This window comes from Agrobacterium sp. ST15.13.015, from assembly GCF_027871645.1.
GTDB lineage: Bacteria > Pseudomonadota > Alphaproteobacteria > Rhizobiales > Rhizobiaceae > Agrobacterium > Agrobacterium leguminum.
The window spans coordinates 55,889-111,359 of sequence record NZ_JAQAHF010000002.1; the positions used below are offsets into that span (position 1 = coordinate 55,889).

Here is a 55,471-nt window from a genome sequence, read left to right on the forward strand (position 1 = left end):
GCAACGCCGCCTGCGATGCGACGATGATATCCGTTGCCTGTTGTTCCATGAATTATCCTGTGATTTTCATTGCTCTTCAGGGTTGGTAACGACTGGACGCCGTGAGGGTTCCGCCAAAACCACCTCAGTTGCCAAGCGGCAGCACGAAGGGCACGTTACCATCCGTATCCGCGCCCCTGCCGATTTTTTTGATCGCCGCCACCAGCCGGCCATCGCGCCCGAGCAGACGGTCGCCGATGGCGATGATGCGGGCATTGGGCGTGGCATAGGGCGAGACGGCGCGCAGGCGCAGCGCAAGTTCGATCTCATCCTGGTCCGGATAAAGGCTGAGCGCGGCGATGACGGCGGCGGCGGGTGAGCGGGAAACACCCATCCAGCAATGGATGAGCAGTGGTGCTGACTGGTCCCATTGCCGGGCGAAATCGATCAGCTTCAGCACATGTGCATCGTCAGGCGCGATGAGATCGGCGGTGCCCTTGAATGCGATGTCGTTCATGGCAAGCGTCAGATGCCGGTCTGCGGCAATGACGGCGGGGCGGTGAAAGGACTGCTCTTTGGCGATCAGCGTCACCATTTCGCGGGCCTTGTGTTTGACGGCCATCTCCGCGATCCGCGACAGCGGCGATACGACAATGGCGGTCATGTCGCACTCCCCGTCTTGACGGCACGCATCGCCTCGATGGCCTCGAAACGTTCGATGAACAGCTTTTGCGCTTCGGTTGAGGGCAGGGGCGTGATGTCGAACATGTCGCGGGTAATGCCGCGCGGCAGGCCGAAGAATTTCTGCGCCTCGGCGGTGGAAAAACCGGCAAGCTCCGTCGCCTCGAAAAAGGCGGCGACCGTATCGGCCTTCTTGATGCGGTCCTTCAAATCGCGCGATGCATGCGGCGGCAGGCCGAAACGCAGATGCACGGCGGCTTCAAGCCGTTTTTCCACGGTCTTGTAACCGCCGCCGACCACGGATTTGAACGGCGAGATCATGTCGCCGATGACATATTCCGGCGCATCGTGCAGAAGCGCCATCTGCATGTCATCAGGCGTCGCACCTGTGCACATGCGGCGGAAGATGGTCTCGACGATGAGGCAATGCTGGGCGACGGAAAAGGCGTAGTCACCGCGCGTCTGGCCGTTCCAGCGGGCAACGCGGGCAAGGCCATGGGCGATATCGGCGATTTCCACATCGAGCGGCGACGGGTCGAGCAGATCGAGCCGCCGGCCGGACAGCATGCGCTGCCAGGCGCGCGGGCTTTTTGCAGGCGCCACTCTCAGTCCTCCGCCCGCGCTGCCGGATCGGCGGCCGGGAAGGAAAGGCCGCTCCAGGCGGGCAGGGCCACGGTCACGGGAACAGTCTCCGCCAGAAGCGGCGTGCCGGATGCGAGCGCATCGGCAATGCGGTCGATCCGAACGATGGCAAGCGCCCTGTTGCCGCAAATGGTTCCGAGCGTGCCGACCGGTTTTCCATCGGCGGTCATCTCCGTCCCACTGGTGGGAAGCGCGCCTTCGGCCGAAACGGTGACGACGCGGCGTCTTGCCGTGCCGCGATGTTTCATGCGCGAGACGACTTCCTGACCGACAAAGCAGCCCTTCCTGAAGGAAACGCCGTCATTCACATCCATCAGCACATCATGGGGAAAGGCATCCTGCAACGCATAGTCCCGGCCGGATTGGGCAATCCCATGCTCGACACGGAGCGCATCATAGGCGGCGATGTCGCCGGATGCGGATGCGCCCGGTATACGGTAAAGATCGATGCCAGCCTTGCCGAAACGACCATCCCGAATGCCTGCCGTCGGCGCAGTCTCGTTCCAGAAGACACTCACGCCTTCGACAGTCTCGGCTTTGAGATCGACCGGTGCACGCAGCTTGTACATGGTCAGGCGGCGCAGCAGCGCGTCTTGTTCGGCGACGCCCGTCTCGATCAGATAATCGCCGCCATCGCGCCAGATCATGAAATCGAACAGGATCTTGCCCTGCGGCGTAAGAAGGGCTGCGGCCCGTGCTTCGCCTTCCGGCAGGTTTTCAACGTCTGCGGTGATGAGGTTGTTCAGAAATTCCTCGGCGCCGGTGCCGGAAACCCGGATCAGGCGGCGGTTGGCAAGAAGGGCGGAAGGCATGGCGTCACCGTTCGGTTCGTCGAGACTCTGTGAACTCCGGCAAAAGCCGATGCGCTTTGCCGGAATGCTCATTCCGCACAGTTAGGATTTTTGCCAGAGAACGGCAAGCACCGCGATGCGATCAATCGCCGGCGGTGAAGAACTTCCACTTGCCATCGGGCGAAATGCCGACCCGGTAGAAGCTGTAATTGCCATATTCCTGCATGTCCGCCAGATCGCCCGCGGTGATGATGCGCAGAAGCTCCACCTTTTCCGGCGCAGTCAGCGTATTCAGCGGCTTTCCGGCGAAATAGGGGAAAACATAGGCTTCGTCAGGCGTGCCGGCATCGATATGGGCATATCCGGTCGACAGCAGGTCGATGATGATCGCCAGCACTTCCAGCCCGTCAGGATCGCCGGAATAGCTTTTCAGCGCCGCAATCGGGTCTTCGCCGTCATTGCCGTCGATGCGGAATTCTTTCTGGCCGGCGGCGATGAAGGGCCGCAGCTTTTCGATATCGCCCGAGGCGGCAGCTTCGATGATCTGCTGGCGCAGCTTGCGCACGGGTTCCGGCGCCTTGGAAATGTCGTGCTCGATCACAACGGACATTTCCGGCGTGTTGTCGGGCTTGGAGGATTGCTGGTTCGACTGGTTGGCGGAACGGTCCACCAGAGGGTCGGGCAGGGGAATGCCTTCCGAATCGCCTTCGATCTCGTCCGGCTCTGCGGGCTGGGCCTGCTGCGGCTCACCGCCATTCTCAGCCTTAGGCTCGCTTTCGGTGTTCTGCGCCGGCTTCAGCTCGGAAAGGGCAAAGGCGCGGCCTGGCATGCCAATCGGCCCGGCGGTCAGGGCAAGCAGGATGGACAGCAGGGCGGAAGAGCGCAAAAGCCCCTTGCTCAGGCAAGACATGATAGACCCCGGCTTTACTGTATTACCCGCTGCGGCGAAAATTCGCCCTGAAGCATGCGCTGGCGCAGCGATTCCAGCATTGCTTCAGCGCCGGCCTCGCCATGGATACGGATGGTTTCGCGCATGGCCAGAGCGATGGCGGCATCGGCGATGATCTCCGGCTCGATGCCGTCGGCCATGCCGTCAGCCCATGCCTCGTTCTGGTGTTCCAGAGCGACCTGCATCTTTTCATGCACGATCATATCGTCGATTTCGTTACGGCTTGTCTGCATCTTTCATCCTCGACAGGGCGGGCAAGTCCTTACCACCCTGTTAACAACACTAGCAGCCTTTTATCAAAACGGCACGGCCTGCGGCGAAAAGAGGTTAATAATCCTCTAATTTCCGAACCGGGACGCGATTTCCTGCGCGAGTGTTGCCCCTTCGTTACGGTAGTTCTCTTCTGCCATGATGGCGGCGCGTGTGCAACTGGTGTGGATGGCCGCAAAGGAGCGGTATCCACGGTTGAATGCAGCCGTCATGCGCTGACGTCGTTCAGGTTCGTTGGCCGTGTCTGCAGCCAGAAGATCGCTCATCGATCTGCGCCAGTCCTCCGGTCCGGAAGAAGGGCACAGGGTTCTGAGATATTGCACCGCGCCCAGTATCTCCGACAGCCGTGCGAGCTTGTCGTCATAAGGAGCGGGCTTGGGCGGCGCGGCTTCCGCCGGACGCACCTCGGAACCGGGTTTTGAAGGCTGCGCATAAGCGATGCCCTGCTGCCCGGCGGTGGCAAGCATTGTCAGAAAAAGAGACAGGAAGATGGTTGGCCGTATCAAAATTCTATTCTGCCCCACACATACTCGTGAACTATTGGCTCGTGAACTGTTGGCTCGCGACCATCCGGCGGGCGGATCGGCCCTAGATAATAGCGATTCTGGCTGGCTGGCAATCATGCAAGCAGGCGCTCGGCGCATTCGACGACGCTTTCCGGCGCCGGCAGAAGGCGGATTTCCGCCAATGTGTACCAGCCCGCATCCGCCGCATCGTCACCGACAGTCACGAGCGGATCGGCATCGGTTTCCACGGTAAAGACCGACAGGAAATAATGGCTCGTCAGCACCCCTTCGGCGTCGCGGGAGGGAAGATCGTATGTCGCGAAAAGCTGCGGCTTGCGCGCCACGATGCCGGTTTCCTCGTGCAATTCGCGCAGCGCCGTCTCGGCCGGCGTTTCGCCGTCTTCGCCGCGACCGCCCGGAAAGGCGAACATGTCCTTCGAAGGCGGGTTGATGCGGCGCACGAGAAGCAGCCGGTCGCCGTTCCTGACGATGGCGGAGGAGGCGGGGCGGGGCTTGATACGGAGGGTCATGAATGGTTTCGCTTGTTTCGGCCGTTGCCGGCCTGTCTATAGTGGTACATGGCTCGGAAAAATCGATTCCGGTTTCCGTGCCGATGCTTATAGTCCGGAACTGGCGCGATTGTGCATGTTAAAGACGGTGGAATGAAGGTCTATCTTATCTATGTCCTGGCGGCTCTTGCCGAAATTGCCGGCTGCTTTTCCTTCTGGGCCTGGCTGAAACTCGGCAAGACCGGGTGGATATTGCTGCCCGGCATGGTGGCGCTGGCGGCTTTCGCGTGGCTTCTGACGTTGGTTCCGACAGAGGCGGCGGGCAGGGCCTATGCCGCCTATGGCGGGATTTACATTGCCGCTTCGCTCTTCTGGCTCTGGGGCGTGGAAGGGCACGCGCCGGACCGGTGGGATATTGCCGGCGGCGTCGTCTGCCTTGCCGGCACCGCCATCATCCTGTTCGGGCCAAGGGGTTGAGGAGAAAAGCATGTGCGGACGTTTCGTGCTGAAGGCGACGCCCGAGGAGATCGCCGACTATCTCGATCTGATCGGCCTTGAGGATTTTCCCGCCCGTTTCAACATCGCGCCGACGCAGCCCATTCTGGTCGTGATGGAGGGCGAGCGACCGGAGCGCGGCAGCAACCTGCCCAATCGCCGGGCCGTGCTGGTCCGCTGGGGTTTTCTGCCGGGCTGGGTGAAGGATCCGAAGGATTTTCCGCTGCTCATCAATGCGCGGTCGGAAACCGCCATCGGCAAGGCCTCCTTCCGCGCCGCCATGCGCCATCGCCGCGTCCTCGTTCCCGCCACCGGCTTTTACGAATGGCGACGCCCGCCGAAGGAGGAGGGCGCCAAACCACAGCCCTATTTCATCCGCCCGAAAAGCGGCGGCATCGTCGCCTTCGCCGGTCTTATGGAAACCTGGTCTTCCGCCGATGGCTCGGAGGTCGATACCGGCGCGATCCTCACCACCGCCGCCAATGCCGCGATCGGCCGTATTCACGATCGCATGCCTGTTGTCATCGCGCCCGAGGATTTCAGCCGCTGGCTGGATTGCAAGGCCCAGGAGCCGCGCGAGGTCGCCGATCTGATGCGGCCGGTTCAGGATGATTTTTTCGAGATGATCCCGGTATCGGACAAGGTCAACAAGGTCGCCAATGTCGGTGCGGATCTGATCGAGCCGGTGCCGGAAAGCGCACCGCTGGCGAAGATCAAGCCGGCAAAGGACGAAGGGCAGATGTCATTGTTTTGACGGCACCCGAGAGAATCAGCCGTTCCGCCCGATCTTCTGCAGGCCTTCCTGGATCATGATGTCGGAATAAACGCGGTTACGGCCATTCGCCTTGGCGAGATAGAGCAGCTGGTCCGCTGCATTCAGCTGGTTGTCGAAGGGTTCGCCCTTTTCGATCTCCACGACGCCGAGCGAAATCGTCAGGGCGAGGCTGCTACCGCTCAGCTGCCGGCCGTTCTTTTCCACCTGTCCGCGCAGCTCCTCGCAGAACTGATAGGCGGCGTGCGCATCCAGCCCGCGCAGGAACACGGCAAACTCCTCGCCGCCCAGGCGGGCGGGAATGTGGCGTTGCTCGTCACACATGTCATGCAGCAGTTCGGCCAGCTTTTTCAGCGCCCTGTCGCCGGCATCGTGGCCCAGCGTGTCGTTGATCTTCTTGAAATGGTCGATGTCGAGAATGGCAATGGCGCCGCTCTCGTCATTGCCGTTGATGACATCCATCAGCGCCCGCGTGCGCTCGAAGAAGGAGCGGCGGTTCGGCAGGCCGGTAAGGTGGTCGCGTTCGGCCAGTTCGCGCAGGCGTTTGAGCTGCTTCAACGTCTCGATATTGTTATCGATGCGGCACTGCAATTCTTCCGGCACGAAGGGGCGGTAGACGAAATCCGAGGCGCCAGCCTTCAGGAAGCTTGCCGAAAGCAACCGGTCTGTGGAGGACGATATGCCGATCACCCGCAAATCTTCGGATGAGCGGCTGTCGCAGATGCGGCGCGTCAACTCATAACCGTCCATGTCAGGCATATGATAATCGGTGATGACGAGCTGGATCGTCGGGTTCTGCGACAGGATTTCCAGCGCCTGCTTGCCGGAGTGGGCCTCGCTGACCCTGAAATTTTGCCGCTCCAGAATTTCCACGAGGCCGGACCGTGCCGCGCGCACATCATCGACCACAAGAACGGAGAATAGCTTGTTGTTCAAAATCCGCTGGACGGTTCTGACGACTGCATCGACGGTGCGATGACCGTCCTTGACGATGTAATCGATGATCTTCTTTTCGGCGTAGCGCTTGCGCGCCTCCTCATCCACCGTGGCGGTGAAAACGATGGCCGGCACCTTGCGCTCGGATAGAAGTGCGAGAATCTCGCCCTTCGGCGCATCGGGTAGGTTGAGACCCGTCAGCGCCAGCGTGAAACTATGGGCCTGCATGAGGGTATCGGCTGCGGCCATGCTGTCGCAATGGACGACCTCGGCTTCCGTTTCTTCCGAAAGCCGCGTCTTCAGCAGCATGGAAAGAGCAACGGAATCTTCAATCAGAAGGATTTTATCCTGCATGGCCGTCCCAAGCCCCCCTGGCCTGTCTTCACAATCTTTCCTCAACGCCGAATATTCGTCATCCGCGTGTCTGCGGATTCGAAAGCCGGCTTATGCATTGTTGTGGAAAAAAATGCGGAATAGAAAAGTTCTTTTGTATTCACTAATCTATACGTCGGTGTTCGTATAGCCTTCTTGTGGAAGGCGAGATTTTTACTACACTTTCGTTGCAGCTTCGTTACAGAAGGCTGCCGATTTTATGAATGACTGACGCGCTGCAATTTAGCGGCAGTGCTTGAAACAAAAACGGCGCCCGGAAAGGCGCCGCGTGATTGTCGATTTTCCGGTGGGAACGTTCCGTTTTCCGGACAGTCCGCAAAATTCGAAAAATCAAAAAACCAAATATTTTCAGGCGGTTTTGGCGGCAGGTTTGCGCTTCAGCATCAGGGCTGCGGCCGCAACGGCCTTCAGTCCGAGCGGGCGGTAGTGGCTGTTGAGGTCGGGCTTCGCCTGCGGCTGCGCCTTCGTCTCGTTCGTCATTTCTCTCTCTCCACAATTCACGCCAATCGCCGTTGCGATGCGTGTGAGCCACTTCTTTCGCGGCTAATCTTGACGGATTCGAGGCGAAGAAAAACGAAGCCGGCTTTTCAGGCTGCGACATTTTGCGTCACATCCTGCGCCGGCTTGTGCGAGAAAAAATAAACCTGCGGTTTTAAATACCGCGATCGAGGCCGTTGCCGCCATTGGCGTCGTCATGCCCGTCTTCCTCGATGGTCAGCGTGCCGTAGCGGCGATGCCAGAGGCGGGCGCTGATGGGAATGAAGACGAGATAGGCGGCAACCGTCAGAACCAGAACCTCCCAGGTGAAGCTCATCAGCATCGCTACATAAAGCACGACGACGAGGATCATTGGCAGCACCAGATCGCGGCGAATGCGGCTGGTGCCCGATTTTCCCGACCAGACCGGCAGGCGGCTGATGAGGAGGTAACCGATCAGCACGGTATAGGCGGCGGCGACATAGGCGAAGGGCTTGTCCGGCTCGACGCCGAGGAAGCCGAGATAAACCGGCAGCAGCACCAGCATGGCGCCCATCGGGGCGGGAACGCCCACGAAGAACTCATTCTGCCAGGGCGCCTTCACCGGCCGCTCGATCATGACGTTGAAACGCGCCAGACGCAGGCCGGCGGCGATGACGTAAATGAGGGCGGCGATCCAGCCGATGGAGCGTGCCTGATCGAGAAGGTAGGCATAGACCACCAGCGCAGGGGCGACACCGAAATTGACGATATCGGCCAGAGAATCCATCTGCTCGCCGAATTTGGACGTCGCTTTCATCATGCGGGCGATGCGCCCGTCTATGCCGTCGAGGAAGGCGGCCAGCAGCACCATGCCGACGGCCAGCTCGAACCGCCCCTCGATGGCGAGACGCACGCCGCTCAGCCCCGCACAGATGGCCAGAACGGTGATGAGATTGGGAACGACGAGGCGAAAGGGAATTTCCCTCAGCCGCGGTCCACGGCCGCTGTCGCTGCGGCCCTCTGGTTTGCCGTTCTGTTGCGGCTCGGCGATCGGCGTTTCCATGCGCATGCCCTTCCTGTTTCCGTCAGCCGCGGCGGCTGACGACCGGACCCTTGGCGGAGCCGAATTCGGCGAGCACGGTTTCACCGGCAATCGCCGTCTGGCCGACCGATACACGCGGCTCGAAACCTGCGGGAAGGAAGATATCGAGGCGCGAACCGAAACGGATAAGACCGAAACGCTCACCGGCATCGACTGGTTCATTCGGCTTTACCCAGCAGACGATGCGGCGTGCAACCATGCCGGCGATCTGCACCACGCCGACCTTGCCGTGCGATGTCTCGATGACGAGGCCGTTGCGCTCATTGTCTTCGGAAGCCTTGTCGACTTCGGCATTGAGGAAGAGGCCGGGACGGTAGGCGACATTGACGATACGGCCGCGCACCGGCGAACGGTTCACATGGCAGTTGAACACGTTCATGAACACCGAGATGCGCACCAGCGGCTCCTTGCCGAGTTCCAGCTCCAGCGGCGGAACGACGCTCTGCACGGCGGAAACCTTCCCATCAGCCGGGCTGATGATGAGGTCGTCATCCTGCGGCGTGACGCGCTCGGGATCGCGGAAGAAATAGGCGCACCAGGCCGTCAGCACCAGACCGACCCAGAACAGCGGTTCGGCGATCCAGCCGAGCACCAGCGATGCGACGAAGAAGGCCGCCACAAAGACATAACCTTCCTTGTGGATCGGTACGATGGTGTTGCGAATGGTGTCGAACAGATTCATGAGATTCCTTGCTCCGGTTTCCGTCTGTCGCGTCTATATGGTCGCGATACGACACGATCCAAACGGCAATGCGACAAATTTTGCCTAGCTGGTTACAGCCAAAAAGGCCGCCCGGCAATGGTGGGGTGCGCCCGTTGGCCCTGTTACCCCGGCGTACAGCCATCAATGGGCGGGTTCCCCGCGGTCGATGACACCCAGATCGTCGGTTTCGCGGACATGGCGCAGCATTTCCTCGGCGCGGATCGCCTCGCGCTGGCGGCTCCACATCGAGGCGTAGAGGCCGTTCTGCCCCATCAGCGAGCTGTGCGTGCCGCGTTCGGCGATCTGCCCGTCCTTCAATACGATGATCTCATCCGCGCCGATGACGGTGGAAAGGCGGTGGGCGATAACCAGCGTCGTGCGGTTCTTCGAGACGATGTCGAGCGCGCTCTGGATTTCCTGTTCCGTATGCGTATCGAGCGCCGAGGTGGCTTCGTCGAGAATGAGGATCGGCGGCGCCTTGAGGATGGTGCGGGCAATCGCCACGCGCTGTTTCTCCCCGCCGGAAAGCTTCAGGCCGCGTTCGCCGACCATGGTGGCGTAACCCTCCGGCAGCTTGCCGATGAAGGCGCTGATCTGCGCCGCATCCGCAGCCGCCCTCAGTTCCTCGTCGGTGGCCGAGGGACGGCCATAACGGATGTTGTAGGCGAGCGTGTCGTTGAAAAGCACGGTATCCTGCGGCACCATGCCGATCACCGAGCGCAGGCTCTTCTGCGTCACATCGCGAATATCCTGCCCGTCGACGGTGACGGAGCCTTCCTGAATATCGTAGAAGCGATAAAGCAGCCGCGAGATCGTCGATTTTCCCGCACCCGAAGGGCCGACGATGGCCACCGTCTTGCCCGCCGGCACGTCGAAGGAAACGCCCTTCAGGATCGGCCTTTCGGGGTCATAGGCGAAATGCACGTCGCGGAAGGAAATCGCGCCGGGTCCGGCTGCGAGCGGTTTTGCATCCGGCCTGTCGGTGACTTCCGCCTCCACCTCCAGAAGATCGAACATCTGTTCGATGTCGGTCAGGCCCTGGCGGATTTCGCGATAGACGAAACCGATGAAATTGAGCGGCACCGAAAGCTGCAGCAGCAGCGCATTGACGAAGACGAAATCGCCGATGGTCTGTTCGCCGCGCTGCACGGCAAGCGCCGACATCACCATCATGACGGTGGAGCCGATGCCGAAGATCACGCCCTGACCGAAGTTCAGCCAGCCGAGCGAGGTCCAGATCGAGATCGCCGATTTTTCGTAACGCTCCATGGCGACGTCGAAACGCCGCGCCTCCATCTCCTCATTGCCGAAATATTTGACGGTCTCGAAATTTAAGAGCGAGTCGATCGCCTTGGTATTGGCGTCGGTGTCGCTGTCGTTCATGGCGCGGCGGATGCCGATACGCCAGTTGCTGGCCCGCACGGTGAACCAGATATAGGCCCAGACCGTGATGACCGTGACGAGCACATAGGAAAAACCGTAGGAGGCCCAGAAAATGATCGCCGTCAGCAGGAATTCGATAAAGGTCGGCGCGGTGTTGAGAATGGTGAAGCGGACAATGGTTTCAATGCCCTTGGTGCCGCGCTCGATGACCCGCGACAGTCCGCCGGTCTTGCGCTCCAGATGGAACCGCAAAGAAAGCCGATGCATGTGCACGAAGGTCCTGTAGGCGAGCTGGCGTACCGCATGCTGGCCGACGCTGGCGAAAAGCGAGTCGCGAAGCTGGTTGAGTCCGACCTGGATCAGCCGCGTCAGATTATAGGCGATAACCAGCGCGACGGCGCCGAGCAGGAAGGCGGGAACAAGCCCGGCCATATCCAGCCGGCCGTTCAGCGCATCGGTCGCCCATTTGAAGAAATAGGGAACGGAGATCAGCACCAGCTTGGCGACGACCAGGTACACGGTGGCCCAGATCACCCGCATCTTCAGGTCCCACCGCCCTTCCGGCCACATATAGGGCCAGAGATTGATCAGCGTCTGGGTGGGATTGCTGGAATCCGCCAAAATGGTTTTTTTCTTCGTGGCCATCATTCGCTCCGGTCACTGCCGGAAGCCGACAGCAGGGCAGCGGCTTTGGTCAAGCCGCCGCGCGTGTCACAGATAGGGTCGTTGCGGGTTCACCGCAACGCTCCAAATGCTCAGGAGCCGCTCTTCAGCCGCTTGCGGTGAAGTTCTTCCGCATTCGGCAGCGCCTCTTTCGGCACGCCGAAAATCTGGCCGGGCTCGATCAGATCGGGGTTTTTGATCTGATCTTCGTTGGCAAGGTAGATCGTGGTGTAACGCACGCCCTGACCATAAACGCGACGGGAAATCTGCCACAGCGTATCGCCACGGCGGATGATGACGCTGTTCTGGCTCTCGGCCAGCGGCGCCTGCTCGAAGGTCTGCGTGCCGGCGGGCGCCTGTGGCGCGGGCGCGGCGGGTGCCGTGATGTGGAGTTCGGCAAGGCGGCTTGCCAGCGACGCAATACCCTTGCCGATTGCCGCCACATCGTTCGGCCATGCTTCAACCGATGTCAGCAACTGACGCGCTTTGGCGGTGATATCGCCCGCAAAAGCGGTGAAGGCGGGTTCGGTCGCGGCTGCGGTGCGGAATTCCGAAAGCGACTTGAGACCAATGACGACGGCGGAGCGGCCGGCAATGGCCTGATCGAGCGCAGGCGTGGCCTGATCCTTGTAGAGGTTGGAAAGAATGCCGAAGGCCTTGGCGACATCGGCGCGCAGCTTTTCGAAAGCGGCGCGGTCGCTTGCCGTGCTCAGGTTTTCGGCCGGCGCCGCGGTCGTGGTCGCTGACGACGAAGCGGACGGCGTCTGCATGGCGACGGTTGCCTGGTCGGTCTGCGGCCGCTCGAAGGGAACGCGCACACGCACCTTCGCGGTGCCGTCGGCATTCAGTTCCTCGACGGTGATGATGTGGCTGCCGACGCTAAGATCGACATCGCCTTCGACGACGAAATGGCCGGAGGCTTCCGTGGTGCTCTTGCCGATTTCCCTGTCATCGACCAGCGCACGCACCGTCGAACCGGCAGGTGCGGAGCCCGCAACGAAAATCTTCGATCCCTCGAACTCGACGGCAGTGACCTGGACGCTCGACGTCAGCGGGGCCGCGGCGGACGGAGCCGCAGTACCGGCGAGCGGTGCGGAAGCGGTGTTGGCGCTGGGCTCAGGTGTTGCCGCGGGCTGTTGCGACGGCGCGGCTTGCGGCTGAAGCGCCGGCGGAGCCGCCTCCGGCATGGCCAGCACGCGGCTTGCCTTGCCGGGCTTGGAAACCATGGCCAGAAGCTCGCCCGTCTTGCCGTCAGGCACGGAAACCGTGGCCACTTCTTCGGATTGCGTTGCCTTGCCGCTGGCATCGGTTGAACGCAGCACCAGCTCGTGATCGCCCGGCGGAAGCGGATTGTCGAAAACGGCGGCGAAATCGCCGGTGCCGTCGATGGTCGTCTGGGCGACCACCTTGCCGTTGCTCAAGATTTCGAGCTTTGCGCCGGGCTGTGCCTTGCCGGCAATCACGGCCGAACCGTCCGGCTCGACGCGCAGCACGTCGAAAGTCGGCGTGGCGGCAGACGATTGTGCCGTATCGGCCGGTGCTGCGGCCGGTTTTGCCGGTTCGGGCGCGCCATCGTCGGTGCCGGCGAAAACGCCTGCCAGACGACGCACCTGTGCTGCCGCCGCCGCCGCATTGTCGGGCAGGCCGCGCAGGAACGCCGTGGTGCGTTCAGCGGCCGTGCGGGCGGTGGTGATGAGGCGCGACGTCGTTTCGTCGAGCGACTCTGGAATTTCGATATTCGTCAGTTCCTTGAGCGAGGTCTCGACCTTCTTGCGCGCCGCCGCGAAATCGGCGTCTGAGGGAACCTTGCTATCGGCGAAAAGCGTCGTCAGATCCTTGATCGACTGGGTGGCGGAAGCGGCCCGCCGCCCGACCTTGTCGGCGATATTGGCGGTTTCCTCGGCGGCGTCGGAGAGAATGTCGCCCGCCTTGTCTGCGCCCATTTCAACGCTGTTCTTCACGGCGTTGCCGGCTTCGTTGATGGCGTCGCCGATCGGTTTGCCGTCGTTTGAAATCCGCGGCAGGACGAAAAAGATCATGAGCAGGGACGCAACGCCCAGCACGATCAGCGCCAGCAAACCGGCCTTATTGTTTTTCATCCTGGAATCTCCGGGTATTTCAAGCTTTTCACACGAGTTGAGATTGCTAGCGTCTTACCTTGCGCCAGACAAGCGGCGAGTGGCCAAAAGGCCATATTTGCAAGGGATTTCCCAAATTTTCTTGACGTGCCGCATCGCACATAGTTCCTTCCCTTCATGACGGACAAAAATACAGCGATTCGATCCATCTGCGTTTATTGCGGCTCCCAGCCCGGACGTGATCCGGCCCATATGGAAGCGGGCCGCGCGCTTGGGAAATCCATTGCCGAAAACGGCATTCGCCTCGTCTATGGTGGCGGCACCAAGGGCATCATGGGCGCAGTTGCCAGCGGCGTTCTTTCCAATGGCGGCGAAGTGACCGGCATCATACCGGAATTTCTGGTCGATATGGAGGCGACGCGCCATTCTCTCGGACAATTGAACGAGCTTGTCATCACCAAGGACATGCATGAGCGCAAACATATGATGTTCGAGCGCTCCGATGCCTTCGTGACATTGCCTGGCGGTGTCGGCACGCTGGAGGAGATCGTCGAGATCATGACCTGGGCGCAGCTCGGCCGCCATGCCAAGCCGATGGTCTTTGCCAATATCAACGGTTTCTGGAACCCGATGCTGGAACTGGTGCAGCACATGCGCGACCAAGGTTTCATCCACCGCGCGCATCTTCTCAACCCGCTCGTCATCGACGAGGTGAAGGATATCGTGCCCGCCATCATCGACCGGGCGCTGGCGCAGCAGAAGCCGGAAGGCGATCCTTCGGTGATTTCCCGCCTCTAGGCCGGGATGGCGAAAAGCGTAAGCGGTTTTCGCCTTGAATCCCGGTCTGTTCATCCTGATCGGTGCGACGATTGTTAACGGCCGCCTCACGGCTCGTTACAATTTTAAATGTATATTAATACAGATTTAACGGCGGCATTGCTCCGCCCTCTCTTTTCATGGCCCCGCGACTGATCCTGTGCCAGCCTCAATAAGGCGTTGGTGTCGCGGAATTCGTTTCGCCGCCATGAGAGTGGGTGTCATCGGGAAATGATTGCTTTTGTGGTGCGGCTCAAAAGCCGGGCGCATTTTATTATTCAGAGAAATTCCGCGAAGGGCAGGGAGGCGCTCCTCGGTTCCGCCGCCCGCCGCAGGGTCGATGCGCGCATGAGGCTCGGCATCGTGATCGCCGTCTTCGCTGTCATCTATGGCGTCGTCGCCGCGCGTCTCGTGCAATACGGTCTTGCCGAACCCGTGGCGACCGCATGGATCAATACTGGCGTCAACGCCGTCGCCTCCCGGCCGGATATTGTCGATCGCAACGGCACGCTTCTGGCGACCGATCTCAACATGGTCTCGCTTTATGCGGATCCGCGCCGGATCGTCGATCCGGATGAGGTGGTGGAGAAACTCGCGACCGTCATTCCCAATCTCGACTGGCGTGAAACGCACCGCCGGTTGCGCTCGGACACCGGTTTTCAGTGGCTGCGACGGCAGCTGACACCCCGGCAGCAGGCGGATATTCTCAATCTCGGCATACCGGGCATCGGCTTCCGGCCGGAAAAGCGAAGGTTTTATCCGGGTGGCCCCACCGCTTCGCATATTATCGGCCACGTCAATGTCGACAATCAGGGGCTTGCCGGCATGGAGCGTTATCTCGACCAGCAGGGCCTGGCCGATCTGCGCGCCGTGGGTCTTGCCAGCGGCGCGCCGCTGGAGCCGGTGCGTCTCTCCATCGATCTCAGGGTACAGAACATCGTCCGCGAAGTGGTCGTGAAGGCGAAAAGCGCCTATCAGGCCGAAGCGGCAGGTTCAGTGATCCTCGATGTGGAGACGGGCGAGGTGCTGGCCATGGCCTCCGTGCCGGATTACGATCCGAACGAACCTTCCCGCACCCTTGCCGATGGCAGCATAGACAGGGAGTACGAAAAGGGCTGGTTCAACCGGATGAGCAACGCCACCTTCGAAATGGGCTCCACCTTCAAGAGTTTTACGCTCGCCATGGGGCTGGATGCCGGGGCGATCACACTGGGTTCGGTGGTGGATGCGTCGCGGCCGATCCGCATGGGCGGCTTCACCATCAAGGATTTCAAGGGCCGGAACCGGCCGCTCTCCATTCCGGAAGTGTTTCAATATTCATCGAATATCGGCACGGCGGCGGTGGCTGACAAGGTCGGGGTAGAAGGCCATCAGCAATTCCTGACGAAGCTCGGGCTGCTTACCAGAATGGACACGGAAATGCCGGGCGTCGCCACGCCCACCCAGCCGAGAAACTGGAAGAAGATCAATTCCGTCACCATCTCCTTCGGCCACGGCGTCGCCACCACCCCGTTGCAGACGGCGGTGGCCGCTGCCGCGCTGATCAATGGCGGCAACCTGATTTCGCCGACCTTCCTGCCACGTTCGAAAGAGGCCGCCGCATCGCTCGCGCGCACCGTCATCAACGACAGGACGAGCGCCGATATGCGCTACCTGTTCAACTGGAACGGCATCAAGGGTTCCGGCCGTGGCGCGCAGGTGGAAGGATTTCATGTGGGCGGCAAGACCGGAACCGCCGACAAGGTGATCAATGGCCGTTACGCCAAGGATATCAATTTCAACGCCTTCGTGGCCGGTTTTCCCATGCACAAGCCGAAATATGTCGTGCTGACGATGATCGACGCCCCGAGAACCGGCGTGAACGGCGGGCGCACGGCGGCCTCCACCGCAGCCCCGATGACACGCGAAATCATCGCCCAGACGGCGGGCCTTCTCGGCGTCAAACCGCGTTTCGGTTACGATGCCAACCCGCAATTGCTGGTGGATTATTGACGCCACCTCTCCTCATTCCCGTGATGAGCAAAGGAATGAGGGAAGCAGCCCGGATTAGCGCTTGAGCCGCAGCAGGCTGGAGCCGGTATAGATCGCCAGCGCCACCCAGATCATCGCAAAGGCGGCCATGCGCACCATGTCGAACGGCTCCTTGAAGACGAAGATGGCGATGAGGAAGATCATCGTCGGCGCGATATATTGCATGATGCCGATGGTCGACAGCCGCAGCAGTTTCGCGCCATTGCCATAGAGGATGAGCGGCACGGCCGTGATGAGCCCGCTTGTCGCCAGAAGCCAGGTATCGGCGGAATTGCCGCCCATGAAATGCGCCTGTCCGTTGAAGGCAAGCCAGATCATCACCAGCACGGCGGGGATGGATAAAAGCATGACTTCCAGCAGGAAGCCCTGCGTCGCGCCAATCGGCAAAGTCTTGCGGAAAAAGGCATAAAAACCCCAGGACACGGTGAGCGCGATGGACACCCAGGGCAGGCTGCCCGCATGCCAGGTGAGGATGGCCACCGCCAGCGCCACAAGACCGATGGCGGCGATCTGCGCCGGATAGAGCTTTTCCTTGAGAAGAACCGCGCCGAGGAAAATACTGAACAGCGGATTGATGAAGTAGCCAAGCGCGGCATCGAGCGCGCGGCCTGCCCCGATCGCCCAGATATAGACGCCCCAGTTGATGCTGATGAGGATGGCCGTCAGGCTGGCCATTGCCAGCATCTTGGGGGTTCTGAGCGCGGTTCTGATTTCCGCCGTGCGCCCGAGCGCAATCAGCACAACCGCCGCAATCGGCACCGACCAGACGACGCGATGGACGATGACCTCGATCGGCGAAATATGCGCAACCGCCTTCATGTAAAAGGGAAGAAACCCCCAGAGCAGATAAGCGGAAAGCGCGAAAGCAAAACCGCGCGCGCTGTCGCCGCCCTCCTGGGCCGGGAGCGATTTGTCGAGTGCCATGGGGAGTACCGCCAATTGTTCGGATAGCGTTTTATAACGGATCGCCACAGTGGCGGCCAATTCATTTCCGTGAAGGGTCCATGAGAAAAACTGCATGAATAAAAGGCGCGCTGCCCTTGAAATGGGCTGCCCCGCGACGGGAGGAGACGATTCACGCAGGAAGCCCCGCCTGAATCATTGTCTTATCCGGCCGTCGCAAGGCGCTGAAAGGACGGGTTATTTCCCGGCAAAACGGTCGTTGGCGCGGATCAGTTGGTCAAGAATGCCCGGCTCGCTCATCGCGTGTCCGGCCGCCTCGATGATGTGGAAATCCGCCTTCGGCCAGGCCTTGGCCAGCTGCCAGGCATATTTCAGCGGGCAGGGCATGTCATAACGCCCATGCACGATGACGCCGGGAATATCTTTCAGTTTGCCGGCGTCGCGCAGCAATTGCCCTTCCTCCAGCCAGCCGCCATTGACGAAGAAGTGGTTTTCGATGCGGGCGAAAGCGATGGCGTATTTATCCTCGCCAAAATCCTCGACCCGGTCGGGATCGCTTACGAGCGAGATGGTCGCCCCTTCCCACTGGCTCCATGCCTTGGCGCATTCGAGTTTCTTTGCCTCGTCGGTGCCGGTGAGATAGCGGTTATAGGCCTGCATCATCTCGCCGCGTTCGGCTTGCGGGATGGGCGCGATGAATTTTTCCCACCGATCCGGATACATTTCGGAAACGCCGAACTGGTAGTACCAGTCCAGTTCCGGTCTGGTAACGGTGTAGATGCCGCGCAAAACCAGTTCGCTGACGCGGTTCGGATGGGTCTCGGCATAGGCGAGCGCCAGCGTCGAGCCCCAGGAACCGCCGAAAACCAGCCATTTTTCGAAGCCGCAGAGTTCGCGCAGCCTTTCGATATCGGCAACGAGATGCCATGTGGTGTTGGCTTCAAGTTCGGCATGCGGCGTGGAGCGGCCGCAGCCGCGCTGATCGAACAGGATGACGTCGTAAAGGGCGGGATCGAAAACGCGGCGATGCGTGGGGTTCACCCCGCCGCCGGGGCCGCCATGCAGGAAAACCGCCGGTTTTCCACCGCGCGTGCCCACCCGTTCCCAATAAATCGTGTGGCCGTCGCCGACATCGAGCATGCCGGTCTCGAAGGGTTCGATCTCGGGGTAAAGGCCGCGCAATTCTTCGCTCATGGGTCATCGTCCTTCGCTGGCCATTCGGCCGTATCATGGTCCGGGTGCTGGCAATTTTTCACCCGAGGGGGAGGGCTATCCGTTGCAGGTTCCGGCTCGACCGGCAAGCCATCGAGCGCGCCGAACCAGTGCATTTTGCCGGCGAGATTGGATTGCGCCTCGGGTCTTACCCGCTGGGGTTCGTCCAGCGAACCGAGGGTGATATTGATGAAATCGGCGCCCGGCATGTCATAGAACAGCGGCGTGCCGCATCGGCCGCAGAAACCGCGACGCACGTGATCGGAAGACTGGAACCACGCTGCTTCGCCACGGGTCATTTCAAATTGCGTAAGCGCAGCTGCGGCAAGCGGCATGAAATAATTGCCCGATGCCTTCTGGCACATGCGGCAATGGCACAGATGCGGATAACGAAGACCGCCTTCTATCCGATAACGCACTGCGCCGCACTGGCATCCGCCGCTGAAACCCTCGGCCCCGCTCATGCGCGCTCGTCTTCCGGCGGCCAGACCTGCGTGTCGTGATCCGGGTGCTGATAGGAGGTGATCTCCGCCTCGTCCACGCCCTGTTCCACGGCCGGTTTGCCGAACAGCTGCTCGATCCAGGGCATGCGCTTGTGGAAATTGACCTGCACCTGCGGCTCGATCCGCTCGGGCTCATCGAAAGCGCCGATGGCGATCTCCACGCCGCCGGGATAATGATAGGTCAACGGCGTGCCGCATTTGTTGCAAAAACCGCGATGGATTTTTCCCGAAGATCGGAAGAGGGACGGCTGGCCGCGTGTCCAGGTCAAATGAGCCTGATCGGCGCTGACCAGCGCGCCGAAAAAATTGCCGAAATGTTTCTGGCACATGCGGCAATGGCAGATGGAGGCCCGGCCGAGCTTGCCCGCATGGAAACGCACGGCGCCGCACTGGCAACCGCCGGTAAATCCCACTTCACTCATCATCTCTTCTCCGGTGGCCAGTTTTCAGTGTCGTGGTCGGGGTGCTGGTAGGAAACGAGATCGGCGAGGTAATCCACCTGCGTCAGGTCGTCCTCTGTGGCAACCGCAGGCAGCGTGTGAAGCGTGTCGACGAAATCGATCTTGCGTTCCACGCCCCACTGAATGGTCGGCGGCAACGCGGCCGGATCGTCGAAGGCCCCGGCCGCCACCGCCACACCGTCAGGCGCTTCATAAGTCAGCGGAGTTCCGCATTCAGGGCAGAAACCGCGCTTGACGACGCTGGAGGACTGGAAGCGTTTCGGCTCTCCCCGCGTCCATTCGAATTCCACGCCGCGCACCGAAACCAGCGGCGCGTAATAGGCCCCGAAAGCCTTCTGGCACATGCGGCAATGGCATATGGAACTGTCTTTCAGTTCACCGGAGGCGCGAAAACGGATCGCGCCGCACTGGCATCCGCCGGTATATGTCGTCATGGTCGGTCCTCCTTCACCATTCGGATAATGTGGAGACAGACATTGTCGATGTCTCCGAGGATATCCTCGTTCCAGAAACGGAGGACTGTCCAGCCAAGTTCCTCAAACGTGCGTGTTCTCTCTCGGTCATAGGCTGCCGCAGCGTCATCCGCGTGCTGAAACCCGTCCAGTTCGACAATGATCTTATGCGAGGGGCAAGCGAAATCAACGATATATCCGGCAACCGGCAGCTGGCGTCTGAAAGACAGGCCGTCAAGGCGGTGAGCGCGGACGGCGTTCCAGAACTTCAGTTCTGCGTCGGTCATGGCCTTTCGCATCTGCCGGGCGTGTGACCGATGTTGAGGATTGACCTTGGCATGGGGCACGGGATGCTCGCGGCTTGATCGGGGTGTGGCGAGATTGGAGCATGGCGTGGGTGAAAGCAAGGGCGCGTCGTGGGGTTTACCCCCCTCTGCCCTGCCGGGCATCTCCCCCTCAAGGGGGAGATCGATCTGTGGCTCGGCCTTGCCCATCTCAACGCTTAAGAGTGAAGTTGAGATAGTGCTTCTGGCTGATCTCCCCCCTTGAGGGGGAGATGCCCGGCAGGGCAGAGGGGGGTGAGCCTCGAATGCGGAGCCTACCGCTTCAACTCCCACGTCGTCGTCCGCTCCCCGGTCTCCTTGTCCTTGCCATCCTTCAGCTGAATGCCCTTCTCGGAAAGCTCATCACGCAAACGATCCGCTTCCGCAAAGTTCTTCGCCTTCAACATTTCCAGACGCAATTCCACCAGCGCATCGACGGCCGAAACGATGGCCTCGTCCATTTCCGCCTTCTTCGGCAGGACACCGAGCAGGGCAGCACTCGCCGCAAAGGCGGGCAGCCTGGATGGATCGGTGTTGGCAGCATGCGCCAGCGCATGCAGCGCCTGCACGGCGGCAACGGTATTGAGATCGTCGGCGAGCGCTTCGAGCATGGTTTCATCCGGTGCAGCATCGGAGGCTTCCGCCGCCGGCCACTTGGCGAGCAGGCGTTCGGCTTCTTCCAGACGCTTCACCGAAAAATCGATCGGCTCGCGATAATGCGTCATCAGCATGGCAAGGCGCAGAACCTCGCCCGGCCATTTCCGGCCGCCGAATTTCTCCGTGTGCAGCAATTCGTAGATCGTCACGAAGTTGCCTTCGGACTTCGACATCTTGCGGCCTTCCACCTGCACGAAGCCGTTATGCATCCACACATTGGCCATGACATGCGTGCCGTTGGCGCAGCGCGATTGGGCGATTTCGTTCTCATGGTGCGGGAAGATGAGGTCGAGCCCGCCGCCATGAATATCGAAGACCTCGCCGAGGTAGCGACCGGCCATGGCCGAGCATTCGATATGCCAGCCCGGACGGCCACGGCCCCAGGGGCTTTCCCAGCCGGGCTCATTATCCGAGGACAGCTTCCACAGCACGAAATCGCCGGGGGTTTTCTTGTGGGCTTCCACCGCCACGCGCGCGCCGGCTTGCTGCTCGTCCAGCGGCCGCTTGGAAAGCTGGCCATAATCCGCCATCGAGCGGGTATCGAACAGCACCTCTCCGCCAGCCGTATAGGCATGGCCGCGGGCGATCAGCTTCTCGATGAGGTCGATCATTTCCGCGATGTAGTCGGTGGCGCGCGGTTCGACGGTCGGCGGAAGGCAGCCGAGCGTGGCCACATCCTCATGGAACTGGTCGGCGGTCTTTTTCGTCACCGCATGGATGGCGTCGTTCAGCGGCAGATGCGGATAATCCCTCAGCGCCCGCGCATTAATCTTGTCATCGAGATCGGTGATGTTGCGGGCATAGGTCACATGGTCTTCGCCAAAGACGTGGCGCAGCAGCCGGTAGAGAACATCGAAAACGATGACCGGGCGCGCATTGCCTATATGAGCAAAATCATAAACCGTCGGGCCGCAGACATACATGCGCACATTGTCAGCGTCGATCGGTGCAAATTCCGCTTTTTCGCGTGTGAGTGTATTGTGAAATTTCAGGCGCAAGGACATGCGGCAGTTCCCTAAAGGCAGAATATTATCCTGGCCGGAACGTTTATCTTTCTTGACCTTGCGGGAGACGAAAACGATCTGGCCGGTGGCGAACCAGCAAAAAAAATCTCAGCAGCAGGTGCAGATCATCGTTCTCATATCTTGCTTTATGGCGCGGCGGTGCGGCCCGGTCAAGAGCAACCGTGGTGGCCAAACCGCCGCTCCGAGCGGAAAATATTCACTCTGGCTGACGGTAATCCACGAATTTTCCTTCGCGCACGAGGAAGAGTTTACCGGTTTCTTTGAGATCGGGCGAGGCGAGCGGAAGAATGGCTGCGGCCACCTCAGATGGATGCGGCACGGTGGCCGGGTCTTCGCCGGGCATGGCCTGCGCACGCATCGCCGTGCGTGTCGCACCGGGATTGATGCTGTTGACGCGAAGGGCGCTCTTCTGCGTTTCCGCCGCCCAGGTGCGGGCCAGCGCTTCGACTGCCGCCTTGGAGGTAGAATAGACGCCCCAGAAGGGGCGACAGCTATGGGCGGCGCCCGAAGACAGGATCAGCGCGCGGCCGGCATCCGACTTCAGAAGCAGCGGCTCGACCGAGCGGATCAGCCGCCAGGTGGCGGTGACGTTGATGTTCATGACCCTTTCGAAGACTTTCGCCTCGATATGGCCAACCGGCGAGATGACGCCGAGAACGCCGGCATTGGCGACGAGAATATCGAGCTTGCCCCAGCGCTCGAAGATATTCGCGCCCAGCGCATCGATGGCTTTCATGTCGGAGAGATCGAAGGGAACCAGCGTCGCCGTGCCGCCGACGGCCTTTATGGCGTCGTCCAGCTCCTCAAGGCCGCCCACCGTGCGGGCGCAGGCGATGACATGCGCGCCGGCCTTGGCCAGCTCCAGCGCCGTGAAATAGCCGATGCCGCGCGATGCGCCGGTAACGAGAGCGATGCGGCCCTTGAGATCGATAGTCCCCTTCAGATCGGTAGTCATTGTCTCCCCCGGAATTGATTGCGCTTCCTTCTACGAAGCGCCGCTGGCTTTCCGCAAGCGATCATATCGTCGCATGCTAGGGCCTGAACAAAAGGCAAGAAAAAAGCGGCCACCGGAAGCCGGATGGCCGCTTGTGTGAGGCGTATCAGCCGTTGCTGGCCAGCATGGAAATCTTGCTGCCCATCGCCTCGCCATTCTGGTCGAGAAGGCGGGTGGGGTAATCGCCGGTGAAATAATGGTCCGTGAACTGCGGACGGGCCGGGTTGCGGTTTTCGCCGCCAACGGCGCGGTAAAGTCCGTCGATGGACAGGAAGGCCAGCGAATCGGCGCCGATATATTTCGCCATCGCCTCGACATCGGCATATTGGTTGGCGAGCAGCTTGTCTGCGTCCGGCGTGTCGATGCCGTAGAAGTCCGGATGGAAGATCATCGGGCTCGCAACGCGGATATGCACTTCCTTGGCGCCCGCCTCGCGGATCATCTGCACGATCTTCACCGAGGTCGTGCCGCGCACGATGGAATCATCCACCAGCACCACGCGCTTGCCCTCGATCATCGCCCGGTTGGCGGAATGCTTGAGCTTGACGCCGAAAGCGCGGATCTGCTGCGTCGGCTCGATGAAGGTACGGCCGACATAATGGTTGCGGATGATGCCGTATTCGAAAGGAATACCGCTTTCCTGCGCAAAACCGAGTGCTGCCGGCGTGCCGCCATCGGGAACCGGAACCACCACATCGGCTTCCAGCGGCGCTTCCTTGGCCAGGTTCATGCCCATGTTCTTGCGCGTCGTATAGACGTTGCGGCCGCCGACGACGGAATCGGGGCGGGCGAAATAGACATATTCGAACAGGCAGAGACGCTCCGGCTGCGGCTTCGAAGGCTTGCGCGCATCGATGGTGATCGAACCGTCAGGCTGGATTTCGCAGATGATGACTTCGCCGTTCTCCACGTCACGAACGAACTTCGCACCGATGATATCGAGAGCGCAGGTTTCCGAGCAGAAGATCGGCTTGCCATCCAGCTCGCCCATGACCAGCGGGCGGATGCCGATCGGGTCACGCGCGGCAATAAGCTTGGTGCGCGTCATCGCCAGCATCGAATAACCGCCTTCCATCTGGCGGATGGCGTCGATGAAACGATCGGCGGTGGAGGAGTGGCGCGAGCGGGCGATGAGGTGAAGGACGACTTCGGTATCCGACGTCGACTGACAGATGGCGCCGGTGGCGATGATCTGGCGGCGAAGTGTCAGGCCGTTGGTGAAATTGCCGTTATGGGCAATGGAGATGCCGCCTTCTTCCAGTTCGGCAAATAGCGGCTGCACGTTGCGCATCGCAACTTCGCCCGTCGTGGAATAACGGGTGTGGCCAATGGCGATGGAGCCGGGCAGGCGGGCAAGGGTTGCGGGATCGGTATAATGATCGCCGACGAGGCCCATATGGCGTTCCTGATGGAAGCGCTTGCCATCGAAGGAGACGATGCCGGCTGCTTCCTGGCCGCGATGCTGAAGCGCATGCAGGCCGAGAGCGGTCAGCGCCGAGGCGTCGGCATGGCCGAGAATGCCGAACACGCCGCATTCTTCATGCAGCGTGTCGCCATCGATCTCTTCCTTGAAAGTGGCCCCAGGGAACGGGGAATGCGAAAGCGGCTCAATCATCCGGCTTGCCCTTGCTCTCTACCGAGAAAAAAAGAAAGACCTCTCCGGTGAGTATTTCCCCCGGTCGGTCCGTCTGTGTCGTGCTTGATATTTAGCACAAATAGCGCGCCTTGCATGCATTGCAAGGCGCGACACTGTGTCAATTATTCGTTGCCGGCGGATTTGTTGCCGGCACATCTTCCGCAGGCGCCTGCGTGGCTGCCGGCTCCTGTGGTTTTCCGAGGATGCGGGCGCGGATCTGCGGTTCGATATCGTCAGGCAGAACCGCCTCCAGCTTGCCCACCAGCCCGTCGAGGAAGGGCTTGGACTTCGCCTGTGTCACCCATTCCGGCTGCGTCTTCACATCCACCAGCCAGTTCCAGAAGGCGACTGCGACGACAAGCAGCAGAATGCCGCGCGCCGCGCCGAACAGGAAACCGAGCGTGCGATCCAAAGCGCCGATGCGGCTGTCGATGATGAAATCGGCAATGCGCGAGGTGATGAAGGAAATCACGATCAGCGAGACGAGGAAGACCACGCCCGCCGAACCGGCAATGGCGATCTTGTCGTCATCGGTATAGTTGCGCGCATAGGGCAGCAGGACCGGATAGAGATAATAGGCAGCGGCGACCGAACCGCCCCAGCTCGCAATCGACAGAATCTCGCGTGAAAAACCGCGCACCATTGCAAGAAGGGCGGAGAAAAGAACAACGGCGATGACGATGCCGTCGAAAATTGTAATGGGCATATACCAACTCCGGAGGTGCGACGCCTTGTCAGACGCTGCCTTGCCAATTTTGCGATCCTCTTACACCACTGTTTCCCTTGGCGAAAGGATCAATATTCGTCGTCCTCAACCTGTTTGAACCGGTTGCCGGAGCCGGCGATGCGGGCCACGAGGTCCGGAAGGCTTTCGATTTCCGTCCAGCGTCCCTTGCCGCCTTTCGGCAATTCAGCCGAAGCAGAAGGCAGAAGTGCGGCGGAAAAGCCAAGTTTTTCAGCTTCTTTCAATCGCTGGCCCGTATGCGAGACCGGCCGAACCGCACCCGACAGGCTGATTTCGCCGAAATAAACACAATCGGCGGGCAGGGCAAGACCGGCAAGCGATGAAACCAGCGCCGAGGCAATCGCCATATCGGCGGCCGGTTCGGAAATGCGGTAGCCGCCGGCGACATTCAGATAGACATCATGCTGGCCGAGCTTCACCCCGCAATGGGCCTCCAGCACGGCCAGAATCATGGCAAGCCGTGAACTGTCCCAGCCGACCACGGCGCGACGCGGCGTACCCAGCGAAGTGGCAGCGACCAGCGCCTGCACTTCGACGAGTACGGGTCGCGTGCCCTCGATGCCGGCAAAAACCGCAGCACCCGGCGACTTTTCGTTGCGTTCGCCGAGAAACAGTTCGGAGGGGTTCGACACCTCCCGAAGGCCGCGATCCGACATTTCGAAAACACCGATTTCATCGGTCGGCCCGAAGCGATTCTTGACGGTGCGCAGAATGCGATGGTGATGTCCGCGGTCACCTTCGAAATAAAGCACGGCATCGACCATGTGCTCGACCACGCGCGGGCCGGCGATCTGGCCTTCCTTGGTGACATGGCCGACGAGCACCATGGTCGCGCCGGTCTGCTTGGCGAAGCGGATCATCGCCTGCACGCCGGTGCGCACCTGCGTCACCGTGCCGGGGGCGGAATCGGCCGTATCACTCCACAGCGTCTGGATGGAATCGATGATAACGAGATCGGGCCGCTTGCCTTCGGAAATTGTCGCCAGAATATCCTCGACATTGGTTTCCGCCGCCAGCAGCACATCGGTTTCCGCAGCCCCGAGACGCTGCGCGCGCAGGCGCACCTGCGCCACCGCCTCTTCGCCCGAGACATAGATGATGCGGTGTCCGCGCCGCGAAAGAGCCGCGGCAGCCTGCATCAGCAATGTCGATTTGCCGATGCCCGGATCACCGCCGATCAGAACCGCCGAACCGCGCACGAAACCGCCGCCGGTCGCCCGGTCGAGTTCGCTGATGCCGGTCGGAATGCGCGGCGCTTCCTCGATCTCGCCGGAAAGCGAGGTGAGGGTGACAGGTCGACCCTTTTTGGGTGTCTTGCCCGGCCCGGAGCCGATGCCACCCATCGGATCTTCCTCGACGATGGTGTTCCACTCGCCGCAGCCTTCGCATTTTCCCGCCCAGCGGGTGTGAACCGTGCCGCAGTTCTGGCACACAAATTGGGTCTTGGCTTTGGCCATGTTATGTCAGTTTTCTTATTGTTTGAAATGGTCGGCGGAGATGTCCTGGTGGCCGTGAAGCACGCGCAGCACATACATTTTATTATCATCGACAATGAAATAGATGCATCGCTCACGATAAGGGAAGGCCCGCAAATTCGGCGCGAAACTTCGAGGTACGCCCGTTATCCCATATCGCGCCAGCGAGATCATTTTGCCGTTGATGTCGTCTAGAAAGCGTCTGGCAGCAACGGGATTGAATTGGGCAATGTAATTATGATCGGCCAGAAGATCGTTCAGCGCCTGTGCGGTGACCACTAGACGCCTTCGCTTCATTCTGCTCCTCCGCCAGCTTCATAATGTGTGCAGTAAAATCATCTGCGCTGGAGAACTCCATAACCCGTCCAGCCTCCACATCATCAAGCCCTTCCTGAATCAGTCGTTGAAGCTCTACAAGCTTGCCTTCCTTGCTGCCCAGCAAACGCAGACCCGCTGAGACGACCGAATCCGCGTCCTTAAAGACGCCCGCCGCCACCTGCTCCTCGATGAACTTCTCGTCCTGCTCGCTCAAATGGATTTCGGGCATTTCGATCTCCTTTTGTTCTCTTCTAGCACAGGTGGCGGCAGCTTTCCAAGGGCTAAAGGCGCTGCTCAGTCGTCGGCCATCAGATATTGCCGTTCGTAACGCAGGCCAAGCCCCGTCAGCATCTCGTAGCCGATGGTGCCGGCCGCCCGCGCGGTCTCGTCGACCGGCACATTGGGGCCGAAAAGCTCGATATAGTCGCCGGCACGGATGGCATTGGCCGGAACATCCGTCACGTCGAAAATGGTGAGGTCCATGGTCACGCGGCCGGCGACCGGAATCCTGTGGCCGTTGACGACGCCATAGGCGCCGCCATGGCCCATTTCGCGCAGCGGAATGCCGGAACCGGAAAGCGAACGCTGATATCCATCTGCATAACCGACGGAAGCGATGGCAAGGCGGCTTGCGCGCTTCAGCAGAAAGGTGCCGCCATAACTCACGGTCTGGCCTTCGCCCGCTTCGCGTATCTGAATGATCCGCGCTTCGGCTGTGGCGACGGGACGCATCGGGTTCGCCATGCCGTTGACCGCTTCGCCGCCATAAAGGGCGATGCCGGGGCGGGTGAGGTCGAAATGATAGTCCGAGCCGAGGAAGATACCGGCGGAAGCCGAGAGGCTTGATTCGATGCCTTCGAAAGCGGCGCTAACCTTTCGGAATGATTCGAGCTGGACCCTGTTCATCGGCGATGAGGGCGTGTCGGCGCAGGCGAGATGCGACAGCACCAGAACCGGGTCGAAACTCGCCGGCCGTGTCACGTCATCAGCGAGAAACAGCGCGTCGTCGAGCGGCAGTCCGAGCCTGTTGAAACCGGTATCCACATGCAGCGCGCAGGGGTGATCGCCCCGCTCGGCAACCGTCGCCATCCAGAAGGAGAGCTGTTCTTCGGAGGCGAGAACCGGCACGAGATCGTTGTCAAAGACCTGACGTTCCTGCCCCTGCCATATGCCTGACAGCACGAAGATGCGCGCTTCCGGGGCATAGGAACGCAACGTTGCGCCCTCTGCCACCGTCGCCACGAAGAAGTCCCGCGCGCCGGCATGGTAGAGCGTCGCTCCGCAATCCTCGATACCGAGACCGTAGGCATCGGCCTTGACCACCGCTGCCGTCCGCGCACCGCCGGAACGCTTCTTCATGTCCCGCCAATTATCGGCGAGCGCGCCGAGATCGACGGTCAGCCTCAGCGGCGCGTGCTCGAAAATGTCGGTTTCGTTTTCGGGAAAGCTGTCTTCGAAGTCGTCTGTCATGCCATGCGTCCGGTTGATTTTGGAACCGGCCAGACCCTAGCACTTTTGTTCAAGACGGTAAGGATCGAATGCTCTAAACTTTGCTCATGCACAATGTTTCGCAGGAACAGGCCATAGATGTCATGCCGATTGCGACGACGGAAACCACCCGTTTCTGGCGCGACAGGCGTTTTGGCGGCATGGAGTGCCTGAGCGCGACTTTTCTGACCCATGAATATTCGCCGCATGCGCATGATACCTTCTCGATCGGCGCAATCGAAAGCGGTTCGCAGATTTCCACCATTCAGGGCACCACCGAACAGACGGGGCCGGGGCATCTTTATCTCATCAACCCGGATGAGGTTCACGATGGCGCACCGGGCGGCGGCGGTTATCGCTATCGGATGATCTATCCCGATATCGTCTTGCTGCGCGATATTATCGAGGATGTGACGGGCAGGGCCTTTCACGGCACGCCCTCCTTTCCGAGATTTTTGCCCCGCGATCCGCAGATGGCGGCGGCTTTCCAGATGGCGCACCGGCGGCTGGAGGAGAAATCCGGCGCTCTGGAGGCGGATGAGGGCATGTTCTCGGTTCTCGCCGCCCTGTTCGGCAGGCACGGCAGCGCCATTATCCTGCCCGTCGAAACACGCGAGAAAACGGCGGTTTATATCGCCCGCGATTATCTTTCCGACAATTACGAGACCGATATCGGCCTAGAGGAACTGGCCTCCATCGCCGGTCTCAGCCGCGCGCATCTTATCCGCGCTTTCAGGAAAGAGTTTCACATCACCCCGCATGCCTATCTGACGGATGTGCGCATCCGCAGGGCGCGCCGGCTTCTGCGCGCCGGAGAGATGCCGGCCGAGGTGGCGGCAATGTGCGGTTTTGCCGACCAGGCGCATTTCACCCGGCATTTCAAGGCCCGCACCGGTGTCACACCGGGGCAGTTTCGGGTAGCCTGAGTTCAAACCCCGCATTTCCGTTCGGAAATGCGACAAAAAAAGCGACGCTTCAGCAGAAAACCGCCTGACATCACTTTCGTTCAAGACCGAACAATGTCGCAAGCGTAATCCCTCTCTTTCGAAAGGGAGAATGCGATGTCGATATCGGGAAAAGGCGCGGAATTCAGCGCGGGATTACGGGCCGCCGCGCCATTGCTGGTCGCCATGGTGCCGATTGGCGTAGTGTTCGGTGCGGTCGCCATCGGCAAGGGTCTGTCACCGCTCGAAGCCTCGCTAATGTCGCTGCTGGTCTTTGCCGGCGGTTCGCAATTCGTGGCGATGGATCTATGGACGCATCCGGCAAGCTGGAGCGCACTCGGCTTTGCGGCGCTGCTGGTCAATCTGCGCCATGTGCTGATGAGCGCCTCCATAGCCGGCAAGCTGGATGATTTCAGGGGCTGGCGCAAATATGCCGCCATGCTGGTGCTGACGGATGAATCCTGGGCATTGTCGGAATTCCGCGTCATCGCCGGCAGGCTGACGGCGGGTTTCTTCACCGGTGCTGCGCTCTCGATCTATCTGGTCTGGAACCTCGCAACCCTTGCCGGCGCGCTGCTCGGTTCGGTGGTGGGGAACATGTCGGTCATCGGTCTGGATTTCGCCTTTCCCGCGGTCTTCATCGTGCTGCTCATGGGGTTCTGGAAGGGCAGGGAAACCGGCTTCGTGCTTCTGGCAAGCGCCGCTGCCGCCTGTCTCACCCACGCGCTGGTTCCCGGCGCCTGGTATATCGCCGCCGGCGCGCTGGCGGGTCTGGCCGTCGCCGCCTTTGGCCACGAGGAACAGGCGGAGCAGCCGGCATGACACTCGATCCGAATACGCTGCTGACAATCCTTGCCATGATGGCGGCAACCGTCGCCACGCGCCTTGGCGGCCTGTTGCTGGTCACTCATTTTACGCTGACACCGCGCCTGAAAAAGGCGCTCGGCGTGGTGCCGCCCGCCGTCCTGATGGCCGTGGTGACACCGACGGCGCTCGCCAGCGGGCCGGCGGAAACCATCGCCTGCGCAATCACCGCCATCGCGGCGCTGCGCCTCAGCCTTCTGCCGGCCGCAACGCTCGGTGTTGCCGCCGTGGCGCTGCTGCGCGGAATCAGATTGTAAAAAAATCCTGCCAAAGTCCTGAAAAGATTCCGGACTCTGCGTTCGAAATGCAATGGGCGCAGCGAGGGCAAAAATACATCACCCTCGCTGTGCTCCAGATCAATGTTCTTCGTACTGGCTGAAGCTCGGATCGGCCAGATCCGTAAAGCGGGTGAATTCGGACTGGAAGGCAAGCTTCACCGTGCCGGTCGGTCCGTGACGCTGCTTGGCGATGATGACGTCGGCCGTGCCTTTCACCTTGTCGAACAGCGCTTCCCATTCGGCATATTTGGGATCGGAAATATCGCGCGGCTCCATGTTCTTGACGTAATATTCCTCGCGGAACACGAAAAGCACCACGTCGGCGTCCTGCTCGATGGAGCCGGATTCACGCAGGTCGGAAAGCTGCGGGCGCTTGTCTTCGCGGCTTTCCACCGCACGTGAGAGCTGTGACAGCGCGATGATCGGGACGTTGAGTTCCTTGCCGAGCGCTTTCAGACCCGTGGTGATCTGGGTGATTTCCTGCACGCGGTTTTCGCCGCTCTTGCCGGAGCCGGTCATCAGCTGAACGTAGTCGACCACCAGAACATCGAGGCCGCGCTGGCGCTTCAGGCGGCGGGCGCGGGCGGAAAGCTGGGCAATCGAGATACCACCGGTCTGGTCGATATAAAGCGGCACCTTCTGCATCATCTGGGAGCAGGCGACAAGCTTTTCGAAGTCAGCCTCGGTAATGTCACCGCGGCGGATTTTCGAGGAGGAGACTTCGGTCTGCTCGGAAATGATACGGGTGGCGAGCTGTTCTGACGACATTTCGAGCGAGTAGAAGCCGACGACGCCGCCGTTCTTGGCTTTGTACGATCCGTCCGGCTGCACTTCCTGCTCATAGGATGCGGCGATATTGTAGGCGATGTTGGTCGCAAGGGAGGTCTTGCCCATACCCGGACGACCCGCAAGCACGATAAGGTCGGAACGCTGCAACCCGCCCATGCGGGCGTCGAGCGAATGAATGCCGGTGGAAATGCCGGAGAGATTGCCGTCGCGTTCGAAGGCCGCGCCCGCCATGTCGATCGCCAGCGCCACCGCATCGTTGAAGGACTGGAAACCGCCATCGTAACGGCCGGTTTCCGCCAGCTCGAACAGACGCCGTTCGGTGTCTTCGATCTGCGCCTGCGGCGGCATGTCGAGCGGCGCATCATAGGCGATATTGACGACATCCTCGCCGATCTGGATCAGCGCGCGGCGCAGCGCCAGATCATAGATCGCGCGGCCGTAATCTTCCGCATTGATGATCGATACGGCTTCCGCCGCAAGGCGCGCGAGGTACTGCGCCACCGTCAGATCGCCGATCTTGTCGTCGGCGGGCAGGAAGGTCTTGATTGTCACCGGATTGGCGGTCTTGCCCATGCGGATGATATCGCCCGCCACCTCGAAAATCTTGCGGTGCAGCGGTTCGTAAAGATGCACGGGCTTCAGGAAGTCCGACACGCGGTAATAGGCGTCGTTATTGACGAGGATGGCGCCGAGCAGCGCCTGTTCGGCCTCGATGTTGTTCGGCGCTTCGCGGTAATGCGGTTCCGCCGGTTGCGCGGGGGTGATCTTTCTCACAGCGTCGTTCATGGTTTGCGCGATCTCCCTTTGCCTTTGTCCTTGAACCTCGGGTTTGGCTTTCTGGGGCATGGCAGTCAATGATAATGTTGCAACACTCTATGGCAGGCTGACGTCCGCTCTGCGAAGCTCGATCACTTCTTCAGTTGTCCCCAGCAATCCACAGGCGGGTTGGGGACAAGGCGCCGGATCCTTCCGGCAACGTGATTCGCTGCCATGAGTTTATCGCATGGCAGACCCGGCGTGAAAGAAACTTGAAAATCGTCAGTCTTACGAATAAATAGGCAGAAAATAAGTAGTGTGCTAATTATAAGGCTTGCTGACATGTCCCGCGAGACCGACAAGGAACAGCTTCTGGATGAAGTCTCCGCTTTTACCCGCAAACTGCGCGCGTTTTTCGATGCGCGGGTGGGGGAGAGCGGGCTGACGCTTGCACGGGCGCGAGCGCTTTTTGCACTCTCGCGTCGTGGACCGCTGACGCAGACGGAGCTTGCCGAGGAAATGGAAATCGAAACGCCGACGCTGGTGCGGGTGCTCGATGGCATGGAGAAACAGAACCTCATCGAGCGCCGTTCCGATGAGAACGACCGCCGCGCCAAACGCATCCACATGACGGCGGAAGGGGAGAAAACCTCCGAGACGGTGCAGGCGATGGCGAAGTCGCTGCGCTCCGAGATTGCCGCCGATATTTCTTCGCAGGAACTGGCCATGGCGCTCGATGTCATGCGCCGGCTTTCGGCCAATCTGCAACATCTGGCGGCGGGGAGGGCGCAATCGTGAGTACCCCGGTGCCACAAACCGCAGATGAGGCCGCTGCCCGAAATGCTGAGGCGGTCTCCAAACCCGCCGACCTTCCGGAAGAGGCTGTGACGCCGATGAGTGCTTCGGGCGCGGCTGAAACAGTGACAGAGCCTGCCGCCGCCGCACCTCAGCCGGCCGAGCGGCCGCTATGGCTGCGGCTGTGTTTCATCTTCGCGGGCCTGTCGTTCTTCATTACCCAGGGTCTGGGCATGAACCTCGTCATGGCCAATATCTACCAGTTGCAGGGCGAGTTTTCCGCCACCGTGGCCGAGGTCGCCTGGCTCTCCGCCGCCTATATGGCGCCCTATGCCACCTTTTCCATTGCGCTGTTCAAGGTCCGGGCGCAATATGGCCTGCGGCCTTTCGCCGAAGTTTCGATTATCGTGTTTGTCGTCGCTTCCTGTCTCAACCTGTTCGTGACAGACCTGCATTCGGCAATCGTTATCCGTTTTGTCAGTGGCATGGCCGCCGCACCGATCTCGTCGCTCGGCTTTCTCTATATTCTGGAGGCCTTTCCGCCTGCGCGGAAATTCTCGCTCGGTTTCAGCATAGCGCTGACCGGTACGCTGCTGTCGGCGCCGCTCGCGCGCATCGTCTCGCCATCCCTCTTGGAAATCGACGGCTGGAATGCGCTCTATTCCATGGAAGTGGGATTCGCGCTGATCGCTTTCGCCATGATCTATGTGCTGAAAGTCACGCCGCCGCCGCGCGCGAAAGTTATCGAGCGCATGGATATTCTGAGCTATCTTCTGTTTGCAGGTGGTCTCGGCTGTCTGGCGGTCATGCTCACGCTCGGCCGGTTCTACTGGTGGTTCGAAACCTGGTGGCTGGGCGTCCTTCTGGCAACGTCGATCACACTTCTGACCCTCATGGCTTTCATCGAATTGCCGCGCAAGAACCCGCTGCTCGACCTGCGCTGGATTTTCTCGAAAACCAACCTGCACATTATTGCGGTCCTGCTCGTCTACCGCGCGGTTTCCTCCGAGCAATCGTCAACGGCGGTCAGCTTTTACCAGCAGCTCGGCCTGTTGAACGAACAGACGACGACACTTTACGCACTTGTGCTGTTGGCGACCGTTCTCGGCGGTGCGGCCTGTGCGTGGCTGATGCTCACGAAATACGTCGATACCGCCCACGTGATTGCGCTGGCGCTGATCGCCGCCGGTTCGTTCATGGATAGCCAGTCCAACAATCTGACGAGGCCGGGTGAGATGTATCTCAGCCAGATGATGATTGCCTTTGGCGCGGCCATGTTCCTGCCGCCCGTCATGGCAAAGGGTTTTGCCGCCGCTCTGTCCCGGGGTGCGCCCTATCTGGTGAATTTCATCACCATCTTCCTGTTTACCCAGATCACCGGATCGATGCTGATGACCGGCCTGCTCGGCAGTTTCGTGACGCTGCGGGAGAAATTCCACTCCAATATTCTGGTGGAAAATATCCTGCTCACCAATCCGATGGTCGCCCAGCGCGTCTCGCAGCTTTCCGGCGCTTACAGCCATGTCATCACCGATCCGGCATTGCTGAAGGCCGAGGGGCTGTCGCTGCTTGGCCAGCAGGTCAGCAAGGAGGCCTATGTGCTTGCCTATAATGATACGTTCCTGCTGATCTCCGTCGTCTCTGCGCTGGCGCTGGCCGCGCTTTTGATCCACCTTGCATGGCTGCGCATCCGTCCTTTCCTTTTCCGGGAAGAAATCGATGCCGCACCGGCACCACAGTCTTGACCATTCCAAGAGTGACAAAATGCTGAAGAAGTTTTTTACCCCCGTTTCCATTCTCGTGCTGCTCGGCGGTCTCGCCGGCGTGGCGCTGGTGCTTTACGCCTGGCGGCTGCCGCCGTTCCTTTCCACCGTCGAAATGACCGACAACGCCTTCGTGCGTGGTTATGTCACGACGATGAGCCCGCAGGTGAGTGGCTATGTGGTGGACGTGCCGGTGAAGGATTATCAGGAGGTCAGCCAAGGCGCGCTGCTGGCGAAGATCGACGACCGCATCTACCGCCAGAAGCAGGCGCAGGCGGAAGCAACGCTCGATACGCAGAAGGCGGCTCTCGATAATTCCCGCCAGCAGGAAAATGCGGCCAATGCCAATATTCTTTCCAGCCAGGCGGCGGTCGACAGCGCGCAGGCCTCGCTGAAACAGGCGCAGCTCGCATCCGACCGTCAGGATAACCTCATCAAGAGCGGTGCGGGAACCTCCAGCCTTCAGGAAGAGGCCCATGCCGCCCTCGAAAAGGCGCGGGCTTCGCTTTCGCAGGCCAAGGCGGCGCTTGAGGTTTCGCGGCAGGATTTGCAAACCATCATCGTCAACCGCAGCTCGCTGCAGGCGGCCGTCGCCAATGCTGAAGCGGCCGTCGAGCTTGCCAGGATCGACCTTGCCAATACCGAAATCCACGCGCCCGTGGATGGCAGGCTCGGTGAAGTCGGCGTCCGCACCGGCCAATATGTCACCGCCGGAACGCAACTGATGGCCGTCGTGCCGCATGATGTCTGGGTCATCGCCAATTTCAAGGAAACCCAGCTTGCGGGCATGCAGGTCGGCCAGCCGGTGACGATCGCCGTGGATGCGCTGCATCGCCGCAAGCTTACCGGCCATGTGGAACGGTTCTCGCCCGCCACCGGCTCGGAATTCGCCGTCATCAAGCCGGATAACGCGACGGGCAATTTCGTAAAGATCGCCCAGCGCCTCGGCGTGCGCATCGTGATCGATGCGGATCAGCCGCTGGCGGCGGAGCTTTCGCCGGGCATGTCGGTGGTGGTGCATGTGGATAAGAGCAAGGCGCCTGAGGGAGCGGAGACGGCGGAGAAGTAGTAGGAAAGTTTGGTGGCTGCGGCTTCACCCCCCTCTGTCCTGCCGGACATCTCCCCCTCAAGGGGGGAGATCGGCAAGAGGCACTGCCACCACTTCATTCGCAAACGTTGAGATGGGCGAGACCTAATCGCGAGTCGATCTCCCCCCTTGGAGGGGGAGATGCCCGGCAGGGCAGAGGGGGGTATTCTTCCGCGAATTCAACCCAACAAAAAACCCCGGATGTTTCCATCCGGGGTTTTCCTTTGACCGTTAAGCCAAATCTTACTCGTCGTCGCCGTCGCGATCGGCTTCCGGATCGAAGAAGTCTTCCGGACGCAGCGCGTCTTCGTCAACGCCGTAGATGGCGTCAGCGGAGGTGAGGCTTTCGCCCTTGGCCTGACGCTCGGCTTCTTCAGCCGAACGGGCAACGTTCAGCTCAACTTGCAGCTCGACTTCGGCATGCAGGTGAAGGGTAACGTTGTGCAGGCCGATGGTCTTGATTGGCGTGTTCAGTTCAACCTGGTTACGGCCGATGTTGAAGCCTTCTGCGCCGAGGATTTCAACGACGTCGCGAGCGGCGACAGAGCCGTAGAGCTGGCCGGTTTCGCCAGCCGAACGGACGACGATGAAGGATTTGCCTTCCAGAGCCTCGGCAACCTTCTGGGCTTCCGACTTGCGCTCGAGGTTACGGGCTTCGAGCGTTGCGCGCTCGGTTTCGAAACGTGCCTTGTTGGCAGCGTTGGCGCGCAGCGCCTTGCCCTGCGGCAGCAGGAAGTTACGGGCGTAGCCGTCGCGAACCTTTACGGTTTCGCCCATCTGGCCGAGCTTGTTGATGCGTTCGAGAAGAATGACGTCCATCTTCTTGATCCTTTCTATGGTTTGGTTTCGTTCGTATTGTCGGTTTTCCGCGTCGGAGTAAGAGAGATCGTGCTGCGCACGTCGCTCAGGCCGAACACGAGAATGATGAACAGCGGAAAGACAAAGACCGCCGAGAGATATGCGAGAATGAGAACCGGCAGCCGCCAGTCCTTGCCGCGGGCGCGCTTGTGCAGCGAGGCGTAACCCGCCATCAGGAAGCCCGCGCCGAAGGTGCCGCAGATGACCGCGCCGACCATGGCCGCGACGCCGCCGAGGAACATGGCGACGATGCCGGCCAGAAAAATGAAGATGGCGTTGCGGTGCATGCGCAGCGCGGAAGCGATATCCTCACGCGGGCGAAGGCCCTTGCCGAAGGAGCCGACCACCCGGGTCGCGAAATAATAGGCCGCAAACAGAAGGATGACCCACAGGCCGCCCTGCACGATCGGCAGCATCAGCACCAGCAGCGATTTCGTCTGGGCGAGCGCCTCGGCATTGGGTTCGAACAGCGGCTCACGGTTCTGCACCGAGGTCATCATGATATCGACCATGCGGGCGACCAGATCGGGGCCATAACCGATCATCCAGCCGAGAATGACGACGGCGATGGAGACCAGAATGCACAGGTGCAGGACGATGCCGGAGAGCGGATACCAGGCGAGAAGATCGTCCGGGCCGCCGAGTTCGGAAGCCGGGCGTGCCAGATTGGCGAGATGCGAAAGCCAGCCCGCCGGGATCAGCGTGAAGATCGCGATGGTCAGCGCAAACAGCGGCGACATGACGAGAGCGCCGATGATGGCCGTGGTGATGATCGCGACGATGGCGGCGCGATTGCCCCATCCCATGCCTGCGATCAGGATCGGCATGGCGGAACCGGCATAGAGCAGGAAGGAAAAGGACGACTGTGCCGTTGCGCCAAGCGTCAAAAACGCGGCGCATATGCCGGCAAGAACGCCGGTGATCAGCACTGTCTGGTTCAACTTTTGCACTTCGCTGTCCTGCTGAAACGAAAGCAGTTAGAGGATCGCTCCCTGGAGCCTCATCCCCAACATGGGTTTTATGGTATCGATCCGCGCCCAACGCGGAAGGATGAATATTTCTCGACCCGCTGATTAAGAGTCAGCTGCTTCGAGGAAAAAGCGAGGCCGCGCCAAGACGCAGCCTCGCTTCAATTCATTACGCTACGACGTAGGGCAGCAGGCCGAGGAAACGGGCGCGCTTGATCGCCTGGGCGAGTTCGCGCTGCTTCTTCTGGGAAACGGCCGTGATGCGGGACGGAACGATCTTGCCGCGCTCGGAAATGTAGCGCTGCAGCAGACGTACGTCCTTGTAGTCGATCTTCGGAGCGTTTGCGCCGGAGAAGGGGCACGTCTTGCGACGGCGGTGGAACGGGCGGCGTGCCTGGGAAGAGGATGCGTCAGCCATTGGTCAAAACTCCTTCTTATGCACGGTCTTCGCGCGGACGGCGCGGACGGTCTTCGCGGTCGCCGAAGCCACCTTCGCGCGGTGCGCGCGGGCCACGATCTTCACGCGGGCCACGGTCCGGACGGTCGCCATCGCGGCGCGGACGGTCGTCACGGTCGCGCTTCTGCATCATCGCGGACGGGCCTTCTTCGTGGGCTTCGACGGCGATGGTCATGTAGCGAAGAACGTCTTCGTTGATGCGCATCTGGCGCTCGACTTCATGGATGGCGGCCGCCGGAGCGTCGATGTCCATGAGAGCGTAGTGAGCCTTGCGGTTCTTCTTGATGCGGTAGGTGAGGGACTTCAGACCCCAGTTCTCGATGCGTCCGACTTTGCCGCCGAACGATTCGATAACGCCCTTGTACTGCTCGACAAGTGCGTCGACCTGCTGGGCAGAAATATCCTGCCGGGCAAGGAAGATGTGTTCGTAAAGAGCCATTTAAGCTTTGCCTTTCTTGCGTTTCGTCCTTCACCCGGCAACGGCGCTAAGCCTCAACGACTGCTCCTGAAAAGGCGTGAGCCTTAAAGCAAGAAAAGCGTTGTTCGAGACGGTCGAGAGCGGAGACACGGGAGGCCGGAAAAACCTTATGGTTCCTGCTGTTCCGTTACCGGAACCAGCCCTCCGTTCAGCCACCAGCCAATTGGACCGGGTGTTGTGAACAGCGCGCTTATACGCAATTTTGCCCGGAATGCAAGGGCCTTTGCCCATAGGGGGAAGTTTGAGACTGGAAAGCCGCGCGGCAGCGAAGGATTTGCCGTGCGGCCTGCATCGTTTCTCTCACGCGTATGCGCCGTCTGATTCGATCGGATCGTTCCCAAGCCGTTGTCGCGTCGTGTTTGTGCGAACGATTTCGGCGACCCGGTTGAATACCGTTGCTTCCCTGTGCTCACTCACCATTGACGATACAACGAACTGTTTGAACTGTTTCGATGTTTCCGGCCAGCGCAGCATGACGATGAAAAGTGCTGAACTCATGGCTGTTTCAATATCATCCATGACGTCCGGCCGTTCTATACGCAGTTTGGAGACGGCGTCTTCGAAACCGCTGCTCTTGGTAGACCGAGGCTTGGTGGTCAGAAGTGCGCACATTTTTATCGCGAGCTCGCGATCATTCAGCGCATTCGTGACAGAAATCATCGAACGCTTTATTTTTTCGGGTACGGCCTCGTGGGCAATAATTCTGTCCATCGCGTCGTAATGCGAGAGCATTGCCTTACGTGTTTCCTGAAGATCGCGGAGCCGTTCCCTATGCTGGGCGATCCGGCGCTTGTAACTCCACGCAACCAGAATCCCCACAAGGAAAGCGGCGAGGGGCGCTACAGTCATTTGTAAATCGAACATTGTTGCCACCTCCTATCTTCTTGCCCTTGGTACGGAAGAGGCGATCTGCCCCTGCGGTTTCATTTTCTTCCCATATGCTTTCGCAAGGCTTGCAGCTCTGGTCACTTCAAGTTTGTCCAGATCGTGCTTGGCCATCGCAACAGCATGTTTCTCACTTCGCTCCTGCCTTACAATATACATGATATAAAGCGCCATGGGCATACCGCAAGCAAGCCACTCGTTCACTTTCATGTAGACCAGAGCGATAGCCACTGTGGAAAGACCGAAAAGCAGAAGCGCTTCGGAGTTTTTACCAAGACCTTTAACAATCCGGCCGAATAAACCAGAGAATGGTAACATAGATGTGAAATATTTCTTTATTAAATTACTGATCTTAATTTGAGTAAACGATATATTGTATTGTCGCGAAAAAGTCTATGGCGTCATTAGGCAAGCGCCCCAAAAGAAGCGCTTGCGATAGTCCATAGGCTCGATATTAGATCGCCATCGGATATTGCCGATGGATCGCGGCAATACCCGTCAGCACCTCGTCCGACAATGTCACATCCGCAGCCGCAATATCCACCTTCAACTGTTCCATCGTCGTCGCGCCGATGATGGCCGAGGCCATGAAGGGGCGGGTGAGGCAGAAGGCGATGGCGAGCTTTGCCGGATCGATTCCATGCTGCGCGGCAAGCTCCAGATAGGCCTTGACCGGCGCTTCCTGAAGCGGCTGCAGGCGACCGCCGAGGTCTCTGTTGATGGTGCCGCGCGATCCCGCCGGGCGCGCGCCGTTCTGGTATTTGCCGGTGAGCAGACCCGCCGCCAGCGGCGAATAGGCGAGCAGGCCGACATCCTCGTGATGGGCGACTTCCGCCATGTCGAGATCGAAACTGCGGTAGAGCAGGTTATATTCATTCTGGATGGTGGCGACGCGCGGCAGGCCGTTGGCCTCGGCGATGTCGATATATTTCTGCGTGCCCCAGGCGCTCTCGTTGGAAAGGCCGATGGCGCGGATCTTGCCGGCCTTCACCAGTTCGCCGAGCGTTTCGAGCTTTTCGGTGATTTCGGCGAGCGTGCGCTGCTTTTCCTGGCCGGAGGCGTCGAAGCTCCAGACGCCGCGGAAATGATAGGTGCCGCGATTTGGCCAGTGAATCTGGTAGAGGTCGATATAGTCCGTCTTCAGGCGCTTGAGGCTGGTATCCACCGCCTCGCGGATGGCGGCGGCGTCGATATCGCGGCCGCCGCGAATATAATCGCGTCCTGAGCCAGCGACCTTGGTGGCGAGCACGACCTGATCTCGCTTGCCGGTCTTTTCGAACCATGTGCCGATATAGTCTTCCGTTCGGCCCTGGGTCTCGGCGGAAACGGGGGTGGTGGGGTAAAGTTCTGCCGTATCGAAGAAATTGACGCCGTTTTCGACGGCGTAATCCATCTGCGCATGCGCGTCGGCTTCGGTGTTCTGCGTGCCCCACGTCATCGTGCCGAGGCAGATTTCAGACACGGAAATATCCGTGCGGCCCAATAGTCTCTGTTTCATGGAAATGTCCCGGTGCTTGGCCAGATAGTTTGGAAGGTGGTGTGAAAGTAATGGGGAATTGCCGCAGTGCAAGAAAAAATATGATGAAAGATAAGGGGAAAACAGGACGGCAAAACCCCTGACATGGGCCTGCCATGGGGCTTCAAGCCTTGACTTCGCTGGCGGGAATGTGAATGGAAGTCCGAAAGAATAAAGGCAAGGCCAGACAAGAAGGACGACATCCCATGGGTATTGCATTCACATTTCCCGGACAGGGAAGCCAGGCCGTCGGCATGGGCAAGGAGCTGGCGGATACCTATCCGGAAGCGCGCGCCGTGTTTCAGGAAGTCGACGAGGCGCTCGACCAGAAGCTTTCCGATATCATGTGGAACGGCCCGGAAGAGACGCTGACGCTGACCGCCAACGCGCAGCCGGCGCTTATGGCGGTGTCCATGGCGGTCATGCGGGTTCTCGAAGCGCGCGGCTTCAAACTGTCCGATACGGTTTCTTATGTCGCGGGCCACTCGCTCGGCGAATATTCGGCGCTCTGTGCCGCAGGCACCTTCTCTGTTGCCGATACCGCCCGCCTTCTGCGCATCCGCGGCAACGCCATGCAGGCCGCCGTGCCGGTGGGCGAGGGCGCCATGGCGGCGATCATCGGGCTTGAGGATGATGCGGTGTCCGCTATCTGCGAGGAAGCCGGCATCCTCGGCATCTGCCAGATCGCCAATGACAATGGCGGCGGTCAGCTCGTCATCTCCGGCGGCAAGGCCGCCGTCGAAAAGGCTGCGGCGATCGCTTCCGAAAAGGGCGCCAAGCGCGCCATCATGCTGCCGGTTTCCGCACCCTTCCACTCCGCGCTGATGGCGCCGGCGGCGGAAGCCATGCGCGAGGCGCTGGCGGCCGTCGAAAAGCACAACCCGGTCGTGCCGGTCATCGCCAATGTGCGCGCCGCCCCCGTTTCCGATGCCGATGAGATCGCCGCCCTGCTGGTCGAGCAGGTGACGGGTCAGGTGCGCTGGCGCGAGACGGTGGAATGGTTCGCCGCCAACAATGTCACGCAGCTTTACGAGATCGGCTCCGGCAAGGTACTGACGGGCCTTGCCCGCCGCATCGACAAGACGGTGAACGGCGTTGCCGTCAACGGCGCTGCCGATATCGACCAGCTTCTTGCCACCCTCATCGGCTGAGACGGATACTCCGGCTGCCGCATTCATCGCGCGCAACTGCGCTGAACATTTTCAGTCCGAAGCTCTAAAGAAGGAATAGGACATGTTTGATCTGACAGGCCGCAAGGCTCTCGTAACCGGCGCGACCGGCGGCATCGGCGAAGAAATCGCCCGCCTTTTGCACAGCCAGGGCGCAACTGTGGGCCTGCACGGTACCCGCGTTGAAAAGCTCGAAGCGCTGGCGGCGGAACTTGGCGAGCGCGTCAAGATTTTCCCGGCCAACCTTGCCGACCGCGCCGAAGTAAAGGCGCTCGGCGAAAAGGCCGAAGCCGAACTGGAAGGCGTCGATATCCTCGTCAACAATGCCGGTATCACCAAGGACGGCCTCTTCGTGCGCATGAGCGACGAGGACTGGGACAACGTCATCGAAGTGAACCTGACGGCGATGTTCCGCCTGACGCGCGAGCTGACGCATCCGATGATGCGCCGCCGTTTCGGCCGCATCATCAACATCACCTCCATCGTCGGCGTTACCGGCAATCCCGGTCAGGCCAACTACTGCGCCTCCAAGGCCGGCATGATCGGTTTTTCGAAGTCGTTGGCCCAGGAAATCGCCACCCGCAACGTCACCGTCAACTGCGTGGCTCCGGGCTTTATCGAAAGCGCGATGACCGGCAAGCTGAACGACAAGCAGAAAGACGCCATCATGGGCGCCATTCCCATGAAACGCATGGGAACCGGTGCTGAGGTCGCCTCGGCCGTTCTTTACCTCGCCTCCAACGAGGCGGGCTACATGACCGGCCAGACCCTGCACGTCAACGGCGGCATGGCGATGATCTGACGGCACTTGTGACCGTCATAAAAGGATTGCGGCGCTGTTTAAGCACCTTCTTGGGTAGCTGGCGCCGCAAGGCCCCGCCGGCTGGTTTTCGGCGAAATTGCCTGTCATACGCTGTGCTTAGCGCGTTTTCAGGCTTTTCGACCGATTGAAACCATGTTAAGCGGGCCAAGACTGTGAACAGTCGTCCCGGAGAGACAGGAAGCCGTTGCGATTTTGCGTGACGATGTCTAGCTTGGACCGGGTTGAACGGGTTTGCCAGCGGTGCCGGATTTGAACGGCGCATGAGGGCTTCTAACAGGGCAGGGTGCCGCAAGGCATTCCCTTCAAAATAAAGGTCGAGGAAACCGACATGAGCGATATCGCAGAACGCGTAAAGAAAATTGTAATTGATCATCTTGGCGTTGACGCCGACAAGGTTGTCGAAGGCGCCAGCTTCATTGACGATCTGGGCGCTGATTCGCTCGACACCGTTGAACTGGTCATGGCTTTCGAAGAAGAATTCGGCGTTGAAATCCCCGACGACGCAGCTGACTCGATCCTGACCGTCGGCGACGCCGTAAAGTTCATCGAGAAGGCCCAGGCCTGATCGACCTTGATGGGGGAGGTGCAATATCCTCCCGTCCTTGGCCCGGCTCGTCCGGGCCAATGTTTTATAGGCAGACTGTAACATGCCCCTGACGGTGCGTGTTCCGGGCAATGCATGAGGTCACGGGCCGGAAACGGCTTCCACAACCGTCATGCTGAGATTTGAAATACTGCAGCATCCGATGAACATCTCCTGATGTCCGGCGTTGCATGAAGACCGATGATTTGGATAAGGGCGGAGCATTGGCGATGAGGCGTGTCGTTATCACCGGTACCGGCATGGTATCTCCTCTTGGATGTGGGACGGAAGTGACCTGGGAGCGGCTGCTGGCCGGCCAGAACGGCGCCCGTCTCGTGACTGAATTCGAAGTCGAAGACCTTCCGGCAAAGATCGCCTGCCGTATTCCCGTGGGCGATGGTTCCAACGGCACCTTCAATGCCGACGACTGGATGGAACCCAAGGAACAGCGCAAGATCGATCCTTTCATCCTGTACGGCATGGCTGCCGCCGACATGGCGCTTGCCGACGCGGACTGGCATCCGGAAACGGACGAGGACCAGATCGCCACCGGCGTGCTGATCGGCTCCGGCATCGGCGGCCTTGAGGGCATTGTCGAGGCGGGCTATACCCTGCGCGACAAGGGCCCTCGGCGCATTTCTCCATTCTTCATTCCCGGCCGCCTGATCAACCTCGTATCCGGCCAAGTTTCCATCCGCCACAAGCTGCGCGGACCGAACCATGCGGTGGTGACGGCCTGCTCGACCGGCGCGCACGCCATTGGCGACGCCGCCCGTCTGATCGCGCTCGGCGATGCCGACGTCATGGTCGCCGGTGGCGCCGAATCGCCGGTCTGCCGCATCGCGCTTGCCGGCTTCGCCGCCTGCAAGGCGCTCTCCACCCAGCACAATGACAATCCGGAAAAGGCCTCGCGTCCCTATGACCGCGACCGTGACGGTTTCGTTATGGGTGAAGGTGCGGGCATCGTCGTTCTGGAAGAGCTGGAACATGCCAAGGCGCGCGGTGCGAAGATTTATGCGGAAGTCGTCGGTTACGGCCTTTCGGGCGATGCCTATCACATCACGGCACCGTCCGAGGACGGTGAAGGCGCCTATCGCTGCATGTCGATGGCGCTGAAGCGTGCAGGTCTCACGCCTGACGATATCGACTACATCAACGCCCATGGCACCTCTACCATGGCCGATACGATCGAGCTTGGCGCAGTCGAGCGGCTTGTCGGCGAATCGGCCTCGAAGATTTCCATGTCTTCCACCAAGTCGGCCACCGGCCATCTTCTCGGTGCGGCGGGCGCTATCGAGGCGATCTTCGCGACGCTTGCGATCCGCGATAACATCGTTCCGCCGACGCTGAACCTCGACAATCCCGATGTCGAGACGAAGATCGATCTCGTGCCGCACAAGGCGCGCAAGCGGCAGGTCGATGTGGCGCTCTCGAACTCCTTCGGCTTCGGCGGCACCAACGCCTCCCTCGTGCTGCGTCGTTACGAAGCATAATTGCGGCGGCGGCTCTACCGCCGCTGGCGCCCTCCCACCGGGTGCTGACAAAGGACGTTCTTTCCTTTGAAGAACGCATTGCGGCTTGCGAAAGCCATTCCGGTTTTCGCGCCGATATTGTAGTCGTTTATGGGAAGCGTTTGCCGGTTCGGGGTAATTTCCGGCCGCAGGCTGCTTCCTCCATCGGCTTTGTCCGAAACGATGTTCGTGAAGTGGAATAGCAAGGCTTCACGATATCTCTATGTGGTGCAGGAAGACATTCCGAACCTGTTTTTGCCGCATTACCTGCGCAAAAAGCGCTGACAACGCCGAACTGAAAAGGACCGACGGTGAGCGACACGAACCAGAACAGCCAGGGACAATACGGACAGAACGGCGCGGGCGAAGGCAATCGTGGCCCGATCATTCCGAAATCCCCGACGGAAGCCCTGCGGCCGGAAAAAGTGCCGGCTCCGCCCAAGCGCTCCCGCAAGGCCCATGGCCAGCTTGTGATCTTTCTGAATTTTCTGATGACGCTCGCGGTTGCCGTCTGTGTGCTGGCCATTGCCGCTTTCTATTACATGATCGATGCGTTTCAGGAGCCCGGTCCGCTTCAGACGAACACGCATTTCACGGTGCGCAACGGCGCCGGTATTATCGAGATCGCCAATAATCTCGAGCGTAACGAGGTCATCTCCAACGCCCGTGTCTTCCGCCTGATGACCGGCAGCTACCTGCAAAAGGACCAGACGCTGAAGGCCGGCGAATATGAGATCAAGGCCGGCGCATCGATGAAGGACATCATGATGCTGCTGGAGTCCGGCAAGTCGATCCTTTATTCCGTGTCGCTGCCGGAAGGCCTGACCGTGAAGCAGATGTTCGCGCGCCTTGGGGCGGATGAAGTGCTGGATGGCGAATTGCCCTCGGCCCTGCCGCCGGAAGGAAGCCTGCGCCCCGATACCTACCGTTTCACCCGCGGCACCAAGCGCGAAGAAATCATCAACCAGATGAGCGCGGCGCAGGACAAGCTGATCAATATGATCTGGGAACGGCGCGATCCGGACCTTCCGATCAAGACCATCGATGAATTCGTGACGCTCGCCTCGATTGTCGAGAAGGAAACCGGCAAGGATGATGAGCGCGCCCATGTCGCTTCGGTGTTCTACAACCGTCTGAAGAAGGGCATGCGCCTGCAATCTGACCCGACGATCATCTACGGCCTGTTCGGTGGCGATGGCAAACCGTCGGACCGCCCGATCTATCAGTCGGACCTGCAGAAGCAGACACCGTTCAACACCTATGTCATCAAGGGCCTGCCGCCGTCGCCCATCGCCAATCCGGGCCGGGCGGCGCTTGAGGCCGTGGCCAATCCATGGCGCACGGATGACCTTTATTTCGTTGCCGATGGCACCGGCGGCCATGTGTTTGCGAAGACGCTTGAAGAGCATAACGCCAATGTGCGCCGCTGGCGCAAGATAGAGGCCGAAAAGGCGGCCTCCGGCGCCAATCCCGAGGTTGTCGTGGATGGCCAGCCGGGCGGGGCCGAGGCGGAAAAGCCGGCCAACAATTGAAAATCCTGACCGGGCCCTGCGATCCGCACGGGCCCGGTTTTGCACAGCATGACGGGGGGCTTCCAGATATGACATTGCAATCGATGACCGGCTTCGCACGCAGCGAAGGAACCTCCGGCCGTTACCGCTGGGCGTGGGAATTGCGCTCGGTGAACGGCAAGGGGCTCGATGTGCGCCTGCGTCTGCCGACCGGTCTTGAAGCGCTGGAAACGGCCCTGCGCGAAATCGCGGGCGAGCATCTTTCCCGCGGCAATATCCAGGCGGGGCTGACGCTGGCGATTGCGGAAAACCGGCTGGAGGCGGTGATCAACCGCGATGCTCTGGCGGCGGTTCTGGCGCTGAAGAAGGAGCTTGGCGACGTCGTGGAAGACAAGCCGCTGAGCTTCGACACGCTGCTTACGCTGCGCGGGCTCGTCGATTTTCGCGAGGCGGAAGATGACGCGGAGGCGCAGGCCGCACGCAACGGCGATGTTCTTGCCGGCTTCGCCGCCGCCGTCGAGAAGCTGAAGGATATGCGCGAACGGGAAGGGGCGTCGCTGTTTTCCATCCTGTCCGGTCATATCAACCGGATCGAGCAGCTTGCGGACATCATTGAAAACGATCCTTCCCGCCAGCCGGAACAGATCGCGGCACGGCTCGCCCAACAGATCGCCCTCATCGGCGACGGCTTGCATGGTCTCGACCGAGACCGGCTGCATGCCGAGGCGGCGCTGCTCGCCACCAAGGCGGATCTGCGCGAAGAGATCGACCGGCTGCACGCCCATGTTCATGCGTCGCGGGAGCTTTTGGCCAATGGCGGGCCGGTAGGACGCAAGCTCGATTTTCTTGCACAGGAATTTAACCGCGAGTCGAATACAATCTGTTCCAAATCGAACGCCAGTGCGGTAACCGCAGCAGGCATAGAGCTGAAAGTGGTGATCGACCAGTTCCGCGAGCAGGTCCAAAATCTGGAGTAGACCCCATGGTCCCGGTGAATAATTCTCCCGTCACGATTGCCCGCAGAGGGTTGATGCTGGTGATTTCTTCGCCATCGGGCGCGGGCAAATCGACGATTGCGCGCAACCTGCTCGACAAGGACAAGAATATCGGCCTGTCCGTCAGCGTCACGACGCGCCCGCGCCGCCAGAGCGAGATTGACGGCATCCACTACCATTTCATTTCCACGCGTGAATTCGAGCGCCTGCGGGATAGCGATGCGCTGCTGGAATGGGCAGAGGTTCACGGCAATTTTTACGGCACGCCGCGTGGGCCGGTGGAAGACGCCATGGCTGCTGGCCGCGACATGCTGTTCGATATCGACTGGCAGGGCGCCGAGCAGCTTCAGGACAAGATGAAGGCGGACGTCGTTTCGATCTTCATCCTGCCGCCGACCATGACCGAACTTCAATCGCGCCTGCATCGCCGCGCCGAAGACACCGAAGAGGTCATCAAGACCCGGCTCCTCAATTCCCGTGCCGAGATCGAGCACTGGCGCGACTATGACTATGTCATCCTCAATGACGACCTCCAGGCCGCCTTCGAGGCCGTCGAAGCAATCGTGAAGGCCGAACGCGTCCGCCGCGACCGCCGCCACGGCATGTTCGATTTCGTGCGGGCGTTGCTCGAGGAAGAGCCGAAGCTCTGATGGAAGGCAGCGTCTGGCGACCGGCCCCAAAATCTTGAAATCGAAGCGGTTAGGCGTTATGTATATCCCAGCAGGATATACGAGGCTCTGACAATGGCTACGTCAACGGTTTTTATAAGCAATCGCAGTCAAGCTGTAAGGCTACCGAAGGCCGTGGCTTTTCCTGATGACGTGCATAAGGTCGATGTTCTGAAAATCGGTCTCGCGCGTGTTATAGTGCCGCAGGGAAAGCGCTGGGACGATCTCTTTCTGACCGGACCACGCGCAACGGATGATTTTCTTTCCGTTCGCGAAGAGCCTGCATTGGATGAGCGCGAGCCCTTCTGATGCTCACATATATGCTCGATACCAATATATGTATCTATGTGATGAAGACTTATCCTCCGGAGCTACGGGAGAAATTCAACGCCCTGGCAGATCAACTGTGTATTTCGAGCATCACACTTGGCGAGCTTTATTATGGTGCTGAAAAATCAGTCCGGCGTCAGGAAAACATCAACGCCATTGAAAATTTTACCGCGCGTTTGGACGTTCTGCCTTTCGCCGACAAAGGCGCCGCACATTACGGCCAGATCAGGGCCGAACTTGCCAAGGCTGGAACCCCGTGCGGCGTTCATGATATGCAGATTGGTGGTCATGCGCGTAGCGAGGGGCTGATCGTCGTAACCAATAATATGCGCGAGTTTGTCCGGATGCCCGGTTTGCGAGTTGAAAACTGGGTTTAGTCCTCGGCCTCGCCCTGTTCCAAAACGTTTGGCTAACCGATGGGAGAGGCTGCTGTTCTCTGGGCGATAGGTTCACTTGCCGCCCATTGGCGAGATAGCCGCTCGTCTGCGGCGTCTTCAGCCCAGCCGTGGCCCGTCTCAACTGTCTGCAGAACAACATCCGCACCGGCCGATGCCAGTTGGTTGGCCAAATGCGGCGCGTCGGTGGGGTGACGCCTTTCGTCGTAGGCGCCGGCGAGCAGGAGTATGGGGTATCCTGAGAGGTTTGGGAGAGCCTGATCCGTTCTTGGAGAAAGCGGGCGAAGCAGAATGGCTCCCCTCGACAAATTCCGATTCAGGCATATGGTTTCAGTCGCTATGATCGCGCCGTTCGAATATCCAACGAGAAGGGGTCTCTGCCCGGTCTCATGAAATACAAAGTCTATGAACTGGCAGAGGCTGGTCGCTCGATGTTTCAGATCGTCAATATCAAGCTTTCTGTCGGGCTTTCGGCGGAAAAACGCGAAGCCATTTTCCCAGGGAACGGCGCCTCTCGGCGCGTATAAGACACCGTTAGGAAAGACGGAACGGCCAAAAGAAATGAGGTCGTCTTCCGTTCGCCCCGATCCATGCAGCAAGACAACCGCGCAGTCGGGCGTTTTAGCGGGAATGTCGAGCTTGTAATGAAAACCGGCACTCTCCACGCGCTTGTTCCTTTATTCGCAGTCTCCACGAACCCGTGTCCCGCTGCTTGGAATGGCACATTACACGACGGATTTACAGGCAGTTCGCCAAAGTGACGAATTCCTCCACCGACAGCGTTTCCGCTCGCCGTGTGGGGTCGATCCCCGCTCTTTCCAGAAGCGTTTCGCCGCCAAGGCTTTTCACGCTCTGGCGCAGCATCTTGCGGCGCTGGCCGAAGGCGGCTTCCGTCACCTTTTCAAGCTTGGCGACATCGCAGGGCAGCGGCTTGTCCTTTGGCAGCAGGTGCACAACGGTGGAGGTTACTTTCGGCGGCGGGCTGAAGGCCTGTGGCGGAACGTCGAAGGCCATTTCGGAAACCGTTCGCCAGCCGGCGAGAACCCCCAGACGGCCATAATGGTTGTCGCCTTCTTCGGCCACGATGCGCTGGCCGACTTCCTTCTGGAACATCAGCGTCATGGAGAGCCAGAAGGGCGGCCATTGTTTCGGCAGCAGCCAGTTGACCAGCAATTGCGTGCCGACATTGTAGGGCAGGTTGGCGATGATGCGCACCGGTTCGCCGGCGGGAACCAGAGCCTCGAAATCGGTCTTGAGGGCGTCGCCCTCGATGACTTCGAGCCGTCCGGGATAATGCGCTTCGATTTCCGCCAGCGCCGGCAGGCAGCGGCTGTCGCGTTCGACGGCGATGACCTTTTTTGCCCCGAGCGACAGAATGGCGCGGGTGAGGCCCCCGGGACCGGGGCCGACCTCTATCACCGTCACGCCGTCTAGCGGCCCTGCCGTCCTTGCGATCTTCTGGGTGAGGTTGAGGTCGAACAGGAAGTTCTGGCCGAGCGATTTCTTTGCGTCGAGCCCGTGGCGCTGGATAACATCGCGCAGCGGCGGCAGTCCGTCGATGGCCGCCATTATGCGTTGGCCCGGCTGCGGAGGGAAATCTCCGCCGCCATCTTCAGCGCAGCCACGAGGCTCGCCTCATTGGCTATGCCCTGGCCGGCAATGCCGAAGGCGGTGCCATGGTCGGGCGAGGTGCGGATGAAGGGCAGGCCGAGCGTGACATTGACGGAATCGTCAAAGCCGAGCGCCTTGGCGGGAATGAGCGCCTGATCGTGATACATGCACACCGCCACGTCATATCGCTTGCGGGCGGCATCGTGGAACATGGTGTCGGCGGGCAGGGGGCCGAAGGCATCGATCCCGTCCTTCCGCAACCGCATGGTCGCCGGGTGAACGATATCACGATCCTCGGTGCCGAGTGCGCCATCTTCACCCGCATGCGGGTTGAGGCCGGCAACCGCCAGACGCGGCGCCTCGATGCCGAATTTCTGTCGGAGATCGGCATCGATGATCCGGCAGGTCGTGACGATCAACTCTTCGGTGAGAGCGGCCGGCACGTCTTTCACGGGGATATGGATCGTCACCGGGACGACACGGACCTTGGGGCCGGCAATCATCATCACCGGGATGATGTGCTCGCCGGTCTGGCGCAGGGCAAGATCGGCGAGAAACTCCGTATGGCCGGGGAAGCCGAAACCCGCCTCGTATAGCACCGATTTCGCGATCGGATTGGTGACGACGGCCGCAGCCTTGCCCTCGACCGTGAGGGAAACGGCGGTCTCGATGGCCTTGATCGTCGCGTGCGCCGCTCCGACATGCGGCTGACCCGCCTGCACTTCGAAGCCGACAGGAAGGGGGAGGATGGGGAAAGCCTGTTCGAACAGGCCGACGGCGCTTTCCGCATCGCAGGTCTCGATATTGACCGGCACGCCGATCAGCGCCGCGCGGCTCGCCACCACATCGGGATCGCCGATGAAGATGAAGGGCGGCACGCCGTTCTCCCGGCGCTTAGCCCAGCCGGTGATGGCGATGTCGGGGCCGATACCGGCTGGATCTCCCTGTGTCAGGGCAAGCGGCAGGGATGCATATGTCACGGAAAGACCCGGCTCTCGTATCAATATCAGGTGTTGACGATCTGCGCCTTCTTGCGCAGCTCATCCATATATTTCTTTTCGTTCGGGTTTTCGCCGTCCTTGGCCTTCATCAGGTCTTCGGACTTGAACACCATTTCCGCCGCATAGTCGTCGGAAACCTGGCGCTGCTTGCAAATGGCCAGATATTCGACGCCCTTTTCGGTGACGCGGGTGCCGGTGGTGCCGCCTTCCTTGGTCTTCTCCACCAGCGCCTTCCAGTCTTCCGGCAGCTCCGGCGCCAGAATGCGGCCAAGGTCCTTGATCGCCACATCACGCATGGTCGCGGCGAAGCTCATGGCCTGGTCGCAGCCGGGATAACGCTTGCGCGAGGCCTCAGCCTCGGCCTTGCGCTTGCCGGTAATGGCGTTGCGTTTCGATTCCGGGATGACGAAGATGACCTGCTGCAGGAAATATTCCGTGGTGACGGGCTTGTCGCCGCGTTCCTTCAGTCGGGTAACGAGATCCTGCGTCGACATCTTGCCGCGTGCGCCATAACGGGCGTTGACAAGGCGCGGCCAGCTCATCTGAACGGCGATGAAGGCCTTGAAATGGTCGGCTCCAACGCCCGCCTGCGCAAGCACCTTCGTCAATTGCTGCGGGGTCATCTTGTTGTTGCCGGCAAAGCGTGCGAAGGCCGCATCGACATCGTCGGTGCTGACCGACATCTTAACGCGGCCGATTTCCTCGCGCTTCAGCGCTTCGTCGACAAGCTGCTCACGCGCCTTTTCGTTGAGATTGCCGGACTGGCGCTGCAGCTTGAGGAAGGCGACGCGCTTGGCAATATCGTCATTGGTGATGGGGGTCTTGTTGACGACGATCTTGACGGTGCTATCGGCGAAGGCCTGGCCGGCATAGGGCACAACGGCCATGGGAACGGCGAATATCGCAAAGGCGAAAGCAGCGCCACGCAAAGCCGTCTTTCCGAAATTCATCATATCCTTCTCCCTTTCGTCGGGCAGGGTCCTGTTGCCCTGACCCGCCAATCTGTTTTGCCTGATGAGGGGAATATTGAATTGTCCCGCTTTTCAGACCTGCAACTGTGCATCCGCACCGCGAATTTGCCACGTATATATCATCGCGATCCGCAAGACGGCAATGTGTCGGTTTGTTGAAAGAAAACCCGATAGGTTCCATGCGCGGCCGACATTGGCGTGTTGTTGCGGCGAAACCGTGGCTTTACTGGCCAAATGGTAAAAAGGCAGGTCACGATGCTGCGTAACCTGCCTCTAAACTCAGTAGTTGTTTGGCTTCCAGCCAATATCCATGTCGTTCCAGTCCTCATTGGCCGAGCCGACACTGATATCGCCGAGCGTACGGAAGGCCAGACGGGCGTTGATCGACCAGTCATTGGCGGCCTGACGGCTGGAATTGATATTGCCTTCATCGGAATAGCTGACCGTCAGGATCGTGCACTCATCCTGATAGGCAATGCCGATGCGGCGTTCGGCGGCAAACTTCCCGTTGAGATCGTAATTGATCGAACCGAACAGCGACCAGTTGTCGTCCATGCGCAGCGAACCGGACGCCTGGATGATATCGCGGTCTTCGTTATAGCCGTATTTCGGCTGCGCCTTGACCTGCGTATAGCTGAGCTTGCCGGTAAGGCGACGGTCCGAATAGCTGATGCCGGTTTCCGAGCGGTTGATGTCGAAATCGTCCTTGTCGAGACGCAGGCTCGACGACAGCGAAAGTCCGATCGGCGCATCGAAAGCGGCCATGGCGACGTAATCCGAACGGTCGGATTCGAGGCCCGAATTGGCGCCTGCATTGACGAGATCGTAGGAGGCGAAGGAATTGTCGCCCGCCAGATGGAAGGACTGGCCGGCAATGGCGCGAACGCCGTAGCCATTGTCGAACGTACCGTTATAGCGGAAGCCGATATTGGCGCGCGTGCCGCCCTCGATCCGGTCGAAACCGGAGAATTTGTCGCGTTCGAACAGGTTGGTCGCGTCGAAGACGAATGCCTGTGCATCCTCGTTCGGAAGGCGGCCGGCATATTGTTCGTTCGGGCGCACGAAAATCTGTGCGATTGGCTCAATCACGTGGCTGCTGTTGAGCGCCGTGAACAGCCAGGGATAACGCACTTCCAGACCACCGGTGACCATGCCGCGGAAAGCCGCGCCGTCATGCATCATGCCCTCATAGGCATAGGAGGTCCCGCCCGAGGTGAAGGCCGCAGGAGACATGTCCGTCCAGAGCGCGTCGCCGCGCGCGGCAAGGATCGGCGTGATCTGCAGGCCGCTGTCCATCGTGAAGGTGCGCTTCCACTCGGCTTCGGTGGAAAGGCGCGTATAGTCACCCTCAAGCCCGCTGAAACGCGGATAACCGCCGAGCGCGTAAGCATCCTGCCGCAGGCGCGTGATGCTCGTCAGGTTGGTGGTCAGCGAAAGTTCGCCGCCATAAACCGGATCCGGCACGAAATAACGATAGTCGACAACCGGGTGGACGATTGCCTGTTTGCGTTCCTTGGCTTCGGTATTGTCCGTATCCTGAACGTTGAAATAATAACCGCGGGCTTCGAAGCTGTTACGCTCGCTCGCACCGTTCAGATAAATCTGGTTGGTCTGAACGTCGTTTTTATAACCCTTCAGCCCATAGGTGCGCGAAAAGTTATTGTCGGTCTGCACCATGGCATCCCAGCCGAACGCCCAGCGCGGGTTGATCGAGAAATCACCCTTGCTTGCGATCATGCCGCGATTGTCGTTGAGGGCGTCGCTGGTGCCGGCCGTAAAGGTTTCGGACTTCTGCTGGCTGATGCCCGCGATCGTGACCGTGTGCATGCCGGTTTCGAAGCGCTGGCGCAGTTCCGCCTGCAGCAGCAGACCCTGCGTCGTGTAATAGGTCGGCGTGACGGTCACGTCCGAGGTGTCGGACAGAACGTGGAAATAGGGGACGCCGATACCGAAACCGAGGTTGTCGGTAATGCTCATCTGCGGGAACAGGAAGCCGGATTTACGCTTCACCGTATTGTCCGGAACCGTGAGGAACGGCAGATAGGCGATCGAATGGCCGAAAAGCTGCAGGCGGGCCTTTTCCAAGCGCACCGTATGGGTCTTGCCGTCCTGAACGACGCGCTCGGCCTTGACCTGCCACAGCGGCGCCTTTTCGGGCTGCTCGGCGCAGGGCAGACACGCGGTGTAGACACCGTTGTTGAGCACCATCAGGTCGCCTTCGAGACGCTCGGCGCTTTCACCGGCAATACGGGTATTGTCCGTGGTCTCGACGCGCAGCGCATTGACGAAGCCCTGACCGAAATCGTCGGTCACGTCCATCTCGTCGGCATAGATTTTGTTGCCGCCCGGCTCGATCAGCTCGATGTTGCCATGGGCGATCACACGGCCGGTCTGCTGGTTATATTCCACTTGCTGGGCCACCATGCGGTAGCCCGAATATTTCATGCGAACCACGCCCTTCGCGATCACACGCTGGGAATCGCGATTATAGGTCAGTTCATTTGCTGTAAGCAGGAGTTTCGAATCGTCTTGGCTTGCCGACGCAAGCAAACCATCCTGGCCGATAGCGACCGGGCTGGATGCCAAATACGCGCACACAGCGGCACCTGTCAGAAGGGCCGTCCAAAGCCGCCTGATATTCCCGCGGTCATATACCGCCACTAGCCGTCCTCCTGATGAAGCAGAATGGTTGCCCCCAAAGCCAACGCCACGATGACTGGAACCCAGACCGCGACGGTGGGAGGGACAACGCCACCACTCCCGAATGCCCTTACGAGCACGGTTACTACATAAAGCACGAAGCCGGAAACGATTCCACCCAGAATCACGGAGCGCGATTGGGCGAAGCGGCTGAACTTTAATGAAACGGTCGCGGCGATCAAGGTCATCGCGACCAGAAGCAGGGGCGTCGATAGCAGGAAATGATACTGCGTCTCAAGCGCCTTCGAAGATAGTCCAAAGGACTTTGCAACTTCGATCTTGTGAGAAAGGTCAAAGAAAGCAACGGTTTCCGTCTGCGTCATGCGCTCCTGGACGAATTCCCGTCTCAGATTGGTACTGATCCGCGTGCTTTCTTGCCGAACTGGCACATGCCCGGCGCGCGTTTCCGAAACGC

Annotated in this window: 61 protein-coding genes (2 of these 61 cut by a window edge); 19 read left to right on the top strand and 42 right to left on the bottom strand. The window is 60.2% G+C overall.

The genetic code is table 11. The annotated features are described in order from the left end of the window. The 8 genes from PIB16_RS03465 to PIB16_RS03500 all read right to left on the bottom strand — a co-directional run. Positions 1-49, bottom strand: the 5' portion of a protein-coding gene (locus PIB16_RS03465) for a mechanosensitive ion channel family protein (RefSeq protein ID WP_080856178.1). It extends 773 nt beyond the left edge of the window; the window shows 49 of its 822 coding nt (coding positions 1-49); its start codon is at positions 47-49; its stop codon lies beyond the left edge, outside the window. Between the two features lie 75 nt (positions 50-124). Then, positions 125-643 carry a tyrosine phosphatase family protein gene (locus PIB16_RS03470; RefSeq protein ID WP_271044997.1) on the bottom strand — a complete coding sequence of 173 codons (519 nt, stop codon included), beginning with the start codon at positions 641-643 and terminating at the stop codon, positions 125-127. Then, on the bottom strand, positions 640-1,263 hold the full coding sequence (locus tag PIB16_RS03475) for an HD family hydrolase (RefSeq protein WP_271044998.1): 624 nt from the start codon (positions 1,261-1,263) through the stop codon (positions 640-642). The genes PIB16_RS03470 and PIB16_RS03475 overlap by 4 nt, the downstream gene beginning before the upstream one ends. 2 nt (positions 1,264-1,265) lie before the next feature. Then, the gene (gene ygfZ / locus PIB16_RS03480; RefSeq protein WP_271044999.1) at positions 1,266-2,114 is read right to left on the bottom strand and encodes a CAF17-like 4Fe-4S cluster assembly/insertion protein YgfZ; all 849 of its coding nucleotides are present in this window, start codon (positions 2,112-2,114) and stop codon (positions 1,266-1,268) included. Between the two features lie 121 nt (positions 2,115-2,235). Then, positions 2,236-3,003, bottom strand: coding sequence for a hypothetical protein (locus PIB16_RS03485; RefSeq protein WP_059752357.1), 768 nt, complete (start codon positions 3,001-3,003; stop codon positions 2,236-2,238). Between the two features lie 14 nt (positions 3,004-3,017). Next, the gene (locus PIB16_RS03490) at positions 3,018-3,275 is read right to left on the bottom strand and encodes a hypothetical protein (protein WP_003501987.1); all 258 of its coding nucleotides are present in this window, start codon (positions 3,273-3,275) and stop codon (positions 3,018-3,020) included. Between the two features lie 105 nt (positions 3,276-3,380). Next, entirely contained in the window at positions 3,381-3,818 is a 438-nt protein-coding gene (locus tag PIB16_RS03495; RefSeq protein WP_080852380.1) for a TIGR02301 family protein, read from the bottom strand. Positions 3,819-3,931: 113 nt separating this feature from the next. Next, on the bottom strand, positions 3,932-4,348 hold the full coding sequence (locus PIB16_RS03500; RefSeq protein WP_065654116.1) for an NUDIX hydrolase: 417 nt from the start codon (positions 4,346-4,348) through the stop codon (positions 3,932-3,934). 132 nt (positions 4,349-4,480) lie between these two features. Between PIB16_RS03500 and PIB16_RS03505 the strand changes: the two genes are divergently transcribed. Beyond that, positions 4,481-4,804, top strand: a complete 324-nt coding sequence (locus PIB16_RS03505; protein ID WP_137003223.1) for a YnfA family protein — start codon at positions 4,481-4,483, stop codon at positions 4,802-4,804. A gap of 10 nt (positions 4,805-4,814) precedes the next feature. After that, complete coding sequence (locus PIB16_RS03510) at positions 4,815-5,576, top strand: SOS response-associated peptidase (protein WP_271045000.1); 762 nt, start codon at positions 4,815-4,817, stop codon at positions 5,574-5,576. Between the two features lie 15 nt (positions 5,577-5,591). On the opposite strand, the gene PIB16_RS03515 is transcribed toward PIB16_RS03510, so the two are convergent. From PIB16_RS03515 to PIB16_RS03540, 6 genes are all read right to left on the bottom strand, one after another. Beyond that, positions 5,592-6,884: a GGDEF domain-containing response regulator gene (locus PIB16_RS03515; protein WP_065654114.1), complete on the bottom strand. Its 1,293-nt coding sequence runs from the start codon at positions 6,882-6,884 to the stop codon at positions 5,592-5,594. 387 nt (positions 6,885-7,271) lie between these two features. Then, a complete protein-coding gene (locus tag PIB16_RS03520; RefSeq protein WP_003496883.1) occupies positions 7,272-7,403 on the bottom strand; it encodes a hypothetical protein in 132 nt (43 codons plus the stop codon). Between the two features lie 172 nt (positions 7,404-7,575). Next, positions 7,576-8,445, bottom strand: coding sequence for a CDP-diacylglycerol--serine O-phosphatidyltransferase (gene pssA, locus PIB16_RS03525; RefSeq protein ID WP_059753142.1), 870 nt, complete (start codon positions 8,443-8,445; stop codon positions 7,576-7,578). 22 nt (positions 8,446-8,467) lie between these two features. Beyond that, positions 8,468-9,166 (bottom strand): phosphatidylserine decarboxylase, encoded by a 699-nt coding sequence (locus PIB16_RS03530; RefSeq protein ID WP_003520681.1) that lies wholly within the window; start codon positions 9,164-9,166, stop codon positions 8,468-8,470. Positions 9,167-9,328: 162 nt separating this feature from the next. Then, a complete protein-coding gene (locus tag PIB16_RS03535) occupies positions 9,329-11,215 on the bottom strand; it encodes an ABCB family ABC transporter ATP-binding protein/permease (RefSeq protein ID WP_271045001.1) in 1,887 nt (628 codons plus the stop codon). A gap of 110 nt (positions 11,216-11,325) precedes the next feature. Then, positions 11,326-13,332, bottom strand: a complete 2,007-nt coding sequence (locus PIB16_RS03540) for a LysM peptidoglycan-binding domain-containing protein (protein ID WP_271045002.1) — start codon at positions 13,330-13,332, stop codon at positions 11,326-11,328. 156 nt (positions 13,333-13,488) lie between these two features. On the opposite strand from PIB16_RS03540, the gene PIB16_RS03545 reads away from it, so the two are divergent. Then, positions 13,489-14,109 (top strand): TIGR00730 family Rossman fold protein, encoded by a 621-nt coding sequence (locus tag PIB16_RS03545; protein WP_078054106.1) that lies wholly within the window; start codon positions 13,489-13,491, stop codon positions 14,107-14,109. A 249-nt stretch (positions 14,110-14,358) separates the two neighbouring features. Next, positions 14,359-16,119, top strand: a complete 1,761-nt coding sequence (locus PIB16_RS03550; protein WP_065654110.1) for a peptidoglycan D,D-transpeptidase FtsI family protein — start codon at positions 14,359-14,361, stop codon at positions 16,117-16,119. A 54-nt stretch (positions 16,120-16,173) separates the two neighbouring features. Here PIB16_RS03550 and rarD read toward each other — a convergent pair whose 3' ends face one another. The 14 genes from rarD to alr all read right to left on the bottom strand — a co-directional run bounded on the left by rarD (position 16,174) and on the right by alr (position 28,332). Then, entirely contained in the window at positions 16,174-17,082 is a 909-nt protein-coding gene (gene rarD, locus PIB16_RS03555; protein WP_035237103.1) for an EamA family transporter RarD, read from the bottom strand. Positions 17,083-17,298: 216 nt separating this feature from the next. After that, positions 17,299-18,255, bottom strand: a complete 957-nt coding sequence (gene pip, locus PIB16_RS03560; RefSeq protein ID WP_271045003.1) for a prolyl aminopeptidase — start codon at positions 18,253-18,255, stop codon at positions 17,299-17,301. Next, positions 18,252-18,737 carry a GFA family protein gene (locus tag PIB16_RS03565; RefSeq protein ID WP_142844808.1) on the bottom strand — a complete coding sequence of 162 codons (486 nt, stop codon included), beginning with the start codon at positions 18,735-18,737 and terminating at the stop codon, positions 18,252-18,254. The genes pip and PIB16_RS03565 overlap by 4 nt, the downstream gene beginning before the upstream one ends. Then, on the bottom strand, positions 18,734-19,198 hold the full coding sequence (locus PIB16_RS03570) for a GFA family protein (RefSeq protein WP_271045004.1): 465 nt from the start codon (positions 19,196-19,198) through the stop codon (positions 18,734-18,736). The genes PIB16_RS03565 and PIB16_RS03570 overlap by 4 nt, the downstream gene beginning before the upstream one ends. Beyond that, entirely contained in the window at positions 19,198-19,671 is a 474-nt protein-coding gene (locus PIB16_RS03575) for a GFA family protein (protein ID WP_125145860.1), read from the bottom strand. Before PIB16_RS03575 ends, PIB16_RS03570 begins: the two co-directional genes overlap by 1 nt. Next, positions 19,668-19,976 (bottom strand): endonuclease domain-containing protein, encoded by a 309-nt coding sequence (locus PIB16_RS03580; protein WP_271045005.1) that lies wholly within the window; start codon positions 19,974-19,976, stop codon positions 19,668-19,670. Before PIB16_RS03580 ends, PIB16_RS03575 begins: the two co-directional genes overlap by 4 nt. 311 nt (positions 19,977-20,287) lie before the next feature. Continuing rightward, positions 20,288-21,673 (bottom strand): cysteine--tRNA ligase, encoded by a 1,386-nt coding sequence (gene cysS / locus PIB16_RS03585; protein WP_271045006.1) that lies wholly within the window; start codon positions 21,671-21,673, stop codon positions 20,288-20,290. 217 nt (positions 21,674-21,890) lie between these two features. Next, the gene (locus tag PIB16_RS03590; protein WP_080856190.1) at positions 21,891-22,649 is read right to left on the bottom strand and encodes an SDR family NAD(P)-dependent oxidoreductase; all 759 of its coding nucleotides are present in this window, start codon (positions 22,647-22,649) and stop codon (positions 21,891-21,893) included. Between the two features lie 145 nt (positions 22,650-22,794). Further along, the gene (gene purF, locus PIB16_RS03595; RefSeq protein ID WP_003520704.1) at positions 22,795-24,303 is read right to left on the bottom strand and encodes an amidophosphoribosyltransferase; all 1,509 of its coding nucleotides are present in this window, start codon (positions 24,301-24,303) and stop codon (positions 22,795-22,797) included. A gap of 139 nt (positions 24,304-24,442) precedes the next feature. Next, positions 24,443-25,030, bottom strand: coding sequence for a CvpA family protein (locus PIB16_RS03600; RefSeq protein WP_035261832.1), 588 nt, complete (start codon positions 25,028-25,030; stop codon positions 24,443-24,445). Between the two features lie 89 nt (positions 25,031-25,119). After that, complete coding sequence (radA, locus tag PIB16_RS03605; RefSeq protein WP_003520708.1) at positions 25,120-26,526, bottom strand: DNA repair protein RadA; 1,407 nt, start codon at positions 26,524-26,526, stop codon at positions 25,120-25,122. Positions 26,527-26,541: 15 nt separating this feature from the next. Continuing rightward, positions 26,542-26,823 (bottom strand): type II toxin-antitoxin system RelE/ParE family toxin, encoded by a 282-nt coding sequence (locus PIB16_RS03610; RefSeq protein WP_065654099.1) that lies wholly within the window; start codon positions 26,821-26,823, stop codon positions 26,542-26,544. Further along, positions 26,780-27,091: a type II toxin-antitoxin system ParD family antitoxin gene (locus tag PIB16_RS03615; RefSeq protein WP_065654098.1), complete on the bottom strand. Its 312-nt coding sequence runs from the start codon at positions 27,089-27,091 to the stop codon at positions 26,780-26,782. The genes PIB16_RS03610 and PIB16_RS03615 overlap by 44 nt, the downstream gene beginning before the upstream one ends. A 65-nt stretch (positions 27,092-27,156) precedes the next feature. Next, positions 27,157-28,332, bottom strand: coding sequence for an alanine racemase (gene alr / locus PIB16_RS03620; RefSeq protein ID WP_271045007.1), 1,176 nt, complete (start codon positions 28,330-28,332; stop codon positions 27,157-27,159). A gap of 86 nt (positions 28,333-28,418) precedes the next feature. On the opposite strand from alr, the gene PIB16_RS03625 reads away from it, so the two are divergent. The 3 genes from PIB16_RS03625 (at position 28,419) to PIB16_RS03635 (ending at position 30,415) form a co-directional block, all read left to right on the top strand. Further along, positions 28,419-29,276, top strand: coding sequence for an AraC family transcriptional regulator (locus PIB16_RS03625; RefSeq protein ID WP_271045008.1), 858 nt, complete (start codon positions 28,419-28,421; stop codon positions 29,274-29,276). A gap of 135 nt (positions 29,277-29,411) precedes the next feature. Continuing rightward, the gene (locus PIB16_RS03630) at positions 29,412-30,116 is read left to right on the top strand and encodes an AzlC family ABC transporter permease (RefSeq protein WP_271045009.1); all 705 of its coding nucleotides are present in this window, start codon (positions 29,412-29,414) and stop codon (positions 30,114-30,116) included. After that, the gene (locus PIB16_RS03635; protein ID WP_271045010.1) at positions 30,113-30,415 is read left to right on the top strand and encodes an AzlD family protein; all 303 of its coding nucleotides are present in this window, start codon (positions 30,113-30,115) and stop codon (positions 30,413-30,415) included. Before PIB16_RS03630 ends, PIB16_RS03635 begins: the two co-directional genes overlap by 4 nt. A gap of 99 nt (positions 30,416-30,514) precedes the next feature. Here the strand turns inward: PIB16_RS03635 and PIB16_RS03640 are convergent, their stop codons facing one another. After that, the gene (locus tag PIB16_RS03640; protein WP_003520716.1) at positions 30,515-32,011 is read right to left on the bottom strand and encodes a replicative DNA helicase; all 1,497 of its coding nucleotides are present in this window, start codon (positions 32,009-32,011) and stop codon (positions 30,515-30,517) included. 312 nt (positions 32,012-32,323) lie between these two features. Here PIB16_RS03640 and PIB16_RS03645 point away from each other — a divergent pair, with 312 nt between their 5' ends. From PIB16_RS03645 to PIB16_RS03655, 3 genes are read left to right on the top strand one after another with little or no spacing between them, the layout of a single operon-like run. Continuing rightward, positions 32,324-32,779 carry a MarR family winged helix-turn-helix transcriptional regulator gene (locus PIB16_RS03645; RefSeq protein WP_065654093.1) on the top strand — a complete coding sequence of 152 codons (456 nt, stop codon included), beginning with the start codon at positions 32,324-32,326 and terminating at the stop codon, positions 32,777-32,779. Beyond that, entirely contained in the window at positions 32,776-34,521 is a 1,746-nt protein-coding gene (locus PIB16_RS03650) for an MFS transporter (protein WP_271045011.1), read from the top strand. The genes PIB16_RS03645 and PIB16_RS03650 overlap by 4 nt, the downstream gene beginning before the upstream one ends. Before the next feature lie 19 nt (positions 34,522-34,540). Then, complete coding sequence (locus PIB16_RS03655; RefSeq protein ID WP_174035856.1) at positions 34,541-35,608, top strand: HlyD family secretion protein; 1,068 nt, start codon at positions 34,541-34,543, stop codon at positions 35,606-35,608. A gap of 261 nt (positions 35,609-35,869) precedes the next feature. Here PIB16_RS03655 and rplI read toward each other — a convergent pair whose 3' ends face one another. The 7 genes from rplI to PIB16_RS03690 form a co-directional block, all read right to left on the bottom strand. Beyond that, entirely contained in the window at positions 35,870-36,445 is a 576-nt protein-coding gene (gene rplI / locus PIB16_RS03660) for a 50S ribosomal protein L9 (RefSeq protein WP_003520720.1), read from the bottom strand. A 14-nt stretch (positions 36,446-36,459) separates the two neighbouring features. Further along, positions 36,460-37,434 (bottom strand): DUF2232 domain-containing protein, encoded by a 975-nt coding sequence (locus PIB16_RS03665; protein WP_065654091.1) that lies wholly within the window; start codon positions 37,432-37,434, stop codon positions 36,460-36,462. Positions 37,435-37,621: 187 nt separating this feature from the next. Then, positions 37,622-37,870 (bottom strand): 30S ribosomal protein S18, encoded by a 249-nt coding sequence (rpsR, locus tag PIB16_RS03670; RefSeq protein WP_003502063.1) that lies wholly within the window; start codon positions 37,868-37,870, stop codon positions 37,622-37,624. A 16-nt stretch (positions 37,871-37,886) separates the two neighbouring features. After that, positions 37,887-38,348: a 30S ribosomal protein S6 gene (gene rpsF, locus PIB16_RS03675; RefSeq protein ID WP_003520723.1), complete on the bottom strand. Its 462-nt coding sequence runs from the start codon at positions 38,346-38,348 to the stop codon at positions 37,887-37,889. Between the two features lie 339 nt (positions 38,349-38,687). Further along, positions 38,688-39,251 (bottom strand): hypothetical protein, encoded by a 564-nt coding sequence (locus tag PIB16_RS03680; RefSeq protein ID WP_065654090.1) that lies wholly within the window; start codon positions 39,249-39,251, stop codon positions 38,688-38,690. Between the two features lie 12 nt (positions 39,252-39,263). Next, positions 39,264-39,590, bottom strand: a complete 327-nt coding sequence (locus tag PIB16_RS03685; protein WP_065654089.1) for a hypothetical protein — start codon at positions 39,588-39,590, stop codon at positions 39,264-39,266. A gap of 136 nt (positions 39,591-39,726) precedes the next feature. Beyond that, the gene (locus PIB16_RS03690) at positions 39,727-40,770 is read right to left on the bottom strand and encodes an aldo/keto reductase (protein WP_104679351.1); all 1,044 of its coding nucleotides are present in this window, start codon (positions 40,768-40,770) and stop codon (positions 39,727-39,729) included. A gap of 224 nt (positions 40,771-40,994) precedes the next feature. Here PIB16_RS03690 and fabD point away from each other — a divergent pair, with 224 nt between their 5' ends. The 9 genes from fabD (at position 40,995) to vapC (ending at position 48,755) form a co-directional block, all read left to right on the top strand. Next, complete coding sequence (gene fabD / locus PIB16_RS03695) at positions 40,995-41,939, top strand: ACP S-malonyltransferase (protein ID WP_271045012.1); 945 nt, start codon at positions 40,995-40,997, stop codon at positions 41,937-41,939. A gap of 82 nt (positions 41,940-42,021) precedes the next feature. Beyond that, positions 42,022-42,759 carry a 3-oxoacyl-[acyl-carrier-protein] reductase gene (gene fabG, locus PIB16_RS03700; protein ID WP_003520726.1) on the top strand — a complete coding sequence of 246 codons (738 nt, stop codon included), beginning with the start codon at positions 42,022-42,024 and terminating at the stop codon, positions 42,757-42,759. A gap of 349 nt (positions 42,760-43,108) precedes the next feature. Continuing rightward, a complete protein-coding gene (locus PIB16_RS03705; RefSeq protein WP_003502080.1) occupies positions 43,109-43,345 on the top strand; it encodes an acyl carrier protein in 237 nt (78 codons plus the stop codon). Positions 43,346-43,593: 248 nt separating this feature from the next. After that, positions 43,594-44,856 carry a beta-ketoacyl-ACP synthase II gene (gene fabF, locus PIB16_RS03710; RefSeq protein ID WP_003520727.1) on the top strand — a complete coding sequence of 421 codons (1,263 nt, stop codon included), beginning with the start codon at positions 43,594-43,596 and terminating at the stop codon, positions 44,854-44,856. Positions 44,857-45,185: 329 nt separating this feature from the next. Beyond that, positions 45,186-46,406, top strand: a complete 1,221-nt coding sequence (gene mltG / locus PIB16_RS03715) for an endolytic transglycosylase MltG (protein ID WP_271045013.1) — start codon at positions 45,186-45,188, stop codon at positions 46,404-46,406. A 68-nt stretch (positions 46,407-46,474) separates the two neighbouring features. Beyond that, positions 46,475-47,362, top strand: coding sequence for a YicC/YloC family endoribonuclease (locus PIB16_RS03720; protein WP_271045014.1), 888 nt, complete (start codon positions 46,475-46,477; stop codon positions 47,360-47,362). A 5-nt stretch (positions 47,363-47,367) separates the two neighbouring features. Next, entirely contained in the window at positions 47,368-48,030 is a 663-nt protein-coding gene (gene gmk / locus PIB16_RS03725) for a guanylate kinase (protein WP_080817281.1), read from the top strand. Between the two features lie 93 nt (positions 48,031-48,123). Then, positions 48,124-48,357 (top strand): type II toxin-antitoxin system VapB family antitoxin, encoded by a 234-nt coding sequence (gene vapB, locus PIB16_RS03730; RefSeq protein WP_031233980.1) that lies wholly within the window; start codon positions 48,124-48,126, stop codon positions 48,355-48,357. Further along, positions 48,357-48,755 carry a type II toxin-antitoxin system tRNA(fMet)-specific endonuclease VapC gene (gene vapC, locus PIB16_RS03735; RefSeq protein WP_020810687.1) on the top strand — a complete coding sequence of 133 codons (399 nt, stop codon included), beginning with the start codon at positions 48,357-48,359 and terminating at the stop codon, positions 48,753-48,755. The genes vapB and vapC overlap by 1 nt, the downstream gene beginning before the upstream one ends. A 32-nt stretch (positions 48,756-48,787) precedes the next feature. Here vapC and PIB16_RS03740 read toward each other — a convergent pair whose 3' ends face one another. The 6 genes from PIB16_RS03740 to lptG all read right to left on the bottom strand — a co-directional run. Continuing rightward, positions 48,788-49,438 (bottom strand): alpha/beta hydrolase, encoded by a 651-nt coding sequence (locus tag PIB16_RS03740; RefSeq protein ID WP_271045015.1) that lies wholly within the window; start codon positions 49,436-49,438, stop codon positions 48,788-48,790. A gap of 73 nt (positions 49,439-49,511) precedes the next feature. After that, positions 49,512-50,342 (bottom strand): 16S rRNA (adenine(1518)-N(6)/adenine(1519)-N(6))-dimethyltransferase RsmA, encoded by an 831-nt coding sequence (gene rsmA, locus PIB16_RS03745; RefSeq protein ID WP_174044174.1) that lies wholly within the window; start codon positions 50,340-50,342, stop codon positions 49,512-49,514. Beyond that, complete coding sequence (gene pdxA, locus PIB16_RS03750; protein WP_271045016.1) at positions 50,342-51,364, bottom strand: 4-hydroxythreonine-4-phosphate dehydrogenase PdxA; 1,023 nt, start codon at positions 51,362-51,364, stop codon at positions 50,342-50,344. The genes rsmA and pdxA overlap by 1 nt, the downstream gene beginning before the upstream one ends. 26 nt (positions 51,365-51,390) lie before the next feature. Continuing rightward, positions 51,391-52,338, bottom strand: coding sequence for a SurA N-terminal domain-containing protein (locus PIB16_RS03755; protein ID WP_003520739.1), 948 nt, complete (start codon positions 52,336-52,338; stop codon positions 51,391-51,393). Positions 52,339-52,635: 297 nt separating this feature from the next. Then, complete coding sequence (locus tag PIB16_RS03760) at positions 52,636-55,017, bottom strand: LPS-assembly protein LptD (RefSeq protein WP_271045017.1); 2,382 nt, start codon at positions 55,015-55,017, stop codon at positions 52,636-52,638. After that, positions 55,017-55,471: the 3' portion of an LPS export ABC transporter permease LptG gene (lptG, locus tag PIB16_RS03765; protein ID WP_078054093.1), read on the bottom strand. The gene runs 634 nt beyond the window's last position; only the last 455 of its 1,089 coding nucleotides appear in the window; its start codon lies beyond the right edge, outside the window; its stop codon occupies positions 55,017-55,019. Before lptG ends, PIB16_RS03760 begins: the two co-directional genes overlap by 1 nt.

Coding starts and splice junctions, on each gene's coding strand:
- PIB16_RS03470 (WP_271044997.1), bottom strand. CDS start 643: ATGACCGCCATTGTCGTATCGCCGCTGTCGCGGATCGCGGAGATGGCC.
- ygfZ (WP_271044999.1), bottom strand. CDS start 2,114: ATGCCTTCCGCCCTTCTTGCCAACCGCCGCCTGATCCGGGTTTCCGGC.
- PIB16_RS03485 (WP_059752357.1), bottom strand. CDS start 3,003: ATGTCTTGCCTGAGCAAGGGGCTTTTGCGCTCTTCCGCCCTGCTGTCC.
- PIB16_RS03490 (WP_003501987.1), bottom strand. CDS start 3,275: ATGCAGACAAGCCGTAACGAAATCGACGATATGATCGTGCATGAAAAG.
- PIB16_RS03500 (WP_065654116.1), bottom strand. CDS start 4,348: ATGACCCTCCGTATCAAGCCCCGCCCCGCCTCCTCCGCCATCGTCAGG.
- PIB16_RS03505 (WP_137003223.1), top strand. CDS start 4,481: ATGAAGGTCTATCTTATCTATGTCCTGGCGGCTCTTGCCGAAATTGCC.
- PIB16_RS03510 (WP_271045000.1), top strand. CDS start 4,815: ATGTGCGGACGTTTCGTGCTGAAGGCGACGCCCGAGGAGATCGCCGAC.
- PIB16_RS03515 (WP_065654114.1), bottom strand. CDS start 6,884: ATGCAGGATAAAATCCTTCTGATTGAAGATTCCGTTGCTCTTTCCATG.
- PIB16_RS03520 (WP_003496883.1), bottom strand. CDS start 7,403: ATGACGAACGAGACGAAGGCGCAGCCGCAGGCGAAGCCCGACCTCAAC.
- pssA (WP_059753142.1), bottom strand. CDS start 8,445: ATGGAAACGCCGATCGCCGAGCCGCAACAGAACGGCAAACCAGAGGGC.
- PIB16_RS03530 (WP_003520681.1), bottom strand. CDS start 9,166: ATGAATCTGTTCGACACCATTCGCAACACCATCGTACCGATCCACAAG.
- PIB16_RS03535 (WP_271045001.1), bottom strand. CDS start 11,215: ATGGCCACGAAGAAAAAAACCATTTTGGCGGATTCCAGCAATCCCACC.
- PIB16_RS03540 (WP_271045002.1), bottom strand. CDS start 13,332: ATGAAAAACAATAAGGCCGGTTTGCTGGCGCTGATCGTGCTGGGCGTT.
- PIB16_RS03545 (WP_078054106.1), top strand. CDS start 13,489: ATGACGGACAAAAATACAGCGATTCGATCCATCTGCGTTTATTGCGGC.
- PIB16_RS03550 (WP_065654110.1), top strand. CDS start 14,359: ATGATTGCTTTTGTGGTGCGGCTCAAAAGCCGGGCGCATTTTATTATT.
- rarD (WP_035237103.1), bottom strand. CDS start 17,082: ATGGCACTCGACAAATCGCTCCCGGCCCAGGAGGGCGGCGACAGCGCG.
- pip (WP_271045003.1), bottom strand. CDS start 18,255: ATGAGCGAAGAATTGCGCGGCCTTTACCCCGAGATCGAACCCTTCGAG.
- PIB16_RS03565 (WP_142844808.1), bottom strand. CDS start 18,737: ATGAGCGGGGCCGAGGGTTTCAGCGGCGGATGCCAGTGCGGCGCAGTG.
- PIB16_RS03570 (WP_271045004.1), bottom strand. CDS start 19,198: ATGAGTGAAGTGGGATTTACCGGCGGTTGCCAGTGCGGCGCCGTGCGT.
- PIB16_RS03575 (WP_125145860.1), bottom strand. CDS start 19,671: ATGACGACATATACCGGCGGATGCCAGTGCGGCGCGATCCGTTTTCGC.
- PIB16_RS03580 (WP_271045005.1), bottom strand. CDS start 19,976: ATGACCGACGCAGAACTGAAGTTCTGGAACGCCGTCCGCGCTCACCGC.
- cysS (WP_271045006.1), bottom strand. CDS start 21,673: ATGTCCTTGCGCCTGAAATTTCACAATACACTCACACGCGAAAAAGCG.
- PIB16_RS03590 (WP_080856190.1), bottom strand. CDS start 22,649: ATGACTACCGATCTGAAGGGGACTATCGATCTCAAGGGCCGCATCGCT.
- purF (WP_003520704.1), bottom strand. CDS start 24,303: ATGATTGAGCCGCTTTCGCATTCCCCGTTCCCTGGGGCCACTTTCAAG.
- PIB16_RS03600 (WP_035261832.1), bottom strand. CDS start 25,030: ATGCCCATTACAATTTTCGACGGCATCGTCATCGCCGTTGTTCTTTTC.
- radA (WP_003520708.1), bottom strand. CDS start 26,526: ATGGCCAAAGCCAAGACCCAATTTGTGTGCCAGAACTGCGGCACGGTT.
- PIB16_RS03615 (WP_065654098.1), bottom strand. CDS start 27,091: ATGCCCGAAATCCATTTGAGCGAGCAGGACGAGAAGTTCATCGAGGAG.
- alr (WP_271045007.1), bottom strand. CDS start 28,332: ATGACAGACGACTTCGAAGACAGCTTTCCCGAAAACGAAACCGACATT.
- PIB16_RS03625 (WP_271045008.1), top strand. CDS start 28,419: ATGCACAATGTTTCGCAGGAACAGGCCATAGATGTCATGCCGATTGCG.
- PIB16_RS03630 (WP_271045009.1), top strand. CDS start 29,412: ATGTCGATATCGGGAAAAGGCGCGGAATTCAGCGCGGGATTACGGGCC.
- PIB16_RS03635 (WP_271045010.1), top strand. CDS start 30,113: ATGACACTCGATCCGAATACGCTGCTGACAATCCTTGCCATGATGGCG.
- PIB16_RS03640 (WP_003520716.1), bottom strand. CDS start 32,011: ATGAACGACGCTGTGAGAAAGATCACCCCCGCGCAACCGGCGGAACCG.
- PIB16_RS03645 (WP_065654093.1), top strand. CDS start 32,324: ATGTCCCGCGAGACCGACAAGGAACAGCTTCTGGATGAAGTCTCCGCT.
- PIB16_RS03655 (WP_174035856.1), top strand. CDS start 34,541: ATGCTGAAGAAGTTTTTTACCCCCGTTTCCATTCTCGTGCTGCTCGGC.
- rplI (WP_003520720.1), bottom strand. CDS start 36,445: ATGGACGTCATTCTTCTCGAACGCATCAACAAGCTCGGCCAGATGGGC.
- rpsR (WP_003502063.1), bottom strand. CDS start 37,870: ATGGCTGACGCATCCTCTTCCCAGGCACGCCGCCCGTTCCACCGCCGT.
- rpsF (WP_003520723.1), bottom strand. CDS start 38,348: ATGGCTCTTTACGAACACATCTTCCTTGCCCGGCAGGATATTTCTGCC.
- PIB16_RS03680 (WP_065654090.1), bottom strand. CDS start 39,251: ATGTTCGATTTACAAATGACTGTAGCGCCCCTCGCCGCTTTCCTTGTG.
- PIB16_RS03685 (WP_065654089.1), bottom strand. CDS start 39,590: ATGTTACCATTCTCTGGTTTATTCGGCCGGATTGTTAAAGGTCTTGGT.
- PIB16_RS03690 (WP_104679351.1), bottom strand. CDS start 40,770: ATGAAACAGAGACTATTGGGCCGCACGGATATTTCCGTGTCTGAAATC.
- fabD (WP_271045012.1), top strand. CDS start 40,995: ATGGGTATTGCATTCACATTTCCCGGACAGGGAAGCCAGGCCGTCGGC.
- fabG (WP_003520726.1), top strand. CDS start 42,022: ATGTTTGATCTGACAGGCCGCAAGGCTCTCGTAACCGGCGCGACCGGC.
- PIB16_RS03705 (WP_003502080.1), top strand. CDS start 43,109: ATGAGCGATATCGCAGAACGCGTAAAGAAAATTGTAATTGATCATCTT.
- fabF (WP_003520727.1), top strand. CDS start 43,594: ATGAGGCGTGTCGTTATCACCGGTACCGGCATGGTATCTCCTCTTGGA.
- PIB16_RS03720 (WP_271045014.1), top strand. CDS start 46,475: ATGACATTGCAATCGATGACCGGCTTCGCACGCAGCGAAGGAACCTCC.
- gmk (WP_080817281.1), top strand. CDS start 47,368: ATGGTCCCGGTGAATAATTCTCCCGTCACGATTGCCCGCAGAGGGTTG.
- vapB (WP_031233980.1), top strand. CDS start 48,124: ATGGCTACGTCAACGGTTTTTATAAGCAATCGCAGTCAAGCTGTAAGG.
- vapC (WP_020810687.1), top strand. CDS start 48,357: ATGCTCACATATATGCTCGATACCAATATATGTATCTATGTGATGAAG.
- rsmA (WP_174044174.1), bottom strand. CDS start 50,342: ATGGCGGCCATCGACGGACTGCCGCCGCTGCGCGATGTTATCCAGCGC.
- PIB16_RS03755 (WP_003520739.1), bottom strand. CDS start 52,338: ATGATGAATTTCGGAAAGACGGCTTTGCGTGGCGCTGCTTTCGCCTTT.